The organism is Amycolatopsis circi (genome assembly GCF_003385235.1).
GTDB classification, from domain to species: domain Bacteria; phylum Actinomycetota; class Actinomycetes; order Mycobacteriales; family Pseudonocardiaceae; genus Amycolatopsis; species Amycolatopsis circi.
Genome location: NZ_PQIA01000012.1, coordinates 56,382 through 113,235, shown reverse-complemented (window position 1 = coordinate 113,235; position 56,854 = coordinate 56,382). Strand labels below are relative to the sequence as shown.

Genomic DNA, 56,854 nt, shown 5'->3' with positions numbered 1-56,854 from the left:
CACCCGGTCGACCGGGGCCTTCCCGCCGGACGGCTGCTTCTTCTCGGACTGCAGCACATGGCGATCATGTACACCGGCTGCATCGCCGTGCCGCTGGTCATCGGCAGCGCGCTGCACCTGGACGACGCGTCGATCGCGCTGCTGGTGAACGCCGACCTGTTCGTCGCCGGACTGGCCACTTTGGTCCAGTCGGTCGGCATCGGACGGCTGTTCGGCGTCCGGCTGCCGGTCGTCGCGGGCGCGACGTTCACCGTGGTCAACCCGATGATCCTGATCGCCGCGCAGTACGGCATCACCGCGGTGTACGGCGCGATGATCGCGTCCGGTGTCTTCGGCCTGCTGATCGCCCGCCCGTTCGCCGCGCTGATCCGGTTCTTCCCGCCGCTCGTGTCCGGCACGCTGCTGCTGGTCATCGGCATCTCGCTGCTCGGCCCCGGCACGGCGATGATCGGCGGGCACGACACCGGCGACCCGTCCTACGGCGATCCGGCGAACCTCGGCCTGGCGTTCGGCGTGATCGCGCTGGTGGTGCTGTTCACCCGGGTGCTGCGCGGGTTCCTCGGCCAGATCGGGCCGCTGGTCGCGCTGGTCGCCGGTGTGCTGATCGCGATCCCGCTCGGCCGCACGCACTTCTCCGGCGTCGGCGACGCGAGCTGGTTCGGGCTGGCCTCGCCGTTCCACTTCGGAGCGCCGACGTTCCCGGTCGCCGCGGTCGTGTCGATGTGCGTGGTGATGCTGGTGTCCTTCACCGAAACCACCGCCGACCTGATCGCGGTCGGCGAGATCACCGGCCGCCCGGTCACTCCGTCCGACCTCTCCCGCGGCCTCGCGACCGACGGCCTGTCAGCGATCTTCGGCGGCTTCATGAACTCCTTCCCGGACACCGCGTTCGCCCAGAACGTCGGCCTGGTGCAGATGACCGGCGTGCGCAGCCGCTGGGTGGTCGCGACGACCGGCGGCATGCTCGTGGTGATGGGCCTGGTGCCGAAGATCGGCGCGTTCATCGCCGCGATCCCGGAACCGGTGGTCGGCGGCGTCGCGGTGGTGATGTTCGCGATGGTCGGAGTGGTCGGCGTGCAGACGCTCAAGAAGGTCGATTTCTCCGGCAACCACAACGCTTTCGTCGTCTCCGTGGCTCTCGGAGTCGGCCTGCTGCCCGCTTTTGGGCTCGACCGGTTCGGCAACTCGGTGTTCTTCCAGCACTTCCCCGCCTGGCTGCGGACGATCTGCGGCAGCCCGATCACCGTCGCCGCGGTACTGGCCTTCGTGCTGAACCTGCTGTTCAACCACCTTGGCCGGAAGCGGGAGGAAGACCTGCTGCCGTAAGCAGCCGATCCGCGAGCTTTACCCCGATCCCCGGTTCGATCGGCCTGCTCAGCAACACCCGCAGGTACAGCCCACTGCTCGACATCGCAGCGCAACCACCCGGTGTCCGGCACCGGCGACGTAAGGCTCAACCGCGCGACCGCAGCGTCAAGCAGCACGCTCGCGCAACTGCCCCAACGACGGTAAACACTGGTCGGATTCACCCCCGCCCGCTCCGCGATCTGCGGGATCCCAGCAGTCGTCTCCCCCTCCGCGAGCGGCTCAATTGGCCTTAAGGGGCGAGGTCACCGTGCTCACCTCGCCCGGCGCCCGGAAACGAAACTGATCGAAGCCGCCGGCCGCTTTCGCGCTGTGCGTGCAGGACCCGAAAACCATCCGCTACGCGACAGCGGAAGGCCCCGTCACCGGCATCCGCGCAGTCACCGAGGAAGACCGTCTCACGATGGCGCGCCGATCCCTGCCCGAGGAAGCGGCGATCACCTACGTCAAGGCCGCTGCGCTACAGGCCGACAACATCGTGCTCTCGATGCGCCCGGAGCGCTGGAACACCGCGGACTTCAGCAACCTCACCGACGAACTCTCCTGACCCACCCCTCCGATCGGCTCCGTTCCCCTCCGCCGGAGGCGACCAGAACCCCTTGCCCCACAACCCTTTCCCCGGTACCGCCGTTCGGCCGCAGCCCCCGATCATGCCCCGTTACCCTAGTCTGTCCGCCCGTTCGGGCACTCCTTTCCTGGCCCTATCCGACCCAGCAGCAAGAAACGCCGACCACCGACTTTCCACCATTGCGCCGCCGATCCAGCGCATGACACCTTGTGCCGGAAAAGACCTTCGACAGAAGAGGTCGCATGGACGGCACTTCCCTCATTCTCAATGCCGCCGAACGCACGAGAGCGGCCGAACTTCTGGCCCGGTTCACCGAGAGCTACGAAAATTCACTCACTAGTCGCCCGATCGCCCCTGACTCGGACCGGGAAACCCTAGCCAAACTGCTAGCGGAACCGTTCCCCGAAGAAGGCCTTGGCGTAGAAGCATTCTTCGCCGACGTCGTAGACCGCATCGTGCCTTACACCACCACGATCGCGCACCCGCGCTTCCTCGCCTACGTACAAGGCCCGCCGAACGGCATCGGCGCCTACGCCGAAGCGATCGCCGCAGTACTGAACCAGAACTGCAACCTGTGGCAGATCTCCCCCGCTGCCAACGTGATCGAGCGCTCCGTCATGGACTGGCTGACGGCCCTCTTCGCCCTAGGCCCGTCCTCCGGAGGCATCCTCACCAACGGCGGTTCCGCAGCCACCCAAGACGCGATCACCGCCGCCATCGCCGACCGAAGACCAGACTTCCGCGAACGCGGCCTGCAAGGATCCCGTGCCCCGCTAGTCCTCTACACCTCGGACGAAGCGCACCGCAGCGTAGTCAAAGCCGCCACCCTGCTAGGAATCGGCTTGGCCAACGTCCGCACAATTCCCACCAACGAACATTTCCAACTGCGCGTCGACCTGCTAACCCAAACAATCGCCGAAGACCGCGCCGCCGGAAAAGAACCGTTCTGCGTCGTAGCCACCGCAGGCACAGTAACGACTGGTTCGATAGACCCAATCGACGCAATCGCCGACCTCTGCGCAAAAGAAGACCTCTGGCTGCACGTAGACGGCGCATACGGCGCCCTATTCGTCCTAGCCGATTCGACCCGCGACGCGCTGCTACCGTTGTCCCGGGCAGACTCCATCACCCTAGACCCGCACAAGCTGCTGTTCGCCCCGCTGGAAGCCGGAGCCCTGCTGGTCAAGGACATGACGAAACTACGCGCAGCCTTCGCCTTCTCCTCGACGTCGTCGTACCTCACCGCAATCGACGACGCCCACCTGCTCGACTACATGGACCACGGACCGCAACTTTCCCGCAGCTTCAAGGCATTGAAGGTCTGGGCCGCCCTGCGCACGTTCGGCGTAGGCACCTTCCGAACAGTCACCGAACGCTGCCTAACCCTAGCCACCAGACTCGGCTCGCACATCGCCGCAGCACCTGGCCTCGAACTGATGAACCCGGTGACGCTCACCGCAGTCTGCATCCGAATGCCCGGCCGCGACGCCGAAGCACACGCAGAACTCCTCACGAGACTGCACGAAGAAGGCACCGCAATGCTGGGCCCCGCAAGAGTTCGCGGCCACGCCTGCGTACGCGCCTGCATCACGAACCACCGCACCACCGCAGCCGACATCGACCTACTAGCCAACCGCCTAACCACCCTGGCGACACTCTGAGCCTTCCGTGAGGGGAACCTTCACGGACTCTGAGTCCCTCAGGGTTCCCCTCACGACCAGCCAACGTCCGTGAGGGGCCCCTTCACGGACCCAGATTCCCTCAAGGAGCCCTTCACGGACCACCTCCGCCCCGTCCCGCCGCGATGCACCCAACGCGGCATTGGTTGCGCCACATGCACCCACCGCCACATTGGGGCGCTAGCCCAACCCACCACCCAACCACAGCCAACGCACCCAACAATCGAGGCACCCACACCACCCCCGCACCCCGATACGAAGCCTTCCCTGCGGTCTTGGGGTGCTTGTCAAGGCATCTTTCCCGCCTTGACAAGCACCCCAAGACCGTCAGCACAATCAAGCTTCGGGGTGCCCCACGCAACCAACGTGCGCAATGTCGCCGCCAGGCGACGAGCCGAAACCAAGAACCTCACCCCACATGCACCAACGGCCTCAAATGCGGATCCGGCTCCGCCCGACGCAACACCTCCCGAGTAACCGGAGGCACATCCCCATCCCCAAAAAACAAATACCGAACCAAAAACTTAAACGGATTACCCTCCGTCCAAGCAAAGTAAATATGCGGCTGCACCCCAGTCTCATCCCGCAAATGCAACAAAACCGCAGCAATAGCATTAGCAATAGAAGGACTCTTCATCCGCAAAATCCGATACCCGGCCCGCTTCTCCCCGCGCACCCGCAACGTAGTCTCAAAATCCGAAGCATCAGAAATAGTAACCTCAAGAAAGAACAACGCACTGTCCCGAGGAATATGGTTATCCTCCCGAGCCTCCTGCTCCTTCTCCCGATACTCAGCCTCATCCCGAGCATCCGGCTCATTGGCAATAATCCGCACCGCCCCAGACCGCACCGCCTTGTCCACGATCCGCTGCGCAGCCGCGTCGAACTCAACCTTCTCGACCCGCAACTCCAACGACCGAGTAGCCCGAGAGATCAACGAGGTGACCACAATCGCCCCAATAAAGAACCCAGCGATCTTCACCCCCTCTGGCCGCTCCACAATATTGGCAATCGTCGTGTACAAGAACACCACAGTGATCGCCAGATACCCCCAGAAAGACCGCTGCTTAAGCCGCCGAGCAGACAACGTAACCGCAACCGAAGCCGACGAAATCAACACCAGCACCCCGGTCGCATACGCCCCGCCCTGGGCCTCCACATCAGCATCAAAGATCAACGTAATCACAAACGCGATCACCGCAACCACGATCACCAACGGCCGAGTAGCCCGCGCCCAATCCGGAGCCATCCCATACCGCGGCAAATACCGAGGCACGATATTCAACAACCCAGCCATCGCCGACGCGCCAGCAAACCACAGAATCGCAATAGTACTGGCATCATAAACAGTACCAAAACCATCCCCAAGATAACTATGCGCAAGATAAGCCAACGCCCGCCCGTTAGCCTTCCCTCCAGTCTGAAACTCCCGCTGCGGAATCAACACCGCAGTAGCAAAGCTGGAAGTAATCAAAAACGCACTCATGATCAACGCCGCGGTAAGCAGCAACCGCCGAGTGTTCCGAATCCGCCCAACCGGCTCCGCCTCCGTGTCCCCGCTCGCCCCACGGACCAGCGGCATCACCGAAACCCCGGTCTCAAACCCGGACAACCCCAGCGCAAGCTTCGGAAACACCACCAGCGCGACCCCGACCATCAGCCAAGGATTGGGATGCTCGCTGACCAACAAATTCTGCCAGTCGACAATCAACTGCGGCGCGCCAAACACATGCGCCAAAGCAACAACCACCACCACAACGTTCAACGCGAGATAAACCCCGACGAGAACCACCGCGACACCAATAGCCTCGGCAAACCCCTTGAGAAACACCGCCCCCAGCAACGCGATGAGCACCAACGTGATCCAAACCTGCCCACCATGCAGCGCAGCCGGAACAAACGGATTCTCAATAACGTGCGCAGTAGCATCAGCAGCAGACAACGTAACCGTGATGACGAAGTCAGTAGCAGCAAACCCAAGCAGCGCAAGCACTAACAGCTTGCCGCCCCACCGGGACAGCAGCTTCTCCAACATCGCGATCGACCCCTGGCCGTGCGGACTTTCCCGCGCCACCCGGCGGTAAATCGGCAGCGCGCCGGCGAGAGTCAGCACCACCAGCACCACAGTGGCCAGCGGCGACAACACTCCAGCAGCGAGCGCGGCGATCCCCGGCTGATATCCGAGCGTGGAGAAGTAGTCGACGCCGGTGAGACACATGACCTTCCACCACGGCTGTTCGGCCTTTTTGGTCTCCCGCTTGCCACCGGTCATCTGCTGGGCGCGCTTGTGCTCGCCTTCGAGGAGCCAGGCGCGCAGCTTTGTATTCGGCACGCGGCCGATCATGCCGGGTTCTCCCGCGCGGCGCGGTTCGCGCTCAGCGGACGCTCAGGGTTTCCCCGGCAAGCAGATCAGAGACAAATAATGTTCAGTACGCACGGCGGCTCGTGGCTGCTCGGCGACGACGGCTGGCTCGAACTCGACGGACCGGACGGGCTCGACGAGGACTGCGGCGGCGCGGTCGAACCAGTGGTTTCCGGCCGTTCGCTCGACGCCGGATGCGACGGAACAGAATCGGCCGGGTGGTCCGGGGTGCTGTGCTCGCCGAGCGGGTTGACGTTCACCTTGCTCGAAGGTGCGTCCCCGACGCCGACGGTGCCCCCTTCGGTTTCCTCGCCGGTGGGCGTCGGCGGATTGGTCTCGTCGACGCCGCCAGCGCCGCCGGTGCGGTCCGGCATCTCGATCACGCGCATCTCGCTGATCCGAGCGGCTCCGTCGCTCGCCGTGGTCCCGTACGAGACGAGCATCGCCGCCGCCCCGCAGCCGACGATCACCGCGAGCATCACCGAAACCATGCGCCACCTGGACCGCGACGGCGGCGGAATCCGTCGTTCGTGTCCTTCGCGCACCAACAGCTCGGCGACCGAAACCTCGTCGTTCACCAGCGAGACCTTTCACCAGGAGTGGCCTATTCCTACCGGATGAGCCCACTGAACGGGTGACAAAGGGTGAAACCTTCTACCCTGAGTGCTCACTCTAGCGGGTGTGAATCACAGCGCATTCACAGCTGCTCTTGGCCAAAATCCCAGCATGCCCAGCCACTCTGGACGCATGGCACCGCGCTCGCCGGATCCGGCACCCCGCCCGGCGCGCAGTGCTGCCACCACCGGAACTCCCCGGAAGTGGCGGTCCTTGACGTGGCTGCGCGGACCGGCTCCGGCCGTACCGGGCGCGGTTCCGCCAGCCGGGACCACCGACGTCCTCGAACCGGCCGGGACCCCGGCCACGACCCGGGCAGGCGGAACCCAGTTGGCCGACCTCATCGGATCCCCGCAGCCGACGGCGACGGCTGTGCTGCCGGACAACGATCCGCTCGACCTCGTCCAGCCCGCCCCCAGGCTTCCGTTCCTGGCCATCCCCGCGACCTGGCGGCCGAAGCGCGCCTGGCTCAGCCTCGTCCCCAGTCCGCGAGCCACGCCGTTCACCTTCGGCTACCTCGTTCTCCTGCTCGGCACCTCGCTGCTCATCCGGTTCGCGAGCCCCAAGCTCACCGACAAACTCCTCGCGGTCTCCAGCACCGACGCGCACAACATGGCGCGCCACCCCCTCACCGCGCTCCTGACCAGCGCGTTCTGGATCGCTGGCGGCGGCTGGCTGCCGTATGCGGTGATCTTCGCGATCGCGGTCGCCCCGTTCGAGCGGCGATTCGGCGGGCTGCGGACGGCCCTGGTCTTCTTCAGCGGACACGTGCTCGCCACGATCGCCACCGAACTGCCGGTCATGGCCTTGATCCACAGCGACGTCCTGCCGCATTCCGCGGGCCGCTGGCTCGACATCGGCGTCAGCTACGGCTTCCTCACCACCGCGGGCGTGCTCGTCGCGTTGCTGCGCGGGCGGGCCAAAATCGTCGGGATCGCGGCCCTTGAGCTATTCGTTATCGGCGTCTATGTGACTGACGATCCGGCCAGTCTCGCCTCCGTCGTGACAGTCCTCGGACATGCCTGTGCGGCCCACTTCGGCCTGCTCGTGTGGGGTCCGCGACTGCGCAGCGTGTCCCGCGTCGCCCGATAGCACCCGCCGCCGGGTCCAGACGAGTGATGCAAGCGGCTCCCCGTGCGGATATACACAGGCTTCACTCGGTGGTGTAATCGACGGGCCATACGCCGACAAGGGGGATCGGAAGCACCATGGAGGCTGACGCCCTGGCCGGTGAACCGGGTGGAATCACCCGGCGAGCCCAGCTCGCGGGCCTGCGGCCGGACGCCGGCGCGGGGGTCCTGTTCTCCCTGCATGCCTCCGAACCGGCGACCCTCACGTGGCTGCCCGGCCTCGACGCGGTACTCGGCCTCCCCGGCGCGACCGGCAAGGAGCTGTGCGACCGGCTCACCGAGCTGCTGCGCCCGCTCACCGCGAACCTCCGCCGCACCCCGCCCGGCCGCGATTTCGAACTCGAACAGCCACAGGACGGCGCCGACGGGACCCCTCGCCGCATCCGGGTGCGCGCGCGGACCGTCGGCGAACAGGACCACACGACCGGCCTGCTCGGCGTCGCTTCGGCGGTCGCGGAGGCCGCGCCGGAGAAGTCCGACCTCGCCGAGCTGTCGGACCGCTACCAGCTCCTGATGGAGCAGAGTCCGGACGCGATCTGCGTGCACTCGGGCGGCGTCGTCACCTACGCCAACCAGGCCGCGCTCGATCTGTTCGCGGCACGGGCGGCGCACGAGGTCGTCAGCCGCGAGTTCGGAGACTTCGTGGCCGCCGAATCCGCGCAGCTGCTTGAGGATCCCAGTGCGGAACCGCGGGAAGCGGTGCTGAAACGGTTGGACGGGAGCAAATTCGTGGCGGAAACCGTGTCGGTGCGAACCAGCGACTCGAACCCGCCGTCGTTCCAAGTGGTGATCCGCGACAGCACCGTCAAGCACGCCGCCGCGGCTGCGGTCCGCGCGCAGGAAGCGCTGGTCACGCACGTCAGCGACGCGATCGTCACGATCACCGCCGAAGGCATCGTCACCGGCTGGAACCCGGCCGCCGAGACCGTCTACGGCTGGCCCGCCTCGGAAGCGCTCGGCAGACGGGTGCACGAGGTACTCGGCATCGACCCGAACCCGGCCGCCATTCGCGACGGCGTCGCCGCGCAGACCCACCGCGGCCGGGACGGCTCGCCTCGGCAGGTCCGGGTGTCCGCGACCGAGACCGTCGACGGCTTCCTCCTGGTTTGCACCGACGAAACCGCACGTCGCCGCGTCGAACAGCACTACGCGACGGTCGTCGCCGCGCTCGACGAGGGCGTCCTGGTGATCGGACCGACCGGCCTGATCCAGTCGGCGAACCCGTCCGCCTGCCGCATCCTCGGCGTCCCCGAAGCGAAGCTGCTCGGCGTCCCGTGCACGACGCTCGTGCTGTTCGACGAGGACGGCAACAGGATTCCGGACGACGAGCTGCCGTCCATGCACACGCGCCGCACCGGCATCACGCACAACGGCCTGGTCGTGCGTCTGCGCCGCCCCGACGGCCGCGACATGTGGGTGTCGCTGACCTCGCGGTTGCTCGACTCGGACGACCCGAACGGCGTCTCGGTGGTCACGTCCTTCACCGACATCACCGAACGGCGCGCGATCAGCGCCCGGCTCGCGCACGAAGCCACCCACGACCCGTTGACCCGCCTCGCCAACCGCACCCTGGTGCTGGACCGCCTCGACCGCCGCGACGGTGCCGAGGCCGCCGCCGTGCTGTTCCTCGATCTGGACAAGTTCAAGCTGATCAACGATTCTCTCGGCCACCCGGTCGGCGACCAGGTCCTGCGCATCGCCGGCGAACGCCTGCGCCGCGCCACCGGTCCGGACGACGTGGTCGGCCGGTTGGGCGGCGACGAGTTCGTGGTCGTGACGTCCGCGACGACCGGCCAGGCGCAGGTCGGTGTGTTCGCCGCACACCTGCGTTCGGTGTTGGCCGAACCGGTTTCGGTGCACGGCAGGCAGCTGCACCTGGACGCGAGCATGGGCATCGTCCTCGTCGAACCGGCCGACCGCCGCAGCGCGGAGGATTTGCTGCGCGACGCGGATGTCGCGATGTACCAAGCGAAATCCCGCGGCCGCGGCCGATTCGAGTTCTTCGACGTCGCCCTGCGCGAACGCATGCAGCGCCGGCTGCGGATGGAACAGGACCTCCGCGACGCTGTCCACAGTGGACAACTCTGGCCCGCCTACCAGCCGGTGGTCGACCTGCGCACCGGTGAAATGGTCGGCGTCGAGGCGTTGCTGCGCTGGACCCACCCGAAACACGGCGCGATCTCGCCCGCGGAATTCATCCCGCTTGCCGAGGAAAGCGAACTGATCAACGTGCTGGGCAAGTACGTTTTGCGCGACACGACGCGTGAACTCGCCGCCCTGCGCACCGGGCGCGGCCTCGACCTCAGCCTGAAAGTCAACCTCTCCGTCCGGCAGTTGGACGACCCGCACCTGGTCCCCGCGGTCCGCGACGCACTCGCTACCACCGGCCTGCCGCCCGGCTCGTTGACGTTGGAAGTCACCGAAAGCGCCCTCATGCGCGATACGTCGGCGGCCGCGGAAGTGTTGGCCGCCTTGCGTTCTCTCGGTGTTTTGCTGGCCATCGACGACTTCGGCACGGGCTATTCTTCGCTGGCCCAGCTGCGTCGGCTGACGCTGGACACGCTCAAGATCGACCGCTCGTTCATCACCGGAATCGCCGACTCCCGCGACGCGGCCGCGATCGTCACGAGCATCATCGCGATGGCGCACGCGGTGGATCTGACGGTGGTCGCGGAAGGTGTCGAGACCGCGGAGGAACTGGCACTGCTGCGGGAACTTGGCTGTGACCAGGCGCAGGGGTATCACCTGGGGCGGCCGTTGGCTGCGGCGGAGTTGTTTCGGTAAGTGAGTGGCGCTGTCACTCGCTAGTGGACTTACTCGCCGCCGCAGCCGCTGTCACCCCAGCGTTCAGTAGGTCTCGAGCAGTGCCGCCAGCTCGTCCTCGGTGAGGAAGACGTCGAGGTCCTCCAGCGTCTTGCCGAGATCGACCGGTTCGATCGTGCGCTTCTCGACCGTGCCGTCCGGGTGGCTCTCCTCGTATTCGCGGCCGAGCAGGCGACGGAACCGTCCAGGTTCAAGCCGCATCACCACGGCCCGCCCGATGAACGGCGACTTCGGGTGCGTGGACGTGTAGTGGTGAAACACCTGGTAGTCCATGGGCCGGCTGTGCACCTGCGGGAGCACTTCGTGCAGGTCTTCCCAACCGTCGCCGTCCTGTTTCTGCAGCACCCACCAGCCGTCGCGCAAGGTCATCCGGTGCGGCCACCCGGCCTGGTCCACCTCGGCCCCGTCGATCAGCGGCATCGGCACCAGGATCCCGGCCCCGAATCCGACGTCCACCAGGAACTGTTGCCCCTCAACGGTAATCACCAGCGTCATGTGCGTGTACGGCCCGCTCTTGCGCGGTTGCACCCGCGCGACCGTCCGCTGCACCTCGTAACCCAACTGCTCGGCGACGGCCGCGAACAGCCCGGCCTGCTCGTAGCAGTACCCGCCGCGACGCCGTCCGACGAGCTTCTCGCTGACGACATCCAGTTCGATCCCGCGATGTCGGCCGATCACCACGTCGACATTCTCGAACGGGATCGTCTCGACGTGCGCCCGCGCCAACCGCCCCAGCGCCGCTACAGAGGGCTTCTCCCACCGCTGCCCCACGCGCGCGAGGTAGGCGTCGACGTCCGCTGCTTCGATGTTCCATTCCCCAGTCATGCCACCCAGTCTGCAACCTCCACCTAGCTCTAGGTCAAGCAGGTGGTTGGTCACCCACGGTCACAACGGTTGTGACTGGCACCACTCTCTGGTGTGATGTACCCCCGATGCCTACCAGTCAGTAGCACACGTCCGAGTGAGTGCTGGCCTTCTCGAAGGGAGCCCGATGAAGACCCCTCGACCACTGGCCCGGGCCAGTGCGGTGACGGCGCTGGCGACCGCCGCCGCGTTGCTGCCCGCGACCGCGTGGGCAGCGGCCCCGAACTGGGCCCCGGCGGACACCGCCGCCGTGCATCCTGGGGTGCAGACGCACACCAATGGGGCGCAATGCACCTCGAACTTCGTGTACAGCAACGGAACCGACGTGTTCCTCGGGCAGGCCGCGCACTGCTCGGGCACCGGCGGTTCGACCGAAACGAACGGCTGCTCCGCCGGTTCGCTCCCGATCGGCACCCCGGTCTCGATCACCGGGGCGAGCAAGCCGGGGACGCTCGTCTACAACTCGTGGCTGACCATGCAGTCCCGCCACGAAGCGGACGCGAACACCTGCCAGTACAACGATCTCGCGCTAGTGAAGGTCGACCCGGCGGACGTGTCCAAGGTGAACCCGAGCCTGCCGTTCTGGGGCGGGCCGACCGGGGTAAACACCAGCGGCACAAAGCAACTAGGCACCGTGCTCAGCTACGGCAACTCCGAGCTGCGCGGCGGAATCACCCAGCTGTCCCCCAAACAGGGCACCAGCCTAGGCGACACCGGAAGCGGCTGGAGCCACACGGTACTGACGGTGACCCCCGGCATCCCCGGCGACTCCGGCAGCGGCTTCCTCGACCGCGACGGCAACGCTCTCGGTGTGCTCAGCACGCTGAACCTGGCCCCGCAACCAGGCACGAACGGCGTCGGAGACCTGTCGCGAGAGTTGGCTTATGCGAGTGCTCACGGTGGGCTTGGGACCGTGCAGCTTGTCCCGGGGACGGCTAAGTTCCGCGGACCGCTGATCTAGCTGGCGACCACTCGGGAGGTGCCCGGCACGGCGCAGTTCGTGCCGGGCACGACCCGCGTCCTGCTGGGCTAGTGACCGCGAGCACGCACGGCGATCCCGGCGTCGGGCAGCCGTGTCGAGCGCGGCCAAGTTCCGCGGCCCGCGGAGTCTGCTTCCGCAAGCACCACAGCGACCCCGACACAGTGCAGCCCGTGTCAAGCAGGACAAGTTCCCGTGGTTCGCTGAGTTTGCGACCGCGAGCACGCACGGCGAACCCGGTCCTGTGCAGCCCGTGCCGAGCACAGCCAAGTTCCGTAGCTCGCGGAGTCTGCCTTCGCTAACACCCACGACGGACCCTGCACCATGCAGCCGCGCCGAGCACGACAATGTTCCGCAGCTCGCTGATTCTGCGTTCGCGAGCACCCACGGCAGGCTCGGCACGATGCCGCTTTCGCGGGGCGCGACCAAATCGGCCACGGTCGCCAGCGAGCGGTCCTGCGCGGCGGCGCTGAAGTCCGCCCCGGCCAGCCCGGCCCACTGATCTAGCCGTCCGAGGAGCGCTCCTTGCAAGGCTTCCCGCGAGGAGCACTTCACCGAGCGTTGCCCAGAGCAGTCGTCCTGCCCACTGCCGACCGGAGCGCCGCAGGCACCTACTCGACCGCCACCTGCGTCGAGCCCCTGGATCAGTCCCCTACCGCGACCGCATACAGGTACCACGTCGAGTGGGGCAGCCACTGTTCATCCCACCGCCAGTCGTCGTCCTTTCCGGTGACCACGTAGCCGCGATCCCATGCGATTCCGCTGCCGTCCTCGTTCAATCCGGTGATGCCGTTGACAATCCCGCCCGCCGTCGGCAGGAACTGCCACGACCCGAGCCAGCTGTACTGCGGGTTGTCGTGGCCGCTGCCGTCGAGCATGCAGACGCCGTACGGGTTGCTGCCGCAGATCCAGTTCAGCTGGTCAGCCGCGTACGACCGCAGCCGCGCGGCGAAGTCGCCGGAAAACCGTTGCGCGGCAAGGCGAGCGGCGGTCGCCAGCGACGCGATCCGCGCGTTCTCACCCTGCCACCACTGGTCTTTCACTCGCGGCGTGACGTTGTGCGGGAAGAAAAATGAGCTATACCTCTTACCCTCCCCATCTTGCACAAGATTCCGCGCATACCCAAACGGGTTAGGCACCTCGGCAGTCACCGCGAGTTCGAACTCCAGCGAGCGCCGCACTACCGCAAGCACCTCGGAAACCGTTGGTGCGTCGGCGATCTCGGCGTAGGCGAGCAGGCTGATCACCGGCAGACCGGCGTCCGAGGGATGGAAGTACGGCCGGTCGCCGTCGTCCGCGCGCCAGTAATCCCGATAGGATTTCCAGGAAACCAAGCGCCGCAACAAGTTACGTGTCCGGCGATCCGCCGCCTCGCGGTACACTGGCTTCTTGGTCACCTGATACAACTCGACCGCCGCCAGCAACGCACCGTAGTCGTCCTGGATGTTTTCCTTGCCGTCATTGGTCATCTCGACGTTGTGCTGCTCCAGGAAGCCGAACGCCGCCTCCGCCGTCGCCAGGTACTCCTCGTGCGGGTAGTCGCCCGAGGTATCCAGCGTCGTCGCAGCGGCCAGCGCGGCGATCGCGACTCCGCCGCCTTCGCGGTAGTTCACCTGGACGGGCTCGCCGTCGCTGTTCGCCAGGACGTAACGCAGCTTCGGATCCTTCGGCGGCCCAGGCTGGATAACCGAGGTGACGAACGTGCCGTCCGCGAGCTTCACCCGGCGCAGGTAGTCGGCACCGAACAGTGCTTCGTCGGCCAGCCAGGTTCGCAGTTGGGTGAAGTTGGTGTCGCTGCGCGCGGTAAGCCGCTGATACGCCTTGGCCAGCACCCAGGCGGTAAGCGGAATCTGGAGAGTGTTGAAGTAGCTGCGATCCGACAGCTGCGTGAAGTGCTTGCCGAAGTCGCCAGTCGCGTCGTACCAGCCGCCGTGTGCGTCCATGACCTGCGCACCCTTGGGGCCGATCGGCGCTTCGCGGTCCTGGCGATCGAACCGGTCCGAGCTGCGGGTGCCCTTGAAGTAGTGCACGACGTGGGAGAGCGTGTAGCGCTCAAGCACCAGCTGATCAATGCGGAACGGCTGCGACCGCCCGTCCGCGGCGAGCAAGACGTACTCGCCTTCGGTCTTCAGCGCGGAAAAGTCCGCGGTCCAGTAGTGCCGGTCGTCCCACCCCGGAACCTGCGCCGCCGGCCGCGGGCTCCCAGTGAAGGCGACCTTCCCGGTGGCGAAGTCCACGACGGTGAACCTCGGCATAGCCCTCGGCGAACCGACCGCGAGCACCGCCCGCTTGGGCGCGCCGGGCGCGTAACCGACGTTGTTCGCGTAAACCGCCACCCCGGACTGCGCTTCGACGGCCTCGGCCTCAGCTCCGAACGGAGTCATCGCTCCCACTGCCCCGACCGCCACCGCCGCCGACCCGGCAAGAAAACTGCGACGCCCCACATCTCCCGGCATTCTCGACCTCCAGTGGTCCAGACCTCTGAGATGTTATTGAGGCTAGGTAGCGATCCGGAGGTTTGGCAAGACTGCTTCCGAATGGCTGCTCCCGGCACATTCAGGCCAGAGAAGTCCGCTCGGTGAAGCCGCGAGCCTGCCGGCAGCGATACGGCAGGAGAACACCGCGCGGCAACCGGAGAGGCACCGCCAAGGCGGCCCGAGAAACGAAACAGCCCCCACCCGAACCGGGTGGGGGCTGTTTCGCAGGTAGATGGCTGTGGCCAGGGCCGGGGTCGAACCGGCGACCTTCCGCTTTTCAGGCGGACGCTCGTACCAACTGAGCTACCTGGCCGGGAACGCCGGCTAGGAGCCGAACGATCTTGCGACCCTGACGGGACTCGAACCCGCGACCTTCGCCGTGACAGGGCGACGCGCTAACCAACTGCGCCACAGGGCCTTACTGGTACTGCGTACTCCCAACGGGATTCGAACCCGCGTTGCCGCCTTGAAAGGGCGGAGTCCTAGGCCACTGAACGATGGGAGCCCGATCGGTTTCGGTGTACCGACCGACCGCGCTCTCAGGTGTTCCCCTGGGAGCGATTACAAGCATAGGGCACGTTCCGGGGGCTTTGCACCGGGGGTTCCTTAAGCAGTCCGCGAGCCTCCGACCTGCGACGACGTCCGAGCCGACAGCTTGGCCGCACCGCTCGGCACCGATCAGCCTGCCCGAAGCCGCTCCAGACAATCAGTGTGTGCCACGCCACGCCACTCTACGCCGGAGACGGTCTCGCCCGACCGAAATCCAGGCCCGCGCTTCCCTGCCACCGAGGCGCGAGTTCACGCCAAGGGCGGCCCAACGGACCCGCAGCAGCCGCCAAGGCCAACCACGCCGCGACGCACCAGCGACGGAACGGGTCAGCGCTGCACTGGCGCCTCGCCGTCGTCGCCCGGACTCAGCCCGAGCATCTCCAGCAGCTGCGCGCAGTCCTCCACGTCCAGCGCGCCGGCCGCGACGGCGAGCCGGGCTCGGCGGACCTGGTCGTCGGAGACCCGTTGCCCTTCCGATGACCCGCGCTGCGCCGGCACTCCGCCGGACAGTGACGTGCTTCCCCCGTCGGCACCTTCGTACCGAAGGAGGAACTGACGAACTTCGACCGATCCGCTCATGGCCCCTCCGCGCGGTTCGCAACAACTGGCCGCGAGGCTAACCAGCGGCGAGCGGCACCGGCAGCCCCCCGGAGAGTGAACCTGAGAACACTCTCCGCAGCTTCCCTGGTAAAGCATTCCAAGATCGCGCAGAACGATTTCTCCCGGCTTCCCCTCGCCGATCCCCGGAACTCGTGCAACAATCGGTGTTGCTGACACACCCCCGGTCAGCGCCTGTGGAGATCCCCTCCGACCCCCGCGTTCCTCCCCCTGGCGCGGGGGTCTCTCCATTTCTGCGCACCGGCACTGACCTGCGGATCTACTCTCCGTACCCCTGATCAACAGACAGTCGCGAAATGCGTTTACCGACTGGGCTGAACAGGTGATCGAATTGGGCTGGCCGGGCACAGAAATGCGTGTGTCGTGGCTCACAGTGGTTTGTTTGCCGAGACCCAACCGTTATCGTGGCCGAGTGCCTCTTCCCTCCCTCGGCCGCCTCAGCAGCCGCACGAATCTCAAAGCCGTCTCGAGCGGGCGGCATCGCAATGCCGCCAAGGCCGCCGGCGACGAAGTCGTCGAGGACAAGGAGCTCACCAGCTACCTCGCCGCGCTCGCCCCGGACTCCGACCCGGAGAGCACCGGGACCGGCAGCCGCTTCGGCGACGCGCAGGTCTACCAGCTGCGCATGAACCTCATCGCCAGCCAGCAGCTCAAGGACATCGCCGTCGCCCGGAACCTGACCCCGCAGGCCCTGGCGCAGGAATGGATCCTGGAGCGCCTCTCGTGGGAGGGCCAGGCCGCCTCCGCCCAGGAGCGCCGCCACTCCGACGCGATGACCGACGAGTTCCACTTCCCGGCGGAGACCTTCGAAGAGCCCCTCGTCGGACGCTGATCCGCCCCCTGAACGAAAACCCCCGGCTTCCCCCGACGGCCGGGGGTTTTCCCTTGTCCGGGTCGCCGGGCAGGCGGGGTCCCGATAAGTGGGACGCTCCCGAGTTCGCTTGCCGCGCGGACCGGGCCGGGGCGAGAAACGGACGGCTCGGCTGATAGTTCACCGCGGGCGGACGAGGTACGGCACGCACCGCAGCACAGCACGGCCTGGATGCGATGAGCCACGCACGCGACCGGCTCCGGCCCTCAGCCCAGCCGCTGACCGTCCACGCCCGGCCATCAACAACGGCGAGCGCCACTCGATCGAGTCAGATCGACCGCACCCACTCCGAGTCGGGCAACCAACCGATCCGGCGTCGCCCATCCGTGCCCGGCCCCGCCGAAACCCGCCCGCCTCGCACCGCCGAACCAAGCCTTCGGCCGCGCGTCCCGAATCGCGGCAGACCGGCCGACCGCCGATCCCGATCAAGCCGCGGCGCATCCGCCAGGGCCGGACTCAAGCCGCCGAGCCGCCACCCCAACAACCGATCCGGATCAACCGCGGTAACCGTCGCTCCAAACATTCCCCACAACGGAACCCGCAATGAAAAAAGGCCCCGACGGGAAATCCCGTCGGGGCCCTTCTTTCAGGCCTGAGAAAACGCGCGGGCCTGACTCAGATCGCGCGGACCTTCTGGGCCTGCGGGCCCTTCTGCCCCTGGCCGACCTCGAACTCCACTCGCTGGTTCTCCTCGAGGGTGCGGAAGCCGCGTCCCTCGATCTCCGAGTAGTGCACGAAAACGTCGCCTTCGCCGCCGTCCTGCGCGATGAAGCCGAAGCCCTTCTCCGCGTTGAACCACTTCACAGTGCCTTGCGCCACCGCTGTACTCCTCGTAACAGATCCGCTTCGAATGCCGCCGAAGCGGCACCCCGGCCGTCCCGGGCGGTTCCAACGAGACGAGCGAAGAGCTATTACGGCCCCACGGCTCGCGTCAGAAGTTCCGCGAGTGTGAAGCCACGAACACGCAAAACGACGGCCTGGTCAGCAGCCTACCGGGATCTCACCAAATCTGAACCCCGTTGATCGCAAGGATCGGTTCCATCGTGCGCGCATCACCGGAACGTCGTATTGCCGCCTACGCACCGCAATCGGACCCCGCGGCCGCTCTGATCCGGTACACCCAGCGCAGTTCGGGGATGCACAGTGCGCGGTCGATCGAGCCGTTTCCGTGATGGTCACTCGGTGCAGTGTGATGCTGGTCACCCCTGATCCAGTGAACGCGACGGCCGGTCGGGACGTCTTGGTGTTCGGGGTACCAAGGGGAGATTGGGGATCGGTGTGACAATCCGACACTTCGCACGCCGCCGGGCCGGCGTCGCGGTGCTGGGCTTGGTCGCCGCGCTCACGCTCGGGGCGTGCAGCGGCGGCGGGTCGAGCGTGAACGCGGGCGGGACCGCGGGCGGCGGGCCTACCGAGGCGCCGGCCACGCCCGCTAAAGCGGCGGCCGTGGCGATCACGCCGGCATCCGGGGCGGGCGACGTGGCGCCGGGCGAACCGGCGAAGGTGACCGTCGCCAACGGCACCATCGGAGCGGTCACGCTCACCAACGCCGACGGCAAACAGGTGCAGGGGCAGCCGTCTCCGGACAAGAAGAGCTGGGCCAGCACCGAAGACCTCGGCTACGGCAAGACCTACACCTGGTCGGGGCAGGCCACCGGCGAGGACGGCAAGCAGGTCCAGATCAACGGCTCGTTCACCACGGTCAAGCCGCGCAGGCAGATGCAGGGCAGCCTGAACGTCGGCGACGGGCAGACCTACGGCATCGCGATGCCGATCACGCTCACGTTCCCGAGCGCGGTCAAGGACAAGGCCTCCGTCGAGCGCGCGCTGTCGGTGGAAACCACGCCGAAGACCGAGGGCGCGTGGGCGTGGCTCAACGGCGACACTTCGGTGCACTGGCGGCCGAAGGAGTACTTCAAGCCGAACACGAAGGTCGTCGTCTCGGCCAACATCTACGGCGTTTCGATGGGCGACGGCGTCTACGGCAAGCAGGACGTCTCCGCGAGCTTCACCATCGGCCGCTCGCAGATCGTCAAGGGCAACACCCAGGAACACACCATGCAGGTCATCCGCGACGGCCAGCAGGTCATGGACTTCCCGGTGAGCTACGGCCTCGACTCCGACCCGGGCCGGGTCACGCACAGCGGCACGCACGTCGTGATGTCGAAGCACGCGACGTACTCGATGAGCAACCCGCGCTACAACTACACCGACGTGAACGTGCCGTGGGCGGTCCGGATCTCCAACAACGGCGAGTTCATCCACGGTCTCGCCGGGTCGATCTGGGCGCAGGGCAAGAAGAACATCTCGCACGGCTGCCTCAACCTGTCGCCGGCGAACGCGAAGATCTACTACGACAGCGTCCTTCCCGGCGACCCGGTGGAGATCTCCGGCAGCACCCAGCAGCTGGGTCCGAAGGACGGCGACTACAACGACTGGACCTACGACTGGGCGTCGTGGACCAAGCTGTCGGCGCTGTCCGCCTGAACGAGCAGCACCGCACCACCGGACGGCCGGGAGATCTCGAACGCTCCCGGCCGTTCGCCTGTCCCGGCGAGAAAAAGAAATCCGATGCAACCCCGGCGACCGCCGACCGCATGACTAGAGCAGACAAGCGCCACCCGGCGCTCGTGGAACCAGGAGGAAACTCGTGCGTGTTCGCTTCGCTCTCGCCATCGGTTCGCTGCTGCTCGCCGGAGGCGCGCTGACCGGCGGCGCGGTCGCTTTCGCCGCGGACGCCCCGCCGTCGGCGCAGCCGGCCCCGACGAAGACCGCCCCCGCCGAGCGGCCCACCGCGGCCCCGGCTCCGTCCGCGGACCGCCAGACCACCGCCGCCCCGGCCGCGCCGCGGGTCGGCGCTCCGGGCGTGCCGCCGAAGGCCGCGGGCAAGCGCGTCCCGACCGCAGTGCCCGCGGGCCCGACCGGCGACCTGCACCTGCCCTCGGTCTGGGGCTGATCACCCGGTGCCCTCCCGCTCCAGTCCGGTGGCCGGGCCGAACTCGCCGTGGGACGGCGAGTTCGCCCGGTACTTCGGCGAGCGCGCGCACAGCCTGCGGTCCACTGCCTACATGCTTTGCGGGGACTGGCATCGGGCCGAAGATCTCGCACAGGCGGCGCTGCTCAAGCTGTACCTCGCCTGGCCGCGGCTGGCCCGGCACGACGCGCTCGACGCTTACGCGCGCAAAATCGTGCTGCGCACTTTCCTCGCGGAAAACCGCCGCAGCCGCTGGAAACGGGAGCGGCTCACCGACGCACCACCCGACGTCCCGGCTCCTGCCGCCGAGACTGAGCACGACCAGCTGATCCAGCAGGCACTCGCCGCGCTGGCCCCGCGCCAGCGCGCGGTGCTGGTGCTGCGGTACTTCGAGGACCTGTCCGTCGAGGAGACCGCCGCGGCGCTCGGCTGCCGGACCGGCACAGTGAAAAGCCAGGCCGCTCGCGGTCTGGCTACCCTGCGGGCCCGGCTGGGCCCGCATTTCGAGGCTTTGCCCGTCCCTGGAGGGAGGTGAACGAGATGGTCTCCGATGACTTCGAAGACACCGAAGCCGTACGCGCCCTGTTCGCGCAGACGCCGGACGGCCCGCCGATGCGGGTCGACGCCGCGGACGTGATCGTGCGCGGTGCCGCTGTCCGTCGTAAGCGCAAGCGCTGGGCGGTCGCGGGCAGTTCCGCCGCGACGGTCGCGGTGATCGTGGTGGCCGCTCTCGCGGTGGGCAGCCGCGGGGCCGAGCAGCCGCCCGTCATGCCCGCCGGGCCGGGACTCGCCACCGTCTCGCCCGCCCCGTCCAGTCCGGCCCCGCCGACGAAGGGTCCGGCACAGGTCCCGACGCCCGGCCCGGAGGTGAGCCCAGGCTCGCCGGACAAGCAACCGCCGGCGGAGCCGCCCGGTCAGCAGGTGGGCACGTCCCGGCCGCCGCTGCCGCCGAGGGCGTATCCGACCACGACTGACCAGGCCCCGGCATCGATGCGTTCACCTGCGGGAAGCACGTCGTTACCCAGGCCGACCTCCCGCTGAAACGCTTTCACGGCAAGAGTGGCGGACGTCACCAGATCAAGTGGGTTTTCGACGAAATATCCCGGGCTTTCGGGGCGATGTTCTCAGTGGCGGCCGGAGCGGCCGTCGAACCAGTCGCTCAGCCGGCACAGGATTGGCCGGCCCGAGAACCTGAGGAGGAAGCACCATGGTGCTCGTTGCACTGATGATCGAAACCGTTGTTGCCGTCGTGGTCGCCGGTGGCCTGGCAGCTTGGGCCCGCAAGCGCTTCGCCTCGCAGGCGATCGAGGCGACGCAGAACAGCTGACCTCATAAGAAAACCGCCCTCTGTCCCTAATGGACGGAGGGCGGTTTTCTCGTTTGCTCAGCTGCTCACTTGCTGGCGCCGGCGAGCTTGCCGCCGGTGTCGGAGGTGTCGATCTCCTCGATCGGCACCCGGGCCGTCTCCGGGATCTTGATGATCGGGACCAGCGCGATGAGCGCGGCGATGATCAAGTAGTACGCCGGCCAGTCCGCGTTGCCGGTGCCGTCGATCAACGCCGTGACGACCACGCCGCAGGTGCCGCCGAACAGCGACGTCGAGATGTTGTACCCGATGGCGAACGAGCCGTAGCGCACGCGCGTCGGGAACATCGCCGGGAACGTCGAACCGATGACCGCCAGCATCAGCGCCAGCAGGATCGCCACGACCAGGAAGCCGATGATCAGCCACAGCAGGCTGCCGCTCTGCATCAGCTTGATGCTGGGCCAGCTCAGCACGATGAACCCGATGGCCGCGGTGAGCAGCAGGGGTTTCCGGCCGATCCGGTCGGACAGCGCACCGAGTGGAATCAGCAGCGCGAACTGCACGATTTCCACCCCGATGATGATCAAGCTGGACTCGGTGTCGCCGATGTGCAGGGTGTTGGTGAAGTACGTCGGCATCGTCGTGAGCAGCATGTAGTCGGCGATGTTCAGCAGCAGCACGATGCCGATCAGGTTCAGGATCATCCGCCAGTTGCGCTGGATGGTCTCCTTGAGCGGAGCCTTCTCCGCCTTTCCGCCGGCCGCCTCGAGCCTGCGGAACTCCGGCGTGTCCTCGAGCTTCGACCGCAGGTAGAGACCGATCGCACCGATCGGAAGCGCGATGAAGAACGGAATCCGCCAGCCCCACGAGTCGAACTGTTCGGTCGACAACGACAGGTAAGTGACCAGCACGACCGAGTTGCCCAGCACGTAGCCGGCCAGCGTGCCCATCTCCAGGAACGAACCGAAGAAACCGCGCCGTTTCGTCGGCGCGTATTCCGCGATGAACGTCGCCGCGCCGCCGTACTCGCCACCGGTCGAGAAGCCCTGGATGAGCCGCAGCAACAAGATCGCGATCGGCGCCGCGATGCCCATGCTGTAACCGCCTGAGTACGTCGGCAGCACGCCGACCAGGAAGGTGCAGCCGGACATCAGCAAAATGGTGAGGGCGAGAACCTTCTGCCTGCCGAGTTTGTCCCCCAACGGGCCGAAGAACGCTCCGCCGAACGGCCGTACGATGAAGCCGACGGCCAGCAGGGCAAGCGATTTCAGCACCGCGTTGCCCTCGCCGGGGAAGAACAGTGTTCCGATACTCGTCGCGATCGCGCCCGAGGTGAATACGCCGTAGTCGTACCACTCGGTCGCATTACCCATCGCGGACGCGATCACCGCGCGTTTGACTGTTCTCTGATCGACCTCGGGTTTCCCCGTCTTTGGCTCACTCATCCCGGCGGTGACCTCCTCCTGCACACGTCCCGGTCCATCCCTTGGAGCACATTTCCCCAGTCTTGACCCGTTGACGTGAGCTGGCAGGGTGAGTCGCGAAATTTCTACCGTGCGGAATTTTCCGACTACCCTGCGCTCAGGAAATGCGGCCGCGCCGGTCAGGGCGGGTGCCGGCGGGTCCTTCCGCCGGGTTAACGTCGTCCCATGAGTCCTGTTTCCGGCCCGTGGCCGCCCGTGCCGGTGGAGCCGCCGGAGATCCACCCGAAAGCCCCCGCGCCCGGCACCGAACTGGGCGCGCACTTCGCCGAGTGCTTCGGCTGCGGCGACGAGGTCGACGACGGCCTGCACCTGCGGTCAGCCATCGGCGAGGGCTACACGGTGCACTCGAAGTTCACCGTGACCGCAGCCCACCAGGGTGCCCCCGGCCTCGCTCACGGCGGCCTGCTGGCCTGCGCCTTCGACGAGGCCCTCGGCTCGACGGTAGGCAACCTGCTGCACCGCCCCGCGGTGACAGGCAAGCTCGAGACAGACTTCCGCCGTCCCGTGCCCGTCGGGTCCACGTTGTACATCGAGGCCCGGCTGGACGGAGTCGCAGGCCGCAAGATCTACGTGAGCGCGGACGGCCACCTGGACGCCGCCGATGGGCCGGTCGCGGTCAATGCCCGAGCCCTGTTCGTCGCAGTGGGCTTCGAACACTTCAGCACCCACGGCGACCCGCAAGCGCTGGAGAAGCTGGCCGAGCAGCACCGCCGCAACAAGCGCGAGTGGGACATCAACCCCTGACCTCAGTGCCCTGTTGAATGTCCGTGAGGGGAACCCTGAGGGACTCTGATTCCCTCAGGGTTCCCCTCACGGACCGTCAGGTGAGGGTGCGGGGGCGGATGGCGTTCGCGCGGTCCACCAGGGCGATCCGGTCGGTCGTGTTGTCGGTGAGCCGGGCCAGCGACCGGTAGCAGCGCTCCAGTCCGAATCGGACGTCACGCTCCTCTAGCTCACAGCCCAGCACCTTCGCCGTCGTGACCGGCTTCGTCTGGTTCGGCACCTTCAGCCAGTCATAAGCCGCCTCCAGCACCTCAGCACTGAGCCGCGTATGCCGCTCAGCATCGAGGTTGAGCCGCTGCAACCGCCCAGACGCGTCGACCAGATCGCCCTCGGTAACAGTCGGATGCTCACCAGTGCCAACACCCTGCGCACGAGTCTTGATCTTGATCGCAGCGACCTGCGCGTCCACATAGTGCGTAGAGGTAGCCGGAACCCCCTCCAGCACCTCAACCGCACTCTGCCGAGCACCCTGCGCCAGATACACGCGAGCAAGCCCGAACGCAGCACTCACATAAGTCCGGTCAGTCCGCCAAACCAGCTCATAGAACCGCGCAGCACCGAAGTAATCCCCGACGCCCTCAGCGCTGACCGCCAACGCCAGCTTCGGCGCGATCTCCCCCGGCAGGTCGTCGTAAACCGCATCGAACGCCACGTGCGCGACGCGCGGCCGACCACCGGCCAGCTCGATCAGCCCGCGGTACCAGTCGATCCGCCAGTCATGCGGGAACCCGTGCCGGATCGCCAGATACTGCGCAGCCTGCAACTGCCGCTGCGCCTCCACGAACTCGCCCAGCTCAATCCGAGCGCGCACGATCCGCAACCGCACCTCGATCGACTCGCGCGGCGCGGTAGCCAGCGCCTCGATCGCCTCGTGCGGGTCAAGCGCAGTCGTCGTAGCAAGCACACCAGCAGCCGGGTCGTCCGTGTCGACCTGCGGAATCGGCAGACCGGCGACGACCTCGGCAGCGTCCGGCAACGGCACCCGCTCGCCCTGCTCCGGCACCACCAGATGAACACCGAACGTCCGGCTCTCCGGCCCGAACACCGTCGACGCGGCCGGCCGCGGCTGGCCGGTTCCCAGCGCCATGATCTCGCGCAGGACCCCGGTCAGCTGGTCAGCCATGTCATCGGCGGCGATGAACCGCCGATCCGGATCAGCGTGCGTAGCGCGCTTGAGGAACCGGTAGTACGACCCGAAAAGCGCGAACAGCGGAACCGCGTCCGGTCCGGGCAGCGTGTTCTTGTACTCCCGCGTGTAACCGGCGAACTCGAAGCTCAGCACGGCCAGCGTCCGGCCGACCGTGTACAGGTCCGAGGACACCGACGCGCCCTGCGACGCCAGTTCGGGCGCGCTGTAACCGGTGGTGAAGAACAGCGGGCTCTCGTAGTCGTCGAGCCGCCGCACCGCGCCGAGGTCGATCAGCTTGAGCTGCTCGCGGGTCTGGATGACGTTGTCCGGCTTGAGGTCGCAGTAGAGCAGGCCCTGGCCGTGCAGGTAGCCGAGCGCGGGCAGGATTTCCAGGCCGTACGCGATGACCTGGCCGATCGGCAGCGGCTCCGGCCGGTTGCTCTCCCGGTGGTGCTGCAGCGCCAGCTCGCGCAGCGACTGGCCGCCGACGTACTCCATGACGATGTAGCCGACGGAGTTGCCGGTCTGCGCGTCCGGATGCTGCACGAAGTTGTGGATCTTGACGATGTTCGGGTGCTCGACCTCGGCGAGGAACCGCTGCTCGTTCGCCGCGGCGGCCATCGCGGTGGAGTCGCCGGTGTCGATCAGGCCCTTCAGCACGACCCAGCGGTCGGACACGTTGTGGTCCTTGGCCAGGTAAATCCAGCCGAGACCGCCGTAGGCGAGCGCGCCGAGCACCTCGTACTGGCCGCCGACGACCTCGTTCGCCTTCAGCTTCGCGAGGAACGAGAACGACGTGCCGCACTTCTCGCAGGTGCCCTCGGGCTCGCCCGGCTGGCCGTCCTTGCCGCGGCCGACCTTCGCGCTGCAGTTGCCGCAGAACCGCTTGTCCTCGGCCACCACCGGGTTCGCCAGCACCGCGGTCGACGGATCGCGGTACGGCACCGGCGGCACGTCGATGAGACCCGCGCCGAGCCGTCCGCGCCGGGAACGGCGGGTGCCGCGCGAGCCGGTGCGCCGGGAGGTTCCGGGGAACGAGCCGGTTCCGGTGCCGGTGCCTTGCGAGCCCTGCGAACCGTGAGTGCCGGTGCCGTGTCCCTCGCTGCCGCCGGACGGCAGGACGCTGTCCGTGCCGTGATCGGGCAGCGGGCCTCCGTCGGCGGGAGACACGCGCGGAGCCGGCGGCATGATGCTCTGGGTGTGCGGCGTCGGGCTGGCCAGCACGCTGGTCGGCATCGGCGCGGCCGGGTCGACCGGCGCGACCGGCTGGTTCGACTGCGGCAGGATCACCGGCGCGAGGTCGCCCGGCGGACGCGTGGGGGCTTCGTTGCCGTCAGCCGGACGCTGGCCCTGAGCCGCGGCACCCATCGGGATCGGGCCGGAGTTCGGGCCGGTGGCGCGGTTCTCCGGCGGCCGGGACGGACGGTTTCCCTGCGTGCCCGGCGGCTGTGGCGGCTGCTGCGGGCGGTTCCGCGGGACCGGTCGCTGTCCGGTGCGCGACTGCGGCGGATGCGGCTGTCCCTGAGACGGCGGTGCGGGCTGACCTGACGCGGCGGTCGGGTACGGCTGGCCTTGCGCAGGCGGACGGCCCTGCGGCGGCATCGGCTGGCCGCCGCGCGGAGCCGGACGGCCCTGGGCCCACGGCTGCTGACCGGCCTGTCCCGGCTGAGGCTGGCCGGACGGCGCCGACTGCGCGGGCTGTGGGGCCTGACCCGGCTGAGCGGCTTGGCCCGGCTGACCGGGCTGCCCTGGCTGAGCGGGTTGTCCTTGTTGCTGGGCCGGACCCGGCTGTCCCGGCTGAGCGCCCGGACCGGACGGCCCCCGTGGCGCCTGCTGCCCGGGTTGCCCGCCCTGAGCACCTTGAGCGCCCTGCGGACGCTGCACCGGAGCGTTGATCAATGTCTCGGCGTCGGGATCCGGCTGCGGGTTGAGCCGCCCGGACACCGACGGTTCCGGGGTGTCCCAGCGCACCGGCGGCGGCGGGGTCCACGAGGCGTCGGCCGCCTCGCCCCGCCCGGACGGCTGCTCCGCGGCTTTCGCCTCGTCGCCGTCCCCCTCCGGTGCTGCGTGCCGAGGACGGCGCGCCTCCTCCGACACAACTACCTCCCGAACTCCCCGCGGCAAGCCTGCCGCTCAAAAAGTACAACTCGCGCCGCGCTGGCGCCGCGAGACCGGCCTGGTCACCTGTATTGCGGGGACGGCGGGCTCGCCGGTCCCAGCCGCGCGCCGACCCAGTTCTGGTAACTGCTCGCCCAGGTGCCGTCGCCGCGGATCTTGTCCAGCACCGCGTTCACGAAGCGGACCAGGTCCTCCTCGTCCTTCGGGATCCCGACGCCGTAATTCTCCTGGGTCATCGGGTCGCCCGCGACCTTTACCGTCGGGTCCTGCGCGGCCATGCCCGCCAGGATCGTGTCGTCGGTGGACACCGCGTCGACCTGGCCCTGCTGCAGCATCACGAGACAGTCCGACCAGTTCGGCACCGACACCGCGACCGGTTTGGCCGGGTCGGTGGCGATCTTCGCGAGCGAGGTCGACTTCGCCGCCGCGCACACGCGTTTCCCGGCGAGATCGGTCAGCGACTGCGCGTTCGACGACTTCGGCACCAGGATCTTCTGCCCGGCCACGTAGTACACCGACGAGAACTGCACCTGCTGCCGGCGGGCGCAGGTGATGCTGTAGGTCCGGACCACCACGTCCACCTGGTGGTCCTTGAGCACCGTCTCCCGCTGCGACGACGTGATCGCCCGGTACTGCACGTGTCCGTCGGAGCCGAAAATCGCTTTGGCGATCTCGTTGACCAGGTCGATGTCGAAGCCTTCGAGCTTGCCGGTCTTCGGATTCCGGAAGCCGAAGAGGTAGGTCGTCTGGTCGACGCCCGCGATGAGTTTCCCGCGCTGTTTGATCTTCTGCAGGCTGGGCCCGGAGGTGTCCAGACCATTCGGAGCGAGGCTGGCGAGCGGGTTGCAGCTGGTGTCGGAATCTCCGCCGGCCGCGGCGTCCGGGCCGCCGACGCCCGCCGGGGTCGGCCAAGCCGCGTCGGTGACCGGCGCGGCCTCCATCGACTGGCTCGCCGTCCCGCAGGCGGCGGCGAGAACCGCGACCACCCCGAGAACGGCGGTCCTGATGAAGTGCCGCGACCGAATCACCGGTACTCCCTCAGTCTCTCTCGCACGCCGACTGTGATGCCGCCCGCGGCGAGCACCGACAGCACGCCGACGCCCGCCGCGAGTGCGGTGAGCGCGTTGTCGCCGGATCTGGTGCTGTCGAGGAATTCCTGACGGCAGACGTCGATCGCGGCCTGGAGGTTCGTGTCGAGCCGGGCGAACGCGGCGGCGGCGCTGTTCGGGCTCACGCTCGTCGCGAAGTCCACCGCCTCCTGGTACTGCCCGCCGTCGTCGAGGCGGCGCACCTGAAGGTGGGCCAGCGACCATTCGCGCGCGGCCTGTTCCGCCGCTTCGATCTTCTTCTCGCCCGCGGTGCCGGACGCGAGGTCTCGCGCCTGGCCGAGCAGTCCGCCCTTGCCGTCGGCGCCGACGAGGTTCTCGGCCAGCTTGATGAACTGCTGCTCGTACGCGCCGCCGTCGCCGCGCGCGACCAGCGTGAGGGTTTCGTCGGCACGTGCCTGCAGCGCATAGATCCGGGCCCGCACCAGGATGTCGACCTGCGACGTGCCGTCGGTGCGCCCGGTCGCGACGAGACTGCCCTGCACGACAAGCGCGACCGCGCCCCACAGCAGCGACAGCACGATGCAGCCGGTGGCCACGAGCAGCCCGATGTTCAGCACGCGGTTCGTCCGACGGGTCAAGTAGATCTGCGCGACCACGAGCGCCGCGAGGAGCACGAGGACCAGCGCGACGGCCGCCCACGGCACGTCGCTGCTGCTGTCCTGCTCGTCGGAAAGCTTCTGGGTGTGCGCGCGGTAGAGCGCGTCCGCGGCGGGCAGGATCGTCGAACGCATCAGCTGCGAAGCCTCGCGCAGATACGAAGCACCGGACGGGAAACCCTGCCGGTTGTTCGCCCGCGCGGTCTCGACGATCCCGGTGTAGACCGGGACCTTCTGGTTCAGGATGTCCACCTGGTGGGCGGCGTCGCCGACCTCGGTGGTGTCCGACGCGGCGCGGGCGAGCGCGGATCCCGCTTCCGCGATGTCCTGCTCGTACCGCTTCCGCAGCGCGGGCGGTTCGGTTCCGACGGAAAGGAAAGCGCTGGCCGCGGTGGCGTCCGCGTCCGACAGCGAGCGGAACACCTGCTGCGCGGCCGCCGCGAGCGGTTCGCGGTGCTCGATCAGGCCGTTGATCGTGTTGTCCTTGTCCTTCACGGACAAGACGCCGACGAGCCCGGCCACCAGCGACAGCAGCACCAGCGCGACCGCGATCAGCGACAGCTTGCCGGGCGTGGTGGTCGTGGATCTGACGACCGCGCGCACCGCCTGCCCGGGCAGGTCCAGCAGCCCGGCGATTCCGCTGCGGCCCCGAAATTCCTCCGGTGGGGGCTCGGCAGTCGTTTCCGGCCGCGTCGCAGTGCTGCTCATCCCCGATCCTCCCCGTGTGCCACTCGCAGAAGGTAGCCGGTCGGGCAAGTCGCAGCGAACGACACCCGGAAGGTGTCACCTGCACGTGATCTCAGCCAGCGCAGCGACCGTGGCTTCGGCCTTTCTCGCCGGTTCCGCTTGTCGCGGCGCTGCGCAGCAACCCCTGGGTTGCGGCTTCGGCCATTGCGGCGCGTACGTCGACGCACCACGGGCCGTCGGCGCGCAGTTCTACGTACGCGCCTTCGCCGTTTTTCAGCTCCAGCTCGCGTTCTCCGTCTACCGCGATAACGCCGCCACCTGCGGCAAGGTCGACGCGTACGCCGGGACGCAGCACTCCCCAGCCGCGTACGCCGACTGGACGCACCACGCCGGGCGCGATCGCGGCGTGCACCACGTACGCGGAACTTTCGACCGGACCAAGCTGAAGCGCTACTCCATCCGCGCTGGAACGAGAACTCGGACACAGCTGTCCGGCGATGCTCGACAGGCCAATGCCGTCCGGCTCGGCGAAGGTGCAGTACAGCTCGGTGAGTGCGGTGGGATCCCAGAGCGCCTTCGCGCCGACGTGTTTGTTCATCGAGACCGCGACGTCCACCAGCGCGATCTCGCGGCGGTTCTTCGTCACGACCTCAAGCATGCTGACCCGCTGGGTCACGAGGTCGGCGTCGACCTGGCCGCTCGCGACCATCCCGGCGGCCAGCCCGGCCACCGTGGCCTCGCCTGCCTGCGGGAACGCGTTGTTGGTGCCGGTCGGCAGCGCGAGCAGCGGCACGTCGCCGCACGCCTTCGCGGCGACCCGCGCGGTGCCGTCGCCGCCGAGGCACACGATCACGCCGGCCCCGGCGTCGACCATCCGGTGCACCGCGTTGACGGTGTCCTGCGCGGTGCCAGTGAGCGTGTCCTCGTCGCAGAACTGCACCTCAGGCAACGGGTCGCGGCCGAGGTCGCGCAGCACGGCGGCGGAGATGCCGCCGAGGTCGGTGGAGAGCAGCACGCGTTCGACGCCGGTCACCGCGAACGCCGACAGCAGCCGGCGCACCAGGTTGGCCTTCTCCTCGACCGGGAAGGCCGACGCCTGCGTGACGAGTCTTCGGATGTCCTGTCCGGACGCCGGATTCGCCACGATTCCCGCAACGACTGCCCCCATCGGGCATCCCCCCAAGTCTGCTGCCGCCAGGGGACCAGCACACGCGTGCGGCCGCGCGGAGGAAAGGGTTGCACGGACGTTGCATCGGCCGTGCCTCCACGCCGGCCAGAGCCTACCCTGGGTTCTCGGGTGGCTACCGATCGTTCAAACGAGAGAAGCAAGCCCTTCGTAGGTGTACCCGGCTTCCTCGACGGCGGCGCGGACGGCCGTCTCGTCGAGAGCATCGGCGCTGCGGACCGTCACATGGCCGGTTTCGACGTCGACGGTCACGTTCTCGACCCCGGGCACCTCGGTGAGTTCCTCGGTGACCGACTGCGCGCAGTGGCCGCAGGACATCCCGGTGACGAGATAAGTGTTTTCGCTCATGTCCGCGAGCCTACGAGCCCCGGACTGGCCACGATCGGGTGATCCACAATGGCCGGTCAAGCACAGAAAGCCTTGCCGGGCAACAGGATCCGCATGGTGAGACGGTCTCGGCGGCGCTCCGGTCGCCGAGACGAAAGAAGCCACCACCCCCGGAACCGGGAGTGGTGGCGACTTAGCGATCAGACGCAGGTCAGATCAGGTTGACCGACGTGGCCTGCGGGCCCTTCTGGCCCTGGCCGATCTCGAACGATACGCGAGCGTTCTCCTCGAGGGTACGGAAACCGTTGCCCTGGATCTCGCTGTAGTGAACGAAGACGTCGCCGCCGCCGTTGTCGGGAGTGATGAAGCCGAACCCCTTCTCGGAGTTGAACCACTTCACGGTGCCCTCAGTCATCTAAACAATCTCCATACATAACACCAAAACAGGAAGCCGACCGACGTCCTGGGCCCAGACACGGGCGAGATGCGTTCCTCGAAGAGGAAGACCACGCCCGCTGAGTTCTGCGAGCGTGCTTTACCACGAACACAAAAATCGAGACCAATGAAAGTAAAGCACAGCGGAGCGGGACGGGACAAGCCGACTCACCCCAGTTCGCTTGACCGGATCACTCCCCGCTGGCCTGGCGGAGCGGCGCGCCGAACGGCGAGCGCCACTCAGCGCCCTGGTCGGGCGCGGCCACGGCTACGTCGTGGGCCTCCGAGCTGGCGCTGAACTGCACCGGAACCACTCCGGACCGGTTCTGGGCAGGCACCTCGGCGACCTCGCCGTGTTCCGGCTCCTCGCGCACTACGGACACCAGCGCACCGGCCCGCGCGGACCGGGCCCGGCCGCGAGCCGTCGCCGTGGCGGTACGGGATTTCCCGTCCTTTTCGTCGGCCATGACGAACTCCCCTCGTTCCTTCCCCGCGCCAAGCGGGGGATGACCGCGATGGTGCCATCCGGCACCGACAAAATCCGGCCGAAACCGGTTGTCCCCACCCCTGAAACGCGCCGATGGGCCGCGAACCGAGCCGGGGAGCGTGTCCACCCGGGAATTTCCCCAACCGAACGCCAGCCGAACCTGACTGGGCGAACCGGGTCCGGATGCCGAACCCCGGGAACACCGTCAGGTTACCTGAGCCAACCCCCGGCAGCTACCGAACATTCCCGGCGTTTCCCTGTGTTCTCAGGAAGATTTCAGGTCCCGGAAGGTCGCGGGGCACCGAGAAGCGTGCTCAGCCGCACATCCGGGGTCACCACGTCCGGGTCGGTTCGCACGTCGATCACGCACGGCCGCTGCCGGACGAGCGCGCTCGCGATGATCGGCTCAAGCCGCTCGCGATCGTCCACCGTGTACCCCGCCGCGCCGAGCCCGCGCGCCCACGACGCGAAATCAGTCAGCGGGATGGTCACTCCGGACAGCCGTCCGTGCGTACGCGCCTGATGCATCGCGAGGGGCCCGTGCAAGCCGTTCTGGAAGACGACCACCATCACCGGCGCTCGGTAACGCACAGCGGTCTCGATCTCTTGCCCTGTCATGAGCGTGCCCGCGTCGCCGACCATCGCGACCACAGTGCGCCGCGGCTCGGCGAGCTTGGCCGCGACCGCCGCAGGGACCGCGTACCCCATCGCCGCGTTGCTCGGACCGAGCTGGCTGCGCGGAGCGGTGAAGCACCAGTAGCGATGCATGAACTGCGCGAAGTTGCCAGCGTCACTTGTGACGATGGTGTCCTCTGGCGCGAGCTTTCGCAGCGCGCGCACGACGTCGACCGGATGTACGCGAGTGTTGTTGCTTGTGTTCGGCGGTGTCATGAAGGTGTGTACGGCGGCGTTCGCGGCCGACGCTCTGCGCGTACGCGGCGAAGCGATCGCGCGCAGCTCCTTCAGGAACGGCTCGACCTCAGTGTCCACACGGAACGTCAGGCCGCGGCGGCGCTGTTCGTCGATGCCAGTGCCGACAAGGACAAGCGTCTGCTGTGGAGTCGGATAGCGGAAGCCCTGCGTCGTGACCTCGTCGAGCTGGGTGCCGAGCGCGAGCACGAGGTCCGCTCGTTCGAGCGCGTCGAGCTGGCGCGCCGGAATGCCGAGACCGAGATGTCCGGCGTAGCGCGCGTGGTTCTCCGGGAAAGCGTCCTGGCGGCGGAAAGCGTTGTACACCGGGAGCGCCAGCTCGTCCGCCACCGCGATCAGCTCGTCCCGCGCCGACCGCGCGCGCCCGCCGACGATGACCACCGGATAGCGCGCTTCGTCCACCAGGCCCGCTACAGCTTCAGCCGAACGGCCCAGCGTTCCGGTGACCGGCGGGCGAACCTTCGCCACCGGTTTGGCCGAGTCGTACGGCACTCCCCACGCGTCGCTCGGCACGCCGATGACGACCGGACCCGGCCGTCCTTCGCGACAGCGGGCGAGGCCTTCGGCGAGGAGATGCGGCACCTCGTCGGGGTCGTCCGCGCGGACGCACCATTTGGCGATTTTCTCGAACATCCCGGTCGAATCGGACGTCGGGACCTCGCCGGTGAGCACCGGGTCGAGCGCCGGGGTTTCGAGCAGCACCACCATCGGCGTCTCGTCCTGGTACGCCGTCTGCACGCCCATGACCAGCGCGGCGGCGCTCGGGCCGCGGCTCGCGAGCAGCACGGCGGGGCGTTCGGTGAGCTTGCCCTCGGCCTCGGCCATGAAGGCGGCGCCCGAATCGTGACGGGCCGAAACGAGCGTGACGTCGCGCTCGCGGCGGAGCGCGTCGAGCAATTCCAGGAACGACTCGCCGACGACCGCGTACACCCGGCGGACCCGGGCCTCGTTCAAGACGCGTACGGCCGTTTGCGCGACGGTGGTTCCCACTTGGTATCTAATGAGGAGAGCTTAGGGCGGCACCGTGAACCGGCGTCAAGTGATCTTGAACAACTCGCCGCGGGATTGTGCCGATTGCCGGATCGCGCTGCCCACCAGTTGGGAGGACGCCGTCATGACATCCGCCGAACATGAGACTGTTTTCACTTATGGGGCTCCGGCGCTCAAATACGGAACGGGCGCAAGCGACGAGATCGGATACGATCTGACCCAGTTCGGCGCGCGCCGCGTGCTCGTCGTCACCGACCCGGTCGTCGCCGCGACGGGGTGGCCGGAGCGGCTCGCCGAAGGCATCCGCGGCTATGGGATCGCTGCCGAGACCTTCGACGGAGTGCACGTCGAACCCACCGACGTCAGCATGCAGAAGGCCGTGGACTTCGCCCGCGGCACCGGCCCGTACGACGCTTTCGTGGCGGTCGGCGGCGGCTCCAGCATCGACACCGCGAAGGCCGCCAACCTGCTGACCAGCAACGACGGCGAACTGATGGACTACGTCAACGCGCCGGTCGGCGGCGGCCGCGCACCGGCGAACCCGTTGAAACCGCTGGTCGCGGCGCCGACGACGACCGGAACCGGGTCCGAGAGCACCACGGTGTGCGTGCTGGACGTGCTGTCGCTGCGGGTGAAGAGCGGGATCAGCCACCTGCGGCTGCGTCCGACGCTGGCCGTCGTGGACCCGCGGCTCACGGTCAGCCAGCCGGCCGGGGTCACCGCGGCGAGCGGGATGGACATCCTGTGCCACGCCGCGGAGAGCTACACCGCCAAGCCCTACACCGAGTTCGGCCGGAAGCGGCCGGAGGAGCGCGTGCCGTACTGCGGGTCGAATCCGCTGGCGGACATGTTCGCGGAGAAGTCGCTGCAACTGCTGTCGTGGGCGCTGCCCGCCGCGGTCCGCGACGGCGACGACCTGGCCGCGCGCGAGGCGATGGCGCTGGCCGCGACGTTCGCCGGGCTCGGCTTCGGCAACGCCGGCGTGCACATCCCGCACGCCAACGCGTACCCGATCGCCGGGCAGGTCCGGGATTTCCACCCCGACGGCTACCCCGGCGACGAAGCGATGGTGCCGCACGGCATGGCCGTCTCGCTCACCGCGCCCGCAGCGTTCCGGTTTACCTTCTCCGCGAACCCGGAACGCCACCAGCGCGTCGCCCGGCTGCTGGCCCCGGATTTCGAATGGTCCGGCGACTTCGCCGATCACCTTCCCGCCGTGCTGACCATGCTGATGCGCGAGATCGGCCTGCCCGCCGGGATCGGCGCGGTCGGCTACAAGGAGTCCGATGTGGACTCTCTAGTGGAGGGAACGCTGAAGCAGCAACGGTTGCTGGCCACGGCGCCGCGTACACCGTCCGAAAAGGACCTGGCGGGAATTCTGCGGGACTCGGTGCAGCTGTGGTGAACTACCCGCATTGGCAGACGGTTCCGTTGCGGTGGAAGGACAACGACGTCTACGGCCACGTGAACAACGTGGTGCATTACTCGCTGATGGACACCGTCATCAACACCTGGCTGATCGAACGCGGCGGCCTCGACATCGAGTCCGGGCCGGTGATCGGGCTGTGCGTGGAGTCGCATTGTGCTTACCACGCCTCGGTTTCGTTCCCGGATACTCTGCGGATCGGACTGCGGGTGGCGCACCTCGGGCGGTCGAGCGTGCGGTACGAGATCGGGATGTACACGGCCTCGGAAACCTTGGTAGCGGAGGGGCATTTCGTGCACGTCTTCGTTGATCGCGAGCCTCGGCGGCCGGTTGAGGTGGCGGGGAAACTGCGGGAATCGTTGGCGGAGCTGGCTGTTTGATCACGCAGGACTGACCGCGCGCAGCGCCCGGCCGCCGAGTTCGCGCAGGTGCTCCGCCAGCTCCGGCGGTTCGTGCACCTCGAACTCGCGGCCGAGGCTGGTCAGCCGGAACGCCAGCCATTCCAGGGTGTCGGCCGGGCTGACGACGCGGCAGGTGCGGTCGTCCACCGCGGTCACTTCGCTTGCCGCGCCCCAAATCCGCGCTACCTCGTCCGCCGGTGCGTGCACGGTGACCACCGCGCGATGCGTCGGGCGGGAGGTGTGCAGCTTCTTGGTCACGTACGCCGCCGGGTCCTCGGCAGGCAGGTCTTTTGCGGTGAACCGGGTCCCGATGGGTTTTGGTTCTTCGATGCGATCGACCCGGAAGACCCGCCAGTCGTCCCGGTCGCTGTCGAACGCCAGCAGATACCAGCGTCGGCCGGACGACACCAGATGATGCGGCTCGACCAGCCTTTTCGTCGCCTTGCCGTCGTTGGCGAGGTAGCCGAACCGCAGCCGCTCGCGGTTGGCGATCGCCGTCGCCAGGACCGTGAGCGACTCCGGATCCACGCGCGGCCCGTCGTTCACCGGCAGCGGCACCGTCGCGTTGCTCAGCACGTTCACCCGGCGTCGCAGCCGAGACGGCAAGACCCGCTCCAGCTTCGTCAACGCACGCACCGACGCCTCGTCGATCCCGGTCACCGCGTGCCCGGACGCCATCCGCAACCCGACCGCGATCGCGACCGCCTCCTCGTCGTCGAGCAGCAACGGCGGCATCGCACTGCCCGCGACCAGGCGATATCCGCCCTCCGCGCCCATCGTCGCCTCGACCGGATACCCCAGCTCGCGCAGCCGCTCGATGTCCCGGCGAACCGTCCGGCCCTCGACGCCCAGCCACTCCGCCAGCTCACTGCCCGGCCACTGCCGCGGCGTCTGCAACAGGGACAGCAACTGCAATAACCGAGCCGCACTCATGATCTAGGACCATATCTGACCTACATGGCCTCTAGCGTTCCCGTCATGAACATTCGCCCGTTCCGCATCGACATCTCCGACGCCGCCCTCACCGACCTGCGCGCCCGGCTCACGCAGACCCGCTGGCCGGCGCGACTGCCCGGCGAAGGCTGGGACCGCGGGGCGCCGGTCGACTGGCTGCGCGAGGTCGCGTCCTACTGGGCGACTGGCTACGACTGGCGGGCGCACGAGGCTCGGTTGAACGAATTCCCGCAGTTCCAGACCGAAATCGACGGCGTCGACCTGCACTTCCTGCACATCCCGTCCGCCGCGCCGGATGCCACGCCGGTGTTGCTGACGCACGGCTGGCCGAACTCCTTCGTCGAGTTCGCGGACCTGATCGAGCACCTGTCGGACTTCCACGTCGTCGTCCCTTCACTGCCCGGTTTCGGCTTCTCCTCCGCGCCCGGCCCCGGCTGGGACGCCGCCCGCGTGGCCCGCGCGTGGGCCGAACTGATGGAGCGGCTGGGGTACCGCGACTACGTCGTCCAAGGCGGGGACTACGGTGCCTACGTCGCCCCAGAAGTCGCCCGGGTCGGTCGGGTGCTGGGCGTCTACATCACCGCTGGCCTGGGCATTCCCACCGAGGCCGACTTACCTGACCTGGATGCGGCTGAGCGTGCCGCGTTCACCGAGATGATGTCGCAGGACTGGATGAACGGCGTCGACCACCACTCGCTGCTGCGGGCCGCGCCGCAGACGTTCGCTTATGGCTGGAACGACTCCCCCGTGGGCGCGCTGGCGTGGATGGCACAGAAGTTCCACGAGTTTGGTGGTGGCCGGGTACTGGACGAGATGCTGGACGGGTTCCTGACGAACCTGAGCGTGTACTGGTTCACCGAGACTTTCGGGACGTCGTCGTGGTCGTTCTACTCGAGCACCGGGTTTGCCTGGCCGCAGGGACAGAAGGAGGCACCGACCGGGGTGTACAGCGGGGTGCCAGGGATCCGACGGCTGGCCGCGCGGGAGTCGGAGATCGTCCACTGGCCGGTCGACAATCCTGCTGGGCACCACTTCGTCGCGATGGACCAGCCGGAGGCTTACGCAGCAGACCTTGCTCGGTTCGTAACGACGCTCCGCTCGATGCGGTGAGGCCGGGCTGCCGGGGTGGGCACCCACCCCGGCGAGGGGCCGGATGGCGCCCGCTAGACTGAGCGCGCGGGCCGTTAGCTCAATTGGTAGAGCTGCGGACTTTTAATCCGTAGGTTCTGGGTTCGAGCCCCAGGCGGCCCACCAAACTCCCAGGTCAGCGGCTCTTTGCTCGTGGCCGGTCAAGATCAGCTCCCCGGTTTATCCCCGGTTTTGAGCGGGGACGGATTATCCAGCAGCCCTTCCAGGGCCAGCGCCGTGACCGGATCGACGGCCTTCCGCTCCAGGTAGTTGTCCTGCGTCATCGACACCCGTGAGTGGCCGAGATGGTCCGCGATCAGCCGGGTCGGGATGCCCGCATCGTCCAGCGCGGTCGCCGTCGTCTTCCGGAAGTTGTGCGACGTCAGCCAGATGAAGTCATCGCCACCGCGGATCTCCCGGATGACCCGCAAGACGTTGTTCGGGTCCCGCAGCCCGCCGACCGTGCTGGCGAAAACCGGACTCGCCAGCGACCGGCCGTCCTTCCGAGCCTCAGCCCACCGCCGCTTCAACAGCGCCAACGCCCAAGACGGCAACGGAAGCGCACGCAGGCTGGACTCCGTCTTCGGCCGAGGCTTGCGGAGCAGCCCTTCGCCCTTCACCCGGACCACCGTATGCGTGACGTCGACCGTCCCCGCCACGAAGTCGATGTCCTCCCAATACGTCGCCAGGGCCTCGCCGACCCGGACGCCCGCAGCCATCATGAAGCGCGACAGGTCCGGTAGGTCCCAGCGCCGCGCCTTCTCGTTGGCCTCGACCCGAGCCAGCCACTTCGTACGCTCTTCCGCGTCCAGGGCGCGCGGCTTCTTCTTGCTCTTCGGGATGCGGCGGGTGTCCCGCGTCGGATTGCTGTCAACCGCGTCGTACCGCGCTGCGAGGCCGAGCATCCCCGACAGCGCAGTCCTCGCGGTCTTGGCCGTCGAGGTCCCGATCGTCGCCTGGATAGAGCCGAGGAACCGATCCAGCCGCATCACGGTCGCCTCGCGCACCCGCAACTCCCCCACGCCCGGCTTCACGTGGCGCGTAAGGATGGACTCGTACGTAGTGGCCGTCGTCGGCGACTTGGTGCCTTCTCTGACTTCCTTGCGGATCTGTTCCATCCACACGTCGGCGAGGTCCTTCAACTTGGTTTCCCGGGTGATCTCGCCCGTGGTCGACCCGGTCCAGTCCTTGAATGTGTCCCGAAGCCGTTGCGCTGCTTTGCCTTTCGTCTTCCCCGACCGCTCGACCTCGCGCGTCTTGCCGTCGAAGTCGCGGAAGAGAGCACGCGCGCGATAGCCGTTCGGAGTTGCCGAGTAGCGGATCTCGCCGTACGTCCCGATCTCCAGCTGCGGGCGAGGCATCAGGCAACCTCGTCTGACAGCTGGTCGACCCACGAACTGACGTCCTGCGGCCGGTAACGGATGTACTTGCCGACCCTCCGACCAGCCGGGCCGTAACCCTTGGTCCGCCACTGGTACAGCGTCGAGACCGGGACGCCGAGGAACTCCGAGACATCCTCCACCGTCCACAAACGACTGAATTGCACGTAGTTGTCCATCAGTTTCCCCCTTCCCGATCAAGCCGCGAGCTGAATTGCCGAAGTTTCCGGCGGACTGGCGGCGAGTAGTGCTCGGTCGTATTCGGCTTTCCAGGCGATGCGTTCGGCGATCGCGTGCATCACCAGGTGCGGTCTCGGTGGCACGTGCGGGTCGGCGTCGTCGACCTTGCGCCAGACGAGCCGAGCCGGGTCCGGTTGCGGTTTCTCGATCCCGACAGCCGCCAAGGCGTCCATCACGAACGCCTTTCGGTCGGCCTTGTGATCCACCAGCGTCTTGCCCGACCACTTCCGCGACACCAGAACCCGCCGACCCGGCAGGCCGAGAGTGGTCCGCCGGTGCGCCCGGCCTCTGCAGTGGCCCGGGGTGGTCTTTCCGTTGGCTCCCTTGGGCTGGATGCCGTAGAGCAGCCACACCGCGCACCGGGGCGAGCACGGGGTGATGGCCAGTTCAGCGTGGAGCCGGTCATGGTGATCTGCCAGCGCTGCCGTGTCGGCCTCGACCACCTCACCGGTGGACTTGGTCAGGTACTTCGTCAGGTAGCCGATGTGGCGGCCGGCGTCTTCGGTCCCGCCGAGGATTCCCTTGGAGTGGACTTGGCGGCCGAAGGTCACCACGTGCGCCGGTTCCTCGACCTGTTCCACCGCGTCATCCCAGGTGAGCAGGGGTTGGCGGGTGTCGGGGTCGACAAATCCCCGTTCCGGCCCGTCCCAGCTCGGGAGCCGGTCGGTGTAGACGATCTCGTCGTGCTGCGGCCACCAGACCTGGCGATACGTCGCCTCGGTGACCTGCCGGATCACCTCGTGCGGCACCGATCCCCGGATCGCGGCGTGCAGGTGCGGCGCGGTCCGCTTCTGCGGTTCCACGGTCGCGAAGTACTGCACGTCCCAGCCGACGACCCGGCGCAGGTTCTGCCACCACCGATCCACCAACGCCGAGAAATGCACCGCGTCCCGCGCCGCCCGCCGGTAGTCATAGGCGGCCGGGTTCACCGGGGAGCCGTCACCGCGGACCGGGCCGTAGGTGTCGCAGGTCAGCGTGACGAACATCGACGGCCGGAACCGCCCCGCGAACTCCCGCCCCACCGTGGTCTTGGCGACCTTGCGCCGGGGCAGGTTCGGCGCGTCCTGCCGCCGCTTCGTCGACCGCTTCACCGCCTTCCTGGTCGGCAGCTCAACCGAGGGCAGACGGCCCCGGACGCCGAGTTGCCGAAGTTCTTCGTCCACACCACGGATCTCCTCCCGCAGCTCCTCCGCTTCGGCGGGGTCGGTGTCGGCGACCTCGCGGTAAGAGGCGACGAGATCAGCCCGGTACGCCAACAGCTCCGTCTGGTCCTCAGTGGGCTCTTCGGGCGTGAGGTCCGGTTCCTCGGTCATGTGCCAGCCTTCGCGGCACTGGACTTGCCGCAGCGCCTTGGCTTTCCGCGCACACGGCAGGCACACCGATTCCACAGTGGACCCGCACGGCACCGGGACGTACCGCAGTTCGCCGGTGTCCTGGTCGCCGACCTCCATCGTGAAAGGACGCACGCACACTCCGTGCTTCTCCGCCGTCGCCCGGATCAAGTCGTCGGCCAGCGGCATCCGCATCCGTTCCGCTCGTGTCCCTTCCATCAGGCCGCCGCCTCCCCTCGCGACGCCCACCCGCGCAGCACGTGTACCGGCATCGGCTGCCTGTCCCCGGCCGGGAGGTCCGGGAAGACACTCGGGTCGAAGAGCACAGCGCCGTAGACGCGCACCGGGATTCCGCACGGCGTCCGGCCGACGATCCCGACGTGCACCCATCCGCCCGCAGCGATCCGCCACAACGTCGCGGTGACGTCGTCGAGAGTGTTCGCCCACGTCAGCAGCGCCCGCGCGACCTCGGCCAGACCGTCGACGTCCAACTGCACCGTGATCGGCCTCGACCACGCGGAGACGTCCAACGACGCGACCGGCGGCAGCTGATGCAGGTCGAGGTGATCCCGAATGGTGTCGAGGAAGATCATGAGCCGGTTCACGCCGCCCTCCTTTCCTCGCAGTGGTCGAGGTGGTGGGTGCCGCCGTTGGTGACGTAGTGCTCCAGAGCCTTGACGGTGTCGTCCGACACCCAGCCCGCACGGACGCGCAGCGGTTCGCGGATGCCCTCGCCCCACACGTAGCCGGTGCCGGGCATGGTCTCGGGAATCCGGTTGGCCCAGGCTCCGCGTTCGTACGCGCCGTCGCCGAGCACCATCCCGACGTGGTTTTTGGAGGTGACGCGCAGGCAGACGCGGCGGGTGAACAGCTCCCGTACCGGCACTGTGTCCTTCGTCGGCTCCTGCACGTAGCCGCGGACCGACACCCCCAACGCCCGCCCTTGGGTATTGAGCACCGCGACGTGCTCCACGATCGCCTCGCGGGTCTTGCGATCGGTGTAGCGGGTCAACGCGCCGATCTCGTCGAACTCCAGCAGCTCCAACGGAAACTCCTGCGACAACGGCACATCGCGGGTCCGCCCGGCGAACTCCCCCTTGCGGCGCTCCAGCTCGTCCCGCAGGCCCTCCAGCAGTTCGAGGGCGTCCTTTCCGGACACGGCGTAGCGGGCGAAGATCCCGCGCCCGTAGGCCAGTTCCATGCCCTTCGGGTCCACACCCGACACCCGCACCAGCCCGGAGCGGATCGCCGAGGCCGCCGAGACCAGCGGGGACCACATGACCGAGTTCTTCCCGGCACCGCTGGCACCGGCGACGAGGATGTGCGCGCCCGCCCCGGTCAACGGCAGCCGCCACGGCGTCCCGTACTCCGTCGTCCCCGCGAACACCGCGCGCAGGTTCACCCGAGCCGGTTCCAAGCCGGGCAGGGGCTGGGATTTCACGGGGGTGGTGAGCAGGTCGCGGCGCATGAAGTCCAGCGACACCACATCCGGCGCGATCTCGCGCACCTGCACCCGCGACACCTTCCGCGCCGTCGCCAACGCCCGCGCCGCCTCGTCGAAATCCTCCGGCTTCTGCCCCGGCACCAACCGCACCCGGACCTCGTCCCACGACGCACCCGACCGCACCCGCACCAACGCAGGCACCGCCACCCCCGACGTCTTCCGCGCCTGCGTGATCGCCTGGCGCTTCCGCCGCCGCGACACCAGGTTCACGGTCACGTCCACGGGGATGGCTTCGTCGCGGACGGTCAACCCGCAGGCGTGCAGCCAGTCCGGCAGCTTCCGGCCGTAGACCGCCCAGCGCAGCCACCACGCCCGCAACCACCGACCACACCACCGGTCGAACCCGACCACGTCCAACGCGCGCCAGACCACCGCGACCAGCGCCAGCGTGACGAGCACGACCGTCAGGGACAGCCAGCCCCACCACCGCAACCACACCACGATCACGACCAACGCGAGACAGGAGCGCCACCGAGTGACGATCTGCCGCACCAGCCAGCCGACCGCCCGCAGCACAGTCCAGAACGCGAAACCCAGGAACGCCAACGCCGCCAGCGTTTCCACAATGGACGCCAGCGCACGGCCGAGCTTCGCCAGCACCCACAAGACCACCGCGACACCCGCGCCGACAGCGATCACCACGGCCGCGTTCATCGGCGCTCACCGCCCTCAGCCGCGGTGAGGTCGAGCGGCAGCATTCCTTGACATGCCGCGCACTTCGTCTCACCGCACACGAGGCGAGTGAACTTTTTGCATGCGGCGCAACGCATCCGGGTGACCCCCGTTGACGCACGCCGTCCAGAACCGGTTATGTTCGTCATTGTTCACTTCCCAGTGGACAGCGCAGAACCGGTGAAGGTTGGTCGCCAGAGGCCGGTTCTGCGTTTATACGGAACAATTCCAAGCGCAAATGGGCGCGTTGAACACAGCACACGTCGCCGTGCGCTTTTTTCAGTGCTCGCTCGGTTTTTCGGCTAGTCGGTGGTCGACTCGTCCGTGGTCGGTTCCTCGCCGGTCAGGAGCCGGTTCAGCCCGGCGTCAGTCGCCCGCCGCTGCGCCTTCACCTCTTTCAAAAGCTGGTCCACCACGACCGACAGCCGCGCCAGCGACTCCGCCGGAGACAACGCCGCCTCCGCAAGCCGCTCGATCGTCACCTCGTACGAGGCCGCTTCCTTCCCCACCAGGAACACGCCCATCGCGCGATGCGGGCAGTACACGACATCCGAGGTGTCCTTCAACGCGTAGCGGCTGAACGCCTCCTCCGTCACCGCCTGACTCGGAGCCAGCCGGATCGTCATCGTCCGCGACAGCCCGATCAGATCCTTGAGGAACCGTGTCTGCCGCAACATCACCTCGGCATCCCCGAAGTGGTTCCGCAGCGCCTCCGAGCCGATGAACATCTGAGCCTTCACCGCGCCCGCGCCGAACAGGATCCGGTTGCGGTCCATCCGGCTCTCCACGACCTGGTCCAGCTTCTGCTTGTCCCGCAGGTCCGGGCCAAAGACGAGCCGCGCGTAATCCGGGACCTGCAGCAGATCCGGGATCAGCAGCGGAGCCCACACCGTCACGGCCGTCGCGACCCGCTCGTGCGCGATCAACGTCGTGTAATGCGCCGGGTCCGCCTGCGACCCCACCGACGACCAACTCGGCCCTGTCACGCCATGCGCCAGCAGCATGATCCAGGCTTTCCGCTCCCCGGTCACCCCGAGCGCGCCCAGCACGTTCGACACCTCCTCCGGGGTCGGGACCCGCTGACCCAGCTCCCAGTTCGACAACAACGCCGGGTTCACCCCGATCCGCCGCCCCAGCTCCCGCAGCCCGAACCGCGCCTCGATCCGGGCATCCCGCAACGCCGCACCCAGGCCGCGTGCTCGCGGGCTCGCCATATCCGTCCCACGCATCAACCACACCTCCGGCCCGGGATCGTCCCTGTCTGCAAAACGAGAACACCCATCTACGCCGCCTTGCCCTCACCAGGCGCCGACGAGGCGCTGGCCGACCGCGACGACGACTTGCCCGCAGCAGCCCTGAACCCGGTCGCCCGGAAGGCGTACGTCTGGTACTTGAACTCGCCCTGCCCGCCGACACGCGGCTCCGCCGTCAACCCGTCCAGCTCCACCGGCCGCATCCCCGGCAACGCCTCCGCCGTCGTCGGCACCGGCTGCACATCCGCCAGGAACGTCACCTCGAACGAGGCACGCTTCGCCTTCGTTTCGCCCGGGTCCGTGACCGCAGCCCTCCATTGGCGCTTCCCGGTCACCTCATCCACCCGTTGCCGCACCGGACGCCCCGCAGCCCGGTCCTCCCGAGACTGATACTCGTTGTCCGGGATCACTTCCCCCACCATCACAAGCCCCTGCGGGAACGCCTCGTCGAAGTCGATCGCGAACCGGTGTCCCTTTTCGATAGCCATAACCGCTAGCTCCCTGTGTTCTCTGTCAGTCAGTCGTTTCCGGCGCCTCGCCGCCGTGATTCGTCCGTGTCGCTGCGCTCAGCGCTGTCTCTGCTTCGTGAAGTTGCTTGCCCAGAACCGCGATCGCGTCGGAGTCGACGAGCAGGACCACGGGGAACGCCTTGCCGAAGCGGATCTCCGCTCGGTTCGCGTACGTCAGCGCGCGGACGCGGATCGGCAGGTCTGCCGTCACGTGGATCTGGACCGTGTCGCGCATGTCGCCCGCGCCTAAACCACGCGCTTGCGAGACACCTGCGCGGCCGGACCGCTCGACCCGCCTCCGAGCGTCGAAGCCGTCCTTGCAGTCGTCATGTCTGCCTCCCTTGGGCTCTGCCGCCGAGCGAATCCCGGCAACGTGCCACCCAATCTCCGGCAAAAGGCGGGACATGATCACCACGTGGCGGGACATCTTGGGACGTCCCTGGTACGGTCGAAGACGTCCCTAAAAGTCCCAAGGGGGTGCGAATGCCGAACGAACGGCTGCGTGACGCGCTGCTGCGCAACGGGCTCACGCTGGAACAGGTGGCCAAGGCGCTCAGCGTCGACCAGAAGACGGTCGAGCGGTGGATCACCAAAGGCCGCACCCCGTACCCGAAGCACCGGCACAAGATCGCCGCGATGGCGCGCGAATCGGAGACCTACCTGTGGCCGGACTCCGTCGCACCGGAACGCCGGGCCGAGACGGCCGCCGCCGAGGTCGTGAGCGTGTTCCCGCACCGCAACGCAATCCCGGTCGAGCTGTGGGACCGACTGATCAACGACGCCTCAGAGACCGTGGAAATCCTGGTACACGCGGCCCTGTTCCTGGTCGAACGTCCGCGGTTCATCAAGGACATCGCAGCCAAGGCCGCGGCCGGCGCGAAGATCCGCCTGGCGTTCGGCGACCCGGACGGCGACAGCGTCGCCCTGCGCGGAGAAGAAGAACAGCTCGGCGACGGGACGCTCCCCGCGCGTGTGCGCAACGCGCTGGCGTTCTACCGGCCGCTGGTCGGCGTCGAAGGGGTCGAGATGCGGTTCCACAACACGACGCTCTACAACTCCATCTTCCGCTTCGACGACGAGATGATCATCAACACGCACGTCTACGGGTTCCAGGGAGCACACGCGCCGTCCCTGCACCTGCGCCGCCTCTCCGCCGGGGACCTCTTCGAGACCTACTCGGAAAGCTTCGAGACCGTCTGGAACCTCGCCAAGCCCGCCACCATCTAGGAGGCACCACATGGCACGCGTCGACTACTACAACGACCCGAACGCGCCCAAAGCCAACAGCATCGCAGTGGCGGTGTCCGCGTTCATCCAGGACGACGAAGGGCGGATTTTGATGATCCGCCGGACGGACAACGATCTGTACTCGATCCCAGGCGGCCAGTTGGAGCTCGGCGAGACCTTAGCTGAGGCGGCCGTTCGAGAGGTGCGAGAGGAGACCGGGATCGAGTGTGAAGTCACTGGAGTGATTGGCCTGTACTCGGACCCCAAGCATGTAATCGCCTACGACGACGGAGAGGTCCGCCAGGAGTTCTCAATCTGCTTCCGCGCGGAACGGACTGGCGGAACTCCTAAGACCAGCAACGAAAGTAGCGAAGTTGACTGGATCCCCGAGAACAAAATTTCAACTTTAAACATTCACCCGACCATCAGGTTGCGACTCAAGCATTCATTTGAACAACGCGCAACAACCTATTACACCTAAGACAGATCAAAACTGAACAGATCCTTACCCGCAATCTTCGTGGACAGTAAGCCCACGAGCCGCTTCCTTTGAACTGAGCTCGGTCCAGCAAACGGTACACACAGTGGAATTCTTTCCAGAAGCACAGTAACAACGCTCGCAAAATGGGCAAATCCGGCCTTTGCATCGAGCGCAGGGAGACAGCGCTTCATTCGATGCGAATGACTCTCCACAAGGACACTCGACAACCGTCGGCTTCCATTCAGTCTTGATCTCATCATATCGATCAACCTTCGTCGCGACGACAAATACATATCTACCCTCGTAGTCCACAGCAGCTGTCGCAGCGATCCCCTCAAGGAACGTGCCAGTTTCATACTTGAAGTTCACCGACCCAGCAGCCTCGCCGCCAACTCTTGAGAGAGCATCCTCAAGGAGATTACCCGTCACTTCCCCCTGGCGCGATGGAGCAACGAGTTCCCCCCTAGACTGCGAGAACACCAAGGTACCGTCGTCAGCAAGAAGCAGTGAAACAGAATCAAGCGGAAGCAGAGGCCTCGTGCGCACAATGGCAGCCGCCCGCGATGCATGCGTCTGCTCATAGAGATCCCTAATTCCAGCAGCCGCAATTCTGTCTACACCCACAAATTTGGATATCGACGCCCGTGGCATGAGAATTTCAGAGGCAAACTCGTCGCACACGAGGTGTTCAAGAGTCCGAGCCTGGTTATCAGAAAGATCGGAGAGGACATCTAACCACTCAGGATCACTTCGCTGGAGATGATGACTTAACTCATGAAGTATCGTGAATGCATTCCTGCCGCGAGACGGCGATCTCGCTACAATTATTCGAGATCTACGCTGACCCCAGATATACAGTCCCGATGTCGAACAGTCACTTCGAACTATTTCCGGATCTCCATCATCAGTGAGCGAAAGCGACAGATTTGGCCATTTTTGAATAGCTTCCTCTGCATTGGGTCCCAGAAGCGATAGGAGTTCGGGATACTCCGCCCTAACGCGCTCAAGGAAGTAGTCGACCACCTTCTCCGCATACCCGCCGGAAGCCCAGCCTCCTGCCTTGTACTGCGGGATCGCCATTCCGCCCACTAGGAACCTTCTTGCAATCGATCAATTAGCATCATGCGGAGAGCCGATCGGTAACGATCGACGGCCTCCGCACGCGAACTCTCTCTCCGAGGAGCTGAAATCAACTCAGAATAGAGATCCCGGCGAAGTTCATCTTCTGCTACGTCAGTCTCTACTGCGGCACGCTCGATTGCCCGACGAAGATCGGGCGAATCCAATGCCGTACGCGCCTCCACATTAACGGGACGCTCTACAACTACTTCTTTAAAGTGGTCGCGAAGCGCATCCTCCAACTTTCCGAGTCCGTCAATCGGAATCGGCCTTTCACTCCGAAATATAGAATATCCCTCAACTTTGCTTACTTCCAGTAGGTCCGCAAGATCCGCCACGGTAAATCCAGCGCTACTGGCCATCTCACTACTTACAAAGTAGTCTCCCACTCCAGAAGAATCTGTTCTATGCCAATCAGAGTCACACAAGCGGGCAAATTCGCGCGCAAGATTGTCACGATAACCTCTGCGAGACTCCACCATTGCAGGAGAAAGACCCACATTAACTGAGATTAAGTCTTGCGAGTTCATTTCCCCGCTGGCCTTCACCAGCTTATTTACCTCAGACGGGTCGAACAGTTGCCCAAGAAATTCAGCCAACACAAAGTCGCCAAGTCCAGTACGCAACTGAGGCCAGACAACTAGAGGTATCGCAAGAGGCGTGCTTTCGACCACGACCGCAGCGTCCACGCGCTGCATGACGTCCAGGGTTACGGGGAGAACATGAACATACGACGAATTCGAGCGCGCTACCACACCAAGACGCGGCGGCAAATTACCCCACGAAATCCTCCACAGTTGCCCAGCTTCAGGAGCCTGAGGAACGGAACTCTCTAGACACTTGGCGACACTATCTGGTAGATCCTTCAGGTTAGGGTTTTCCGCCTCGAAAATGGATTGATTAATCACTGAGATCCACCTCCATCGGATATGCTATAACGTCTCAGTCCAAGAAACAAAGTCGCCAAACTGTGGCTCGGGAAGGTACCCCAGACAGCGGGCACGCTGAGCATCCTTTAAGTCTTTTTGGGGAAAAGACTTATACCAACGACTGTCGGCAGAGAAGAAGCCGTCTTTATCGAGTTCCATTGACGGAACTTTCGGCGACCAAAAATCGCGCCTATCATTGTAATTTTCAACCTTCGAACTTCGAGAAGTAACGTTCACCAACCCGTCGGCCGAACTCATAACTACACCGTGAGGCCTCCATGCTCTGTCCCCGTGGGCTTCACGGCGGACTCCTTGAGCAAAGTTGGCAATCTTGTAGATCTTCCCGACTTCTGATTCAGTCACTTGCGCCTCCCAGAATACGGAGTTGCCGAATTTGGCTCTATGGGATCAAGGGCGCGCCGCCGGGCGGCGCGCCTGTTGCGGTCCGTAGCCCCTCGCCTGGGCGGCCGCCGCGATCCCGGCACGGCGGGCTCCCGCTCCGCTCCGCCCACCGGCCGGGCCGCGCGGCCGCCAGCGGTGCCGGACCCCAGCGCCGCCCGCCAGCAGCACACATGGCCCTCGCGCTAGAACCGGACATCCCACCCATGCGGAAACAGTCGCCGGTGATCCTCGACCTGTTACGCAGAAGCATCGCCTAGAGCCACCCCGAAGCCTGATCGTGACAACGGTCGGTAGCACCGCGTCAAGGCGGGAAAGCGTGCCTTGACCCGGTCCTACCGACCGCGTGTGAGCTTCGTATCGGGGTTGGGGGAAAGTGTGGGCGGGTAAGTTACGGGCTGAGCGGGCGAGCGTCAGGCACCGCCAGAGAGCATGATCATCTCCCCGGTTTTCCCCCGGAAAACGATCGCGAACGACGAGAACCGGCGACCGGGCATGATCATCCGCGGAGCGCGCCCGCGCAGGTGAGGGCCAAGATCGGCAGATGACGAGAAACAGCCACTGACCTGGTCTTTGACTCCGTAGGTTCTGGGTTCGAGCCCCAGGCGGCCCACTCACTCGACATCCTCGCTGATCAGCGGGGATGTTCTGCTCTGCGGGTTCAGGCAACGCTCGAGATCACCGTGCGGCAGCTGGGCCCGTTCGCCCAGCAGTTCCATACGCGGCCATGAACATGTCCAGCAAGTTGTCGACAGTGTCTTCGTCAACCACGCGAGTCGACAGCAGGTGGCGGTAGTACAAAGTCCCGCACAGCACCTCGGCCGCGAACTCCAGATTCGCGTTCTCGGCCAGTTCCCCAGTCTGCTGCGCGCGGGTGATCCGTTCGAGGGTGCGCCTCTCCACGGTGAGCAGGAATCGTTCGTGCAGGGTCGCTCGCAGGGCGGGATCTGATTGTGCCTCGGCGATCAACCCGCGGTAGACGGGGCCGACCGGTGGGCCGGAGAGGGCGGGGCCGGAGCGCAGGAATTGTTCGCGCAGGTCTGCTCGGACGTCGCCGGTGTCTCGGTAGTCCAGATCCGTGGTCCAGACGCGGCTGAGCGCGTCCAGCAGGAGTGCCGCCATGGATGGCCAGCGGCGGTAGATCGTGTGTTTGCCGACTCCGGCCCGGCGGGCTACCGCTTCGATGTTCAGGCCCGCGTAGCCGACTTCCGCGGCCAGGTCGAGGGTCGTTTGCAGCAGTTCGTCGGTGCGTGCGGTGCCTCTGCGTCGCGGTGCGGCGGGCTGGTCGGCCATTCCGTCATCTTATCGACACGTGGCGTGCCGTTGACAAGGCACGGGCATCGAGTACATCATCAGGTTCCGATCGGCACGGCGCGTGCCGATAATTGAGGACTCAGAAGGGACACTGCCATGGGCAGAACGCACGAAGGCTTCACCGCCGAAGAGCGCGCCGCGATGAAGGACCATGCCAAGGAACTGCGGGCGACGAGCCGCGGCGGTTCGCGGGCGGACAAGGCGGCGCAGGCGGAGCGGGACGTGCTCGCGAAGATCGCCGAGATGCAGCCGGCGGACCGGGTCATGGCCGAGCGCGTGCATGCCGTCGTCAAGGCCAGCGCTCCCGTCCTGGAGCCGAAGCTCTGGTACGGCATGCCCGCCTACGCGCTGGACGGCAAGGTGGTGTGCTTCTTCCAGAGCGCGGAGAAGTTCAAGGCGCGCTACGCGACGCTCGGGTTCAGTGACCTGGCCGCTCTGGACGACGGCTCGATGTGGGCGGCGGGCTTCGCCTTGGCCGACGTGACGGCAGAAGCGGAGGCGCGGATCGGCGCGCTGGTGAAGCAGGCAGTGAGTCCGACCCGGGAAGCGCTGGCGGAATCCGCGTGACTGCCATGGCATCCATCGAATCCGTCGCCCTCGACGTGGCCGATCCCGCGGACGCTAAACGCTTCTACGCCAACGCTTTTGGCCTGGAGACGCAGATTCACCCGCGGGCTTCGGAGGCGCCGACGATTGGCTTCCGCGGGTTCACGGTGTCGCAGTCAGCCACTGCCGACAGCCTCATCGGCTCGGTGCCGGTGCCACGGCGCTGAAGTCGCTCTGGGCCATGGCGGTGTCGTCTAGGCACCGGACGGGACGATCTGGCGAGATCGTGCTCCTGCTGGGAGCCGCGGACGTGGCGGCGAGCAAACGGTTCTGCTTCGAGCGCAGCATCGTCAAGGCGGAGAGCTTCGGCCGTGGATACGTCGAGTTCGCCGCTGGGACGAGTCCGGTGACGCACCGGCTCACGATCAGCGGCGATGCCAGGCCCCGCACCGATCCCGATGGGTTTGACTGGGCCGCATCCTGATCTGTCGCGGTCTGCGGCCCGAAAACCCTTGCGCGGCAAGGCCCCGCACCTTGTTCCGAGCAGCAGCCAAGATCGCGGTGCCGGAACAAGGTGCGTAGGCTGGTTGCTCAACTGGTCCGAGCCGTGCCTTCCCGGTCGTGCTCGGCCGTCCGTTCGGGCAGCGTTGCGCGGTGGCGGCCGCCCTGCACAACCTCTGCGGCCGTCTGGCGTCTTCTCGGGCAAAGCTTCACCAATTGCCGCGAAAAGGGGACGCCGGACATGGGATTCACCGCGAAGAAGACGGTCAAGATGGCGATGATCGGCGGGGCGATCGCCGCCACCGCGCTTCTTTCCGCCTGCAGCGGGAACACCGCGGGGAACGGGTCGCCGGTGAACAACGCCGCCGTCCAGCAGTCCGCGCAGGGTGCTGCCGCAGGTGGGTCTGGGGGATCCGACGGCGCGAAGGGCGCCGCGAAAGGCGAGGAGAACGGCGACGTCAACTGCAGCAGGCTGGACGGCAAGCAGGTCACCCCGCCCGGCGGACCGCAGATGGACGTGATCGCCGTGTCCGCGACCACCGGCACCAACCCGGGCTGCAACGACGCCTTCAAGGTGATCACCGAGTACTACCAGGAAATCCCGACGAAGGGCGAAGGCCCCGGCCACCGCGTGCTCGACATCTTCGGCCACTGGACCTGCGCCGGATCCGGCGACCAGGCCAACCCGCAGGGCACCGTCTGCGGCAAGGACGGCCGCACCGATTACACGATCGAGACCCGGCCCTCCGGCAGCGGCAAGGGCGCAGCGCCGCAGCCTCGCCGGTTCCCGAACACCACCCAGACCGTGCAGTTCACCGGCTTCGACGCCAGCGTCAACATGGCCACCTTCCAGCTCGTCCGCCCCCAGGGCCACGGCGAGTACGTGCCGGTCGCCGGTGACACCAAGACCTACCGGCTTCCGCTGGCCGAGCGCGCCATCGTGTGGAGCGCGGCGACCCTGTGCCAGAACGACAACCAAGCCACCGTCGGCGAAGACGGCCTCGGCACTTTCCGCTGCGACGCCGACCAGCTGCGCCGCACCCTCGCCGGCGGAACCCCGGCTGTCGCCCAGATCCTGGTGAGCGGCGACGACCAGATCGCCCAGGTCAAGGAGATCTACCACCCCTGACCCAGCACTTCTTCCGACTGTGGGGCGACCGGGAATCTCCGGCCGCCCCACAGTCGCGACTGGGGCGATGAGCAAACCGGCCTACGACGGGTGTCTGCCCGGAGTGGCAAGCCCCGATTCGTCGCCTTGACGATCTCGGTATTCGACAATCCCCGCGCGATGCGGGCGAGGACTCCGACTTCCTGGCTGGTCAGCACGAACCACAGTCAATTTGTGGTTGTCTGCCCGGCATGCAACGCATCAAGGCCGAACTGTTCACCGACCCAGGCAACAACGCCGTCGTCAGGATGCCGGGCCGCAAGTTCCCCGGCGTCCTGATCCAGGGCGACAGCCTCTCGATCCTGCGCGGCGACCTCGCCCACATAGTCAAGTCCTGCGCCGAAGGCGATCTGGACGAGGCACGCGAATCCGCCGCAATAATCCTCGCGGATCTCGACGCCATGCTCGACCGCTACTGCGACACACTCCGTGCACACGACATCCCCGTGCCGTTCGCGCGGCCAGACTGATCACCTCGGAGCGGGAATGACTTCCTGCAGAGTGTGCGAAGGAAGCTCGCCATAAGCAGCCCGATAGTGCGCAGTAAAAGCACTAGGCCGCGTATACCCCCACCGCGCCGCGACCTGCGTGACAGTCGTGTCCGCAGGCGCGGCAGCACGCAGCTCAGCCCGCGCATGGTCGAGGCGGACGCGCCGCAGATAGGCCATCGGCGTCGTGTCCAGGTGCCGACGGAAGGCCAGCTGCACAGCCCGCGCGGAGACACCGGCAGCTTGGGCAAGATCGGTAGCCGTGAGGTCGCGGTCCGGATGCGCTTCGATGAACGCGATGGCGCGGCGCAGTGCCTGGGGGTGGGCATCGAGGTCGGTGCCAGCGCGCTCCGCCAGCGCGGTCGTCGGGAAAGCCCCGAGGACGGCCGCGGCGAGGTGCTGGGTGGCGGTGCTGAGCAGGAGCGGGTGTTCGGCGATGTCCGGAGCAGCGAGGACCTGATCGCGCACGTAAGTGATGGCGGCACGCAGGTGTTGGGCGCTGGCGGCAGACACCGGGTTGTGATCGAGCAGCTCTACAGGCTTTTCGACACCGGCAACGCGGGTGAGGACAGCCGGATCGAGCATGGTGATGCTGTAGCGCGCGTGGCAGATCCGGCCGGAGTACGGGCGGTCTGGCGGGGCGAAGGAGAACAGGTCGCCGGGGGCGAAGGCGGCGGATTCGGTCCACCCGGCGACCTGGTGGTCTTCGATGGTTCCGGCTTCGATGTCGCACAGGCAGATCCGGCCCAGCGGGTTGACGTCGTAGCTCATGTCGAAGTGCAGGTCGAGCTTGTCGGCGCTGACGCTGTCCGAGGCGACCCGGGTGATGCGGGCACCGGCCTTATCGCCGCCGCTGCCGATGCGCATCGGGGCGTAAGAACTGCTGAGGAATTCTTCGGTTCGCTCCAGATCGTCGCTGTCGAACACCAGATGTCCAGGGGCGGACATACGCCGGGTGGCCCTCCTTCAGCACGCCGATAGCGGCCCCGGCAGGCCCTTCGGCGTCGTCCAAGGGCCTCCGACCAGGCTCGGTCGTGGGGTAGGCCCCGGGTTACCCGCGTGGATCAGGCACCAAACGCCCCAGCTGGGCGCACGCGTCGTCGATGGTGGCGGCGAGGTTGAGCATGACGTCGACCCGGGTGACGCGCAGCGGGCGCAGCACGACGCGGTTTCCGCCGGTCACCACGATCAGCTTCCGCTTCCGGGCGCTGGCGGCGTGGTGGGTGTCGATCATCAGCGACATCCCGACGACGGCCATGAAGTCCAGGCCGGTGCAGTCGAGGACGATGTCCCGTCTGGTCCGGATCTGCGTGTCGAGCACGTCGGCGAGGTTGTCGGCGGTGGCGAGATCGAGCGCGCCGCTCAGCCGGACCAGTACGAGGGAGCCCACGGCACCGCTCCGGATCACCAGGTCGCCGGGGCGCAGCGATCGTTCGGTTGTCTCGGACATCAGCGGGGTTCTCCCTGTCGTCTGTGTGGCCAACGCCGCGAGGGAAGGACTTCCCGAAGGCATCTCACTGCTCGGCTTCCGGCCGCACTGGTCCGGAAGGATCTGGTTGTCTCCACCGTGCAGGGCCTGGCTGGAACGGTCTAGCGGCGTAACCGAACACCCTGGCTATCCGGAAAACGAACCGTTCCGGCTCAGCCGGGCGGGATCGGTTCGGGATGCCGCCGCCGGTGCGGGCAGCTGCCAGCCGCTCTCGTATGCCGTTGCGAAGCGTTCCTCGCCTAATGCCAGTCGGCCGCGGCTGCTCAGGGTGCGTATCTGCAGGTCGGTTCGGTCGTGTGCGCCGCGAAGCCGGGCTGCCGCGCCGAGGATCACTGCCCCGTCCAGGTAGCGGCCGTACAGCTCGGCCAGGCCAGCCACCGGCACCGCGACTGTGGCCACGATCGGCAGATCCTTGCTGTTGACCGCAGCCGCGTACGCCCTGGCCAGCGCTTCCTCGGCACCAACGCCGTCGCCGAGTTCCAGGCAGAGTTCGGCTCGTACGGCGCTCACCAACGCCTGTCCGTGGTCGCCGCCGAACGGGAGTTGAGCGGACAGCCCGGCTTCGGCTGCCTCGATCAGCTCGCGGGCCTTCGTCAGGTCGCCGGTTCGCAGGCGGAAGCTGGCTTCTCGGGCATCTAGCAGCACCACGGTTTCGGGCACGGTCGAGCGCAGCGTGCGCTCCCGGGTTTCGGCGATCATCGCTGCCGCTTGTTCGGTTTCGCCCAGCCGGACGTGCAGGTCGATCAGGCGCAGGTCGATGAAGGTCTCGTCGTTGTGGTTGAGCGAACCGAACTCCTGGGCCAGTCGCTTGACCTCGGTCAGGTCGGCCAGCGCGCCGTCCAGGTCGCCGTCGTATTGCCGCAGCAGAGCGCGCATCGGGAGGGCCATCGCGAGGCCCCAGTTGTCTCCCGCTTCGGTGAAGCAGTCCAGCGCGACGGCGACGTCCGGGCCGACCTGGTCCAGGTGGCCGTCGTTTTCGGCTAGTTCGGCGCGGGTGATCCGGGCCAATCCGGCCCGCCAGCGGTCCGGGCCGTCGGCTAGCCGCTGGATGAGCGGCGACGCGTCGCTGCCAGCTCGGGCAGCCAGTTCGGCGGCGGTCAGTACGCCGAAGGCTGGCAGGTCCGGGTAGTTCAGCAGGCGGGCGGTTATCTCGTCGGCCGGGGCACCAGTGTCTAGCAGCAGCGCTCCGGCGGCAATGTCGTGGTTCACGCCCGGACCGGCGGACAAGGCGGCTTCGCCGAGCCAGTACGACGCTTCGGCGTGTCGGCCCAGCATGTGCCAGTACCAGGTCAGGTCGAGTGCGACGGCGAGCGCGGCGTCCGACGTATCGCAGAGGTGGCGCAGTGCGGCCGAGATGTTGTCGTATTCGGCGGTCAGCAGGTGGAGTGCGTCGAGTTGCCTTGGTCCGCGCAGCAGCTGGTCGTTGACGGCGGCCAGTTTGGCGAAGTACTGGGCGCTCAGGTTCCGTACATTGGTCAGGATTCCTTGTCCGGCAAGGCATTCCAGGCCGTATTCGCGAATGGTCTCCAGCATTCGGTATCGGCCGGGGACGAGTTGGAGCAGCGAGCGGTCGACTAGGTCCGCGAGCAGCTCCTGCACCTCGTCAATCGGGAGCGCGCAGGCCGCGGCGGCCGAGGCGGGGGTGACGCCGCCGGGCAGGACCGAGATTCGTTCCGCGACCGTCCGCGCGTCCTCGCTGAGCATGTCCCAGCTCCAGGCGATCACCGCGCGCAGCGTGCGGTGCCGGGGGAAGGCGGTGCGGCTGCCGGTGGTGAGGAGCCGGAATCGGTCGGAGAGGCCGGAAGCCAGGTCTGCCAAGGAAAGCGTCCGCAGGCGGGCGGCGGCCAGTTCCAGCGCTAGCGGCATGCCGTCCAGGCCGCGGACGATTCGCAGGACGTCGTGGAGGTTCCGCTCATCGACCGCGAAGTCGGGGCGCACGGCGGCTGCTCGTTCGGTGAACAGCCGTACGGACGCGGTGTCGCTGGCCTGCTCGACGTCAGAGTCCTTTTCTGGCAGGAGAAGCGGGCCGAGCGGGACCAGTGCCTCGCCGTCGATCGCCAGTGGCTCGCGGCTGGTGGCCAGGACCCGCAGTCCGGCGCAGCGCGGCAGCAGCGTCGAAAGTAGGTGGGCGACGGCGTCGATCAGGTGCTCGCAGTTGTCCACCACGAGCAGGCTTTCCTTGCCGCCCAACTGATCCGCCAGCACGTCCAGGTCGCCGACGGGTTTGGCCGAGGATTCGAACAATGCGGTGCCGCGCAGTCCGATCGCCGCCAGCATCGTGGCGGCGACCTTCGTCGGTTCGGTGACCGAGGAGAGGTCGATCAGCCAGCTGCCATCGCGGAAGTGGTGGCGGCGGGCGGCTTCCAAGGCGAGGCGGGTCTTTCCGGCGCCGCCGGGGCCGAGCACGGTGACCAATCGGCCAGTGGCGAGCAGGGTGTCGATCCGGGCCAGATCGTCGGTGCGGCCGACGAAACTGGTCAGCGGCGCGGGCAAGGCGCTCGGCTTGGTTGCCTTGGCAGGTTCGGTGCGCAGCAGGTTCAGGTGGCGTTCGCGCAGCGCGGCCCCGGGGTCAGCACCCAAGGTCTCGGCCAGGTTTTCGCGGATTTGTTCGTACTGGGCCAAGGCTTCTGCCTGACGACCTTGTGTGGCGAGGGCGTCCATGAGCACCGCGGCGGCGCGTTCGTGGACGGGGTGGTCGGCCAGCAGCGCAGTCAGGCGGGCGGTGGCTGCGTCGGGACGGCCCTGGGAAAGCTCGGCCTCGGCGAGGTCAACGACGGCCTCGATCGACAGGCGGCCCAGCCGGGTCGCGGCGGCGGGGTCGACGGCGGCGACAGCTGGAGGCTCGACACCGGGACGGTCGCCCCACAACGCCACGGCTTCGTCCAGCAAAGCCGCGCCGCCATCGCGGAGGCGGCCAGCAGTGGCGAGTTGCTCGAACCGCAGCGCGTCGACGTC

Annotated in this window: 52 protein-coding genes and 4 tRNA genes (2 of these 56 only partly in view); 24 read left to right on the top strand and 32 right to left on the bottom strand. The window is 67.1% G+C overall.

All coding sequences use genetic code 11. The features are described 5' to 3' along the window. The 3 genes from D0D37_RS06495 to D0D37_RS06480 form a co-directional block, all read left to right on the top strand. Positions 1 to 1,326, top strand: the 3' portion of a protein-coding gene (locus tag D0D37_RS06495; protein ID WP_116199595.1) for a nucleobase:cation symporter-2 family protein. Its footprint begins 15 nt before the window's first position; only the last 1,326 of its 1,341 coding nucleotides appear in the window; its start codon lies off the left edge, out of view; the stop codon is at positions 1,324 to 1,326. A gap of 355 nt (positions 1,327 to 1,681) precedes the next feature. Next, entirely contained in the window at positions 1,682 to 1,912 is a 231-nt protein-coding gene (locus D0D37_RS06485) for a hypothetical protein (protein WP_116199594.1), read from the top strand. 263 nt (positions 1,913 to 2,175) lie between these two features. Next, on the top strand, positions 2,176 to 3,594 hold the full coding sequence (locus D0D37_RS06480; protein ID WP_116199593.1) for a pyridoxal phosphate-dependent decarboxylase family protein: 1,419 nt from the start codon (positions 2,176 to 2,178) through the stop codon (positions 3,592 to 3,594). Positions 3,595 to 4,021: 427 nt separating this feature from the next. Here D0D37_RS06480 and D0D37_RS06475 read toward each other — a convergent pair whose 3' ends face one another. Then, complete coding sequence (locus D0D37_RS06475) at positions 4,022 to 5,956, bottom strand: APC family permease (protein WP_116199592.1); 1,935 nt, start codon at positions 5,954 to 5,956, stop codon at positions 4,022 to 4,024. A 78-nt stretch (positions 5,957 to 6,034) separates the two neighbouring features. Between D0D37_RS06475 and D0D37_RS06470 the strand changes: the two genes are divergently transcribed. From D0D37_RS06470 to D0D37_RS06460, 3 genes are all read left to right on the top strand, one after another. Further along, positions 6,035 to 6,595, top strand: coding sequence for a hypothetical protein (locus D0D37_RS06470; RefSeq protein ID WP_116199591.1), 561 nt, complete (start codon positions 6,035 to 6,037; stop codon positions 6,593 to 6,595). Positions 6,596 to 6,700: 105 nt separating this feature from the next. Beyond that, positions 6,701 to 7,681 carry a rhomboid-like protein gene (locus D0D37_RS06465; RefSeq protein ID WP_244223411.1) on the top strand — a complete coding sequence of 327 codons (981 nt, stop codon included), beginning with the start codon at positions 6,701 to 6,703 and terminating at the stop codon, positions 7,679 to 7,681. 116 nt (positions 7,682 to 7,797) lie between these two features. Then, entirely contained in the window at positions 7,798 to 10,503 is a 2,706-nt protein-coding gene (locus tag D0D37_RS06460) for a sensor domain-containing protein (protein WP_116199589.1), read from the top strand. Between the two features lie 63 nt (positions 10,504 to 10,566). Here the strand turns inward: D0D37_RS06460 and D0D37_RS06455 are convergent, their stop codons facing one another. Next, positions 10,567 to 11,367, bottom strand: a complete 801-nt coding sequence (locus D0D37_RS06455; protein ID WP_116199588.1) for an arylamine N-acetyltransferase family protein — start codon at positions 11,365 to 11,367, stop codon at positions 10,567 to 10,569. Positions 11,368 to 11,533: 166 nt separating this feature from the next. On the opposite strand from D0D37_RS06455, the gene D0D37_RS06450 reads away from it, so the two are divergent. Continuing rightward, the gene (locus D0D37_RS06450; protein WP_116199587.1) at positions 11,534 to 12,367 is read left to right on the top strand and encodes a serine protease; all 834 of its coding nucleotides are present in this window, start codon (positions 11,534 to 11,536) and stop codon (positions 12,365 to 12,367) included. Positions 12,368 to 13,029: 662 nt separating this feature from the next. Here the strand turns inward: D0D37_RS06450 and D0D37_RS06445 are convergent. The 5 genes from D0D37_RS06445 to D0D37_RS06425 all read right to left on the bottom strand — a co-directional run bounded on the left by D0D37_RS06445 (position 13,030) and on the right by D0D37_RS06425 (position 15,990). Further along, on the bottom strand, positions 13,030 to 14,769 hold the full coding sequence (locus D0D37_RS06445; RefSeq protein WP_244223410.1) for a glycoside hydrolase family 9 protein: 1,740 nt from the start codon (positions 14,767 to 14,769) through the stop codon (positions 13,030 to 13,032). A gap of 332 nt (positions 14,770 to 15,101) precedes the next feature. Then, positions 15,102 to 15,175: transfer RNA gene (locus D0D37_RS06440), tRNA-Phe, on the bottom strand. A 31-nt stretch (positions 15,176 to 15,206) separates the two neighbouring features. After that, positions 15,207 to 15,280 (bottom strand) — tRNA-Asp (locus D0D37_RS06435). Between the two features lie 14 nt (positions 15,281 to 15,294). Beyond that, positions 15,295 to 15,367, bottom strand: a tRNA-Glu gene (locus tag D0D37_RS06430). Positions 15,368 to 15,738: 371 nt separating this feature from the next. After that, a complete protein-coding gene (locus D0D37_RS06425; RefSeq protein ID WP_116199634.1) occupies positions 15,739 to 15,990 on the bottom strand; it encodes a hypothetical protein in 252 nt (83 codons plus the stop codon). A gap of 451 nt (positions 15,991 to 16,441) precedes the next feature. On the opposite strand from D0D37_RS06425, the gene D0D37_RS06420 reads away from it, so the two are divergent. Next, the gene (locus tag D0D37_RS06420) at positions 16,442 to 16,861 is read left to right on the top strand and encodes a hypothetical protein (protein ID WP_116199585.1); all 420 of its coding nucleotides are present in this window, start codon (positions 16,442 to 16,444) and stop codon (positions 16,859 to 16,861) included. A 654-nt stretch (positions 16,862 to 17,515) separates the two neighbouring features. On the opposite strand, the gene D0D37_RS06415 is transcribed toward D0D37_RS06420, so the two are convergent. Continuing rightward, positions 17,516 to 17,719 (bottom strand): cold-shock protein, encoded by a 204-nt coding sequence (locus tag D0D37_RS06415; protein WP_003097368.1) that lies wholly within the window; start codon positions 17,717 to 17,719, stop codon positions 17,516 to 17,518. A gap of 459 nt (positions 17,720 to 18,178) precedes the next feature. Between D0D37_RS06415 and D0D37_RS06410 the strand changes: the two genes are divergently transcribed. The 4 genes from D0D37_RS06410 to D0D37_RS06395 all read left to right on the top strand — a co-directional run bounded on the left by D0D37_RS06410 (position 18,179) and on the right by D0D37_RS06395 (position 20,915). After that, on the top strand, positions 18,179 to 19,387 hold the full coding sequence (locus D0D37_RS06410) for a L,D-transpeptidase (protein WP_116199584.1): 1,209 nt from the start codon (positions 18,179 to 18,181) through the stop codon (positions 19,385 to 19,387). 163 nt (positions 19,388 to 19,550) lie between these two features. Beyond that, positions 19,551 to 19,856, top strand: a complete 306-nt coding sequence (locus tag D0D37_RS06405) for a hypothetical protein (protein ID WP_116199583.1) — start codon at positions 19,551 to 19,553, stop codon at positions 19,854 to 19,856. Positions 19,857 to 19,863: 7 nt separating this feature from the next. After that, positions 19,864 to 20,409 (top strand): SigE family RNA polymerase sigma factor, encoded by a 546-nt coding sequence (locus tag D0D37_RS06400; protein ID WP_116199582.1) that lies wholly within the window; start codon positions 19,864 to 19,866, stop codon positions 20,407 to 20,409. Between the two features lie 5 nt (positions 20,410 to 20,414). Further along, entirely contained in the window at positions 20,415 to 20,915 is a 501-nt protein-coding gene (locus tag D0D37_RS06395) for a hypothetical protein (RefSeq protein ID WP_208719821.1), read from the top strand. Between the two features lie 351 nt (positions 20,916 to 21,266). Here the strand turns inward: D0D37_RS06395 and D0D37_RS06390 are convergent, their stop codons facing one another. Further along, complete coding sequence (locus D0D37_RS06390; protein ID WP_244223409.1) at positions 21,267 to 22,553, bottom strand: MFS transporter; 1,287 nt, start codon at positions 22,551 to 22,553, stop codon at positions 21,267 to 21,269. Between the two features lie 276 nt (positions 22,554 to 22,829). Between D0D37_RS06390 and D0D37_RS06385 the strand changes: the two genes are divergently transcribed. Continuing rightward, the gene (locus D0D37_RS06385; protein ID WP_167493500.1) at positions 22,830 to 23,408 is read left to right on the top strand and encodes a PaaI family thioesterase; all 579 of its coding nucleotides are present in this window, start codon (positions 22,830 to 22,832) and stop codon (positions 23,406 to 23,408) included. A 76-nt stretch (positions 23,409 to 23,484) separates the two neighbouring features. Here D0D37_RS06385 and D0D37_RS06380 read toward each other — a convergent pair whose 3' ends face one another. From D0D37_RS06380 to D0D37_RS06345, 8 genes are all read right to left on the bottom strand, one after another. After that, complete coding sequence (locus tag D0D37_RS06380; RefSeq protein WP_116199580.1) at positions 23,485 to 25,944, bottom strand: tetratricopeptide repeat protein; 2,460 nt, start codon at positions 25,942 to 25,944, stop codon at positions 23,485 to 23,487. Between the two features lie 812 nt (positions 25,945 to 26,756). Continuing rightward, positions 26,757 to 27,722 carry a glutamate ABC transporter substrate-binding protein gene (locus tag D0D37_RS06375; protein WP_167493499.1) on the bottom strand — a complete coding sequence of 322 codons (966 nt, stop codon included), beginning with the start codon at positions 27,720 to 27,722 and terminating at the stop codon, positions 26,757 to 26,759. Beyond that, positions 27,719 to 29,107: a hypothetical protein gene (locus D0D37_RS06370; protein WP_116199579.1), complete on the bottom strand. Its 1,389-nt coding sequence runs from the start codon at positions 29,105 to 29,107 to the stop codon at positions 27,719 to 27,721. Before D0D37_RS06370 ends, D0D37_RS06375 begins: the two co-directional genes overlap by 4 nt. A 91-nt stretch (positions 29,108 to 29,198) precedes the next feature. Next, entirely contained in the window at positions 29,199 to 30,254 is a 1,056-nt protein-coding gene (locus D0D37_RS06365; RefSeq protein ID WP_116199578.1) for an ATP-NAD kinase family protein, read from the bottom strand. A gap of 144 nt (positions 30,255 to 30,398) precedes the next feature. Beyond that, positions 30,399 to 30,620: a heavy-metal-associated domain-containing protein gene (locus D0D37_RS06360; protein ID WP_116199577.1), complete on the bottom strand. Its 222-nt coding sequence runs from the start codon at positions 30,618 to 30,620 to the stop codon at positions 30,399 to 30,401. 190 nt (positions 30,621 to 30,810) lie between these two features. Next, entirely contained in the window at positions 30,811 to 31,014 is a 204-nt protein-coding gene (locus D0D37_RS06355; RefSeq protein WP_116199576.1) for a cold-shock protein, read from the bottom strand. Positions 31,015 to 31,225: 211 nt separating this feature from the next. After that, positions 31,226 to 31,501 (bottom strand): hypothetical protein, encoded by a 276-nt coding sequence (locus tag D0D37_RS06350; RefSeq protein ID WP_244223408.1) that lies wholly within the window; start codon positions 31,499 to 31,501, stop codon positions 31,226 to 31,228. A gap of 296 nt (positions 31,502 to 31,797) precedes the next feature. Next, complete coding sequence (locus tag D0D37_RS06345) at positions 31,798 to 33,441, bottom strand: thiamine pyrophosphate-binding protein (RefSeq protein ID WP_116199575.1); 1,644 nt, start codon at positions 33,439 to 33,441, stop codon at positions 31,798 to 31,800. Between the two features lie 124 nt (positions 33,442 to 33,565). Here D0D37_RS06345 and D0D37_RS06340 point away from each other — a divergent pair, with 124 nt between their 5' ends. Both D0D37_RS06340 and D0D37_RS06335 read left to right on the top strand, forming a co-directional pair. After that, positions 33,566 to 34,846, top strand: coding sequence for a hydroxyacid-oxoacid transhydrogenase (locus D0D37_RS06340; RefSeq protein ID WP_116199630.1), 1,281 nt, complete (start codon positions 33,566 to 33,568; stop codon positions 34,844 to 34,846). Beyond that, positions 34,840 to 35,247, top strand: a complete 408-nt coding sequence (locus tag D0D37_RS06335; RefSeq protein WP_116199574.1) for an acyl-CoA thioesterase — start codon at positions 34,840 to 34,842, stop codon at positions 35,245 to 35,247. The genes D0D37_RS06340 and D0D37_RS06335 overlap by 7 nt, the downstream gene beginning before the upstream one ends. Here D0D37_RS06335 and D0D37_RS06330 read toward each other — a convergent pair whose 3' ends face one another. Further along, complete coding sequence (locus D0D37_RS06330; RefSeq protein ID WP_116199573.1) at positions 35,248 to 36,201, bottom strand: helix-turn-helix transcriptional regulator; 954 nt, start codon at positions 36,199 to 36,201, stop codon at positions 35,248 to 35,250. Positions 36,202 to 36,246: 45 nt separating this feature from the next. Between D0D37_RS06330 and D0D37_RS06325 the strand changes: the two genes are divergently transcribed. Further along, positions 36,247 to 37,332, top strand: coding sequence for an epoxide hydrolase family protein (locus tag D0D37_RS06325; protein ID WP_116199572.1), 1,086 nt, complete (start codon positions 36,247 to 36,249; stop codon positions 37,330 to 37,332). Positions 37,333 to 37,400: 68 nt separating this feature from the next. After that, a tRNA-Lys gene (locus D0D37_RS06320) sits at positions 37,401 to 37,476 on the top strand. 41 nt (positions 37,477 to 37,517) lie between these two features. On the opposite strand, the gene D0D37_RS06315 is transcribed toward D0D37_RS06320, so the two are convergent. The 8 genes from D0D37_RS06315 to D0D37_RS47795 all read right to left on the bottom strand — a co-directional run bounded on the left by D0D37_RS06315 (position 37,518) and on the right by D0D37_RS47795 (position 44,665). Then, on the bottom strand, positions 37,518 to 38,711 hold the full coding sequence (locus D0D37_RS06315; protein WP_116199571.1) for a site-specific integrase: 1,194 nt from the start codon (positions 38,709 to 38,711) through the stop codon (positions 37,518 to 37,520). Further along, on the bottom strand, positions 38,711 to 38,908 hold the full coding sequence (locus D0D37_RS06310) for a helix-turn-helix transcriptional regulator (RefSeq protein ID WP_116199570.1): 198 nt from the start codon (positions 38,906 to 38,908) through the stop codon (positions 38,711 to 38,713). The genes D0D37_RS06315 and D0D37_RS06310 overlap by 1 nt, the downstream gene beginning before the upstream one ends. Before the next feature lie 18 nt (positions 38,909 to 38,926). Continuing rightward, the gene (locus D0D37_RS06305) at positions 38,927 to 40,519 is read right to left on the bottom strand and encodes a replication initiator (protein WP_116199569.1); all 1,593 of its coding nucleotides are present in this window, start codon (positions 40,517 to 40,519) and stop codon (positions 38,927 to 38,929) included. Then, positions 40,519 to 40,905: a hypothetical protein gene (locus D0D37_RS06300; RefSeq protein WP_116199568.1), complete on the bottom strand. Its 387-nt coding sequence runs from the start codon at positions 40,903 to 40,905 to the stop codon at positions 40,519 to 40,521. Before D0D37_RS06300 ends, D0D37_RS06305 begins: the two co-directional genes overlap by 1 nt. Then, complete coding sequence (locus tag D0D37_RS06295; RefSeq protein ID WP_116199567.1) at positions 40,902 to 42,458, bottom strand: FtsK/SpoIIIE domain-containing protein; 1,557 nt, start codon at positions 42,456 to 42,458, stop codon at positions 40,902 to 40,904. Before D0D37_RS06295 ends, D0D37_RS06300 begins: the two co-directional genes overlap by 4 nt. Before the next feature lie 320 nt (positions 42,459 to 42,778). Continuing rightward, positions 42,779 to 43,705 carry a helix-turn-helix domain-containing protein gene (locus tag D0D37_RS06290; RefSeq protein WP_116199629.1) on the bottom strand — a complete coding sequence of 309 codons (927 nt, stop codon included), beginning with the start codon at positions 43,703 to 43,705 and terminating at the stop codon, positions 42,779 to 42,781. Between the two features lie 53 nt (positions 43,706 to 43,758). Next, positions 43,759 to 44,217 carry a hypothetical protein gene (locus D0D37_RS06285; RefSeq protein WP_116199566.1) on the bottom strand — a complete coding sequence of 153 codons (459 nt, stop codon included), beginning with the start codon at positions 44,215 to 44,217 and terminating at the stop codon, positions 43,759 to 43,761. A gap of 25 nt (positions 44,218 to 44,242) precedes the next feature. Next, complete coding sequence (locus D0D37_RS47795) at positions 44,243 to 44,665, bottom strand: hypothetical protein (protein ID WP_244223407.1); 423 nt, start codon at positions 44,663 to 44,665, stop codon at positions 44,243 to 44,245. 56 nt (positions 44,666 to 44,721) lie between these two features. Here D0D37_RS47795 and D0D37_RS06275 point away from each other — a divergent pair, with 56 nt between their 5' ends. Further along, positions 44,722 to 45,465, top strand: coding sequence for a helix-turn-helix domain-containing protein (locus D0D37_RS06275; protein ID WP_116199256.1), 744 nt, complete (start codon positions 44,722 to 44,724; stop codon positions 45,463 to 45,465). Positions 45,466 to 45,475: 10 nt separating this feature from the next. Continuing rightward, positions 45,476 to 45,946: an NUDIX hydrolase gene (locus tag D0D37_RS06270; protein WP_116199564.1), complete on the top strand. Its 471-nt coding sequence runs from the start codon at positions 45,476 to 45,478 to the stop codon at positions 45,944 to 45,946. Between the two features lie 24 nt (positions 45,947 to 45,970). On the opposite strand, the gene D0D37_RS06265 is transcribed toward D0D37_RS06270, so the two are convergent. From D0D37_RS06265 to D0D37_RS06260, 3 genes are all read right to left on the bottom strand, one after another. Next, positions 45,971 to 47,026, bottom strand: a complete 1,056-nt coding sequence (locus D0D37_RS06265) for an ImmA/IrrE family metallo-endopeptidase (RefSeq protein WP_116199563.1) — start codon at positions 47,024 to 47,026, stop codon at positions 45,971 to 45,973. 8 nt (positions 47,027 to 47,034) lie between these two features. Further along, a complete protein-coding gene (locus D0D37_RS46470; protein ID WP_162834100.1) occupies positions 47,035 to 47,973 on the bottom strand; it encodes a hypothetical protein in 939 nt (312 codons plus the stop codon). A gap of 1,098 nt (positions 47,974 to 49,071) precedes the next feature. After that, positions 49,072 to 49,686, bottom strand: coding sequence for a TetR/AcrR family transcriptional regulator (locus D0D37_RS06260; RefSeq protein WP_116199562.1), 615 nt, complete (start codon positions 49,684 to 49,686; stop codon positions 49,072 to 49,074). A gap of 117 nt (positions 49,687 to 49,803) precedes the next feature. Here D0D37_RS06260 and D0D37_RS06255 point away from each other — a divergent pair, with 117 nt between their 5' ends. The 5 genes from D0D37_RS06255 (at position 49,804) to D0D37_RS06240 (ending at position 52,392) form a co-directional block, all read left to right on the top strand. After that, positions 49,804 to 50,274, top strand: coding sequence for an iron chaperone (locus tag D0D37_RS06255; RefSeq protein ID WP_116199561.1), 471 nt, complete (start codon positions 49,804 to 49,806; stop codon positions 50,272 to 50,274). 5 nt (positions 50,275 to 50,279) lie between these two features. Continuing rightward, complete coding sequence (locus tag D0D37_RS48605; protein ID WP_341867971.1) at positions 50,280 to 50,480, top strand: VOC family protein; 201 nt, start codon at positions 50,280 to 50,282, stop codon at positions 50,478 to 50,480. Between the two features lie 83 nt (positions 50,481 to 50,563). Then, positions 50,564 to 50,737: a hypothetical protein gene (locus tag D0D37_RS48600; RefSeq protein ID WP_341867970.1), complete on the top strand. Its 174-nt coding sequence runs from the start codon at positions 50,564 to 50,566 to the stop codon at positions 50,735 to 50,737. A 258-nt stretch (positions 50,738 to 50,995) separates the two neighbouring features. Next, the gene (locus D0D37_RS06245; RefSeq protein ID WP_116199560.1) at positions 50,996 to 51,883 is read left to right on the top strand and encodes a hypothetical protein; all 888 of its coding nucleotides are present in this window, start codon (positions 50,996 to 50,998) and stop codon (positions 51,881 to 51,883) included. Positions 51,884 to 52,113: 230 nt separating this feature from the next. Continuing rightward, entirely contained in the window at positions 52,114 to 52,392 is a 279-nt protein-coding gene (locus D0D37_RS06240) for a DUF6959 family protein (RefSeq protein WP_116199559.1), read from the top strand. Here the strand turns inward: D0D37_RS06240 and D0D37_RS06235 are convergent, their stop codons facing one another. The 3 genes from D0D37_RS06235 to D0D37_RS06225 form a co-directional block, all read right to left on the bottom strand. After that, positions 52,393 to 53,358, bottom strand: a complete 966-nt coding sequence (locus D0D37_RS06235) for a helix-turn-helix transcriptional regulator (RefSeq protein WP_116199558.1) — start codon at positions 53,356 to 53,358, stop codon at positions 52,393 to 52,395. 103 nt (positions 53,359 to 53,461) lie between these two features. Further along, positions 53,462 to 53,860, bottom strand: coding sequence for an STAS domain-containing protein (locus D0D37_RS06230; protein WP_162834099.1), 399 nt, complete (start codon positions 53,858 to 53,860; stop codon positions 53,462 to 53,464). Positions 53,861 to 54,025: 165 nt separating this feature from the next. After that, positions 54,026 to 56,854 carry the 3' portion of an AfsR/SARP family transcriptional regulator gene (locus tag D0D37_RS06225; protein WP_116199556.1) on the bottom strand. 297 nt of this gene lie beyond the right edge of the window, so 2,829 of the gene's 3,126 nt are visible here — the last part of the coding sequence; the start codon falls outside the window, past its right edge; it ends in the stop codon at positions 54,026 to 54,028.

Coding starts and splice junctions, on each gene's coding strand:
- D0D37_RS06450 (WP_116199587.1), top strand. CDS start 11,534: ATGAAGACCCCTCGACCACTGGCCCGGGCCAGTGCGGTGACGGCGCTG.
- D0D37_RS06310 (WP_116199570.1), bottom strand. CDS start 38,908: ATGGACAACTACGTGCAATTCAGTCGTTTGTGGACGGTGGAGGATGTC.
- D0D37_RS06465 (WP_244223411.1), top strand. CDS start 6,701: ATGCCCAGCCACTCTGGACGCATGGCACCGCGCTCGCCGGATCCGGCA.
- D0D37_RS06315 (WP_116199571.1), bottom strand. CDS start 38,711: ATGCCTCGCCCGCAGCTGGAGATCGGGACGTACGGCGAGATCCGCTAC.
- D0D37_RS06425 (WP_116199634.1), bottom strand. CDS start 15,990: ATGAGCGGATCGGTCGAAGTTCGTCAGTTCCTCCTTCGGTACGAAGGT.
- D0D37_RS06355 (WP_116199576.1), bottom strand. CDS start 31,014: ATGACTGAGGGCACCGTGAAGTGGTTCAACTCCGAGAAGGGGTTCGGC.
- D0D37_RS06475 (WP_116199592.1), bottom strand. CDS start 5,956: ATGATCGGCCGCGTGCCGAATACAAAGCTGCGCGCCTGGCTCCTCGAA.
- D0D37_RS06255 (WP_116199561.1), top strand. CDS start 49,804: ATGGGCAGAACGCACGAAGGCTTCACCGCCGAAGAGCGCGCCGCGATG.
- D0D37_RS06240 (WP_116199559.1), top strand. CDS start 52,114: ATGCAACGCATCAAGGCCGAACTGTTCACCGACCCAGGCAACAACGCC.
- D0D37_RS48605 (WP_341867971.1), top strand. CDS start 50,280: ATGGCATCCATCGAATCCGTCGCCCTCGACGTGGCCGATCCCGCGGAC.
- D0D37_RS06380 (WP_116199580.1), bottom strand. CDS start 25,944: ATGGGTGCCGCGGCTCAGGGCCAGCGTCCGGCTGACGGCAACGAAGCC.
- D0D37_RS47795 (WP_244223407.1), bottom strand. CDS start 44,665: ATGTCCCGCCACGTGGTGATCATGTCCCGCCTTTTGCCGGAGATTGGG.
- D0D37_RS06395 (WP_208719821.1), top strand. CDS start 20,415: ATGGTCTCCGATGACTTCGAAGACACCGAAGCCGTACGCGCCCTGTTC.
- D0D37_RS06265 (WP_116199563.1), bottom strand. CDS start 47,026: ATGGCGATCCCGCAGTACAAGGCAGGAGGCTGGGCTTCCGGCGGGTAT.
- D0D37_RS06385 (WP_167493500.1), top strand. CDS start 22,830: ATGAGTCCTGTTTCCGGCCCGTGGCCGCCCGTGCCGGTGGAGCCGCCG.
- D0D37_RS06390 (WP_244223409.1), bottom strand. CDS start 22,553: ATGGGTAATGCGACCGAGTGGTACGACTACGGCGTATTCACCTCGGGC.
- D0D37_RS06290 (WP_116199629.1), bottom strand. CDS start 43,705: ATGCGTGGGACGGATATGGCGAGCCCGCGAGCACGCGGCCTGGGTGCG.
- D0D37_RS06470 (WP_116199591.1), top strand. CDS start 6,035: ATGTTCAGTACGCACGGCGGCTCGTGGCTGCTCGGCGACGACGGCTGG.
- D0D37_RS06330 (WP_116199573.1), bottom strand. CDS start 36,201: ATGAGTGCGGCTCGGTTATTGCAGTTGCTGTCCCTGTTGCAGACGCCG.
- D0D37_RS06260 (WP_116199562.1), bottom strand. CDS start 49,686: ATGGCCGACCAGCCCGCCGCACCGCGACGCAGAGGCACCGCACGCACC.
- D0D37_RS06370 (WP_116199579.1), bottom strand. CDS start 29,107: ATGAGCAGCACTGCGACGCGGCCGGAAACGACTGCCGAGCCCCCACCG.
- D0D37_RS06460 (WP_116199589.1), top strand. CDS start 7,798: ATGGAGGCTGACGCCCTGGCCGGTGAACCGGGTGGAATCACCCGGCGA.
- D0D37_RS06455 (WP_116199588.1), bottom strand. CDS start 11,367: ATGACTGGGGAATGGAACATCGAAGCAGCGGACGTCGACGCCTACCTC.
- D0D37_RS06365 (WP_116199578.1), bottom strand. CDS start 30,254: ATGGGGGCAGTCGTTGCGGGAATCGTGGCGAATCCGGCGTCCGGACAG.
- D0D37_RS06230 (WP_162834099.1), bottom strand. CDS start 53,860: ATGTCCGAGACAACCGAACGATCGCTGCGCCCCGGCGACCTGGTGATC.
- D0D37_RS06235 (WP_116199558.1), bottom strand. CDS start 53,358: ATGTCCGCCCCTGGACATCTGGTGTTCGACAGCGACGATCTGGAGCGA.
- D0D37_RS06325 (WP_116199572.1), top strand. CDS start 36,247: ATGAACATTCGCCCGTTCCGCATCGACATCTCCGACGCCGCCCTCACC.
- D0D37_RS06350 (WP_244223408.1), bottom strand. CDS start 31,501: ATGGCCGACGAAAAGGACGGGAAATCCCGTACCGCCACGGCGACGGCT.
- D0D37_RS06305 (WP_116199569.1), bottom strand. CDS start 40,519: ATGGAAGGGACACGAGCGGAACGGATGCGGATGCCGCTGGCCGACGAC.
- D0D37_RS06245 (WP_116199560.1), top strand. CDS start 50,996: ATGGGATTCACCGCGAAGAAGACGGTCAAGATGGCGATGATCGGCGGG.
- D0D37_RS06275 (WP_116199256.1), top strand. CDS start 44,722: ATGCCGAACGAACGGCTGCGTGACGCGCTGCTGCGCAACGGGCTCACG.
- D0D37_RS06445 (WP_244223410.1), bottom strand. CDS start 14,769: ATGACTCCGTTCGGAGCTGAGGCCGAGGCCGTCGAAGCGCAGTCCGGG.
- D0D37_RS06360 (WP_116199577.1), bottom strand. CDS start 30,620: ATGAGCGAAAACACTTATCTCGTCACCGGGATGTCCTGCGGCCACTGC.
- D0D37_RS06480 (WP_116199593.1), top strand. CDS start 2,176: ATGGACGGCACTTCCCTCATTCTCAATGCCGCCGAACGCACGAGAGCG.
- D0D37_RS06270 (WP_116199564.1), top strand. CDS start 45,476: ATGGCACGCGTCGACTACTACAACGACCCGAACGCGCCCAAAGCCAAC.
- D0D37_RS06295 (WP_116199567.1), bottom strand. CDS start 42,458: ATGAACGCGGCCGTGGTGATCGCTGTCGGCGCGGGTGTCGCGGTGGTC.
- D0D37_RS06340 (WP_116199630.1), top strand. CDS start 33,566: ATGACATCCGCCGAACATGAGACTGTTTTCACTTATGGGGCTCCGGCG.
- D0D37_RS06285 (WP_116199566.1), bottom strand. CDS start 44,217: ATGGCTATCGAAAAGGGACACCGGTTCGCGATCGACTTCGACGAGGCG.